At 52.3% G+C, this 57,671-nt stretch carries 36 protein-coding genes and 1 pseudogene (2 of these 37 cut by a window edge); 27 read left to right on the top strand and 10 right to left on the bottom strand.

Features of this window, described 5'->3' with window-relative positions; genetic code table 11:
• On the top strand, positions 1-2,527 hold the 3' portion of the coding sequence (locus tag BLR08_RS23365; RefSeq protein ID WP_072335885.1) for an Ig-like domain-containing protein. Its footprint begins 4,415 nt before the window's first position; only the last 2,527 of its 6,942 coding nucleotides appear in the window; its start codon lies off the left edge, out of view; its stop codon occupies positions 2,525-2,527.
• 153 nt (positions 2,528-2,680) lie between these two features.
• Here the strand turns inward: BLR08_RS23365 and thyX are convergent, their stop codons facing one another.
• Both thyX and BLR08_RS23355 read right to left on the bottom strand, forming a co-directional pair.
• Complete coding sequence (gene thyX / locus BLR08_RS23360; RefSeq protein ID WP_371117652.1) at positions 2,681-3,316, bottom strand: FAD-dependent thymidylate synthase; 636 nt, start codon at positions 3,314-3,316, stop codon at positions 2,681-2,683.
• 243 nt (positions 3,317-3,559) lie between these two features.
• Entirely contained in the window at positions 3,560-4,912 is a 1,353-nt protein-coding gene (locus tag BLR08_RS23355; protein ID WP_072335878.1) for an MATE family efflux transporter, read from the bottom strand.
• Between the two features lie 148 nt (positions 4,913-5,060).
• On the opposite strand from BLR08_RS23355, the gene BLR08_RS23350 reads away from it, so the two are divergent.
• On the top strand, positions 5,061-5,741 hold the full coding sequence (locus tag BLR08_RS23350) for a TetR/AcrR family transcriptional regulator (RefSeq protein ID WP_072335875.1): 681 nt from the start codon (positions 5,061-5,063) through the stop codon (positions 5,739-5,741).
• A 165-nt stretch (positions 5,742-5,906) separates the two neighbouring features.
• On the opposite strand, the gene BLR08_RS23345 is transcribed toward BLR08_RS23350, so the two are convergent.
• A complete protein-coding gene (locus BLR08_RS23345) occupies positions 5,907-6,602 on the bottom strand; it encodes an SGNH/GDSL hydrolase family protein (protein WP_072335872.1) in 696 nt (231 codons plus the stop codon).
• A gap of 343 nt (positions 6,603-6,945) precedes the next feature.
• Between BLR08_RS23345 and BLR08_RS23340 the strand changes: the two genes are divergently transcribed.
• The 4 genes from BLR08_RS23340 to BLR08_RS23325 all read left to right on the top strand — a co-directional run bounded on the left by BLR08_RS23340 (position 6,946) and on the right by BLR08_RS23325 (position 11,665).
• Entirely contained in the window at positions 6,946-7,758 is an 813-nt protein-coding gene (locus BLR08_RS23340) for a hypothetical protein (protein WP_072335869.1), read from the top strand.
• Between the two features lie 7 nt (positions 7,759-7,765).
• Complete coding sequence (locus BLR08_RS23335; protein ID WP_072335866.1) at positions 7,766-9,943, top strand: sensor histidine kinase; 2,178 nt, start codon at positions 7,766-7,768, stop codon at positions 9,941-9,943.
• Complete coding sequence (locus BLR08_RS23330; RefSeq protein WP_083537463.1) at positions 9,940-10,581, top strand: response regulator transcription factor; 642 nt, start codon at positions 9,940-9,942, stop codon at positions 10,579-10,581. The genes BLR08_RS23335 and BLR08_RS23330 overlap by 4 nt, the downstream gene beginning before the upstream one ends.
• Before the next feature lie 205 nt (positions 10,582-10,786).
• Positions 10,787-11,665, top strand: a complete 879-nt coding sequence (locus BLR08_RS23325) for a copper amine oxidase N-terminal domain-containing protein (protein ID WP_072335863.1) — start codon at positions 10,787-10,789, stop codon at positions 11,663-11,665.
• 211 nt (positions 11,666-11,876) lie between these two features.
• Here the strand turns inward: BLR08_RS23325 and BLR08_RS23320 are convergent, their stop codons facing one another.
• The 4 genes from BLR08_RS23320 to BLR08_RS23305 form a co-directional block, all read right to left on the bottom strand.
• A complete protein-coding gene (locus tag BLR08_RS23320; RefSeq protein WP_176835591.1) occupies positions 11,877-13,379 on the bottom strand; it encodes a methyl-accepting chemotaxis protein in 1,503 nt (500 codons plus the stop codon).
• A gap of 436 nt (positions 13,380-13,815) precedes the next feature.
• Positions 13,816-19,611 (bottom strand): choice-of-anchor I family protein, encoded by a 5,796-nt coding sequence (locus BLR08_RS23315; RefSeq protein ID WP_176835590.1) that lies wholly within the window; start codon positions 19,609-19,611, stop codon positions 13,816-13,818.
• 534 nt (positions 19,612-20,145) lie between these two features.
• Complete coding sequence (locus tag BLR08_RS23310; protein WP_072335853.1) at positions 20,146-20,967, bottom strand: SDR family oxidoreductase; 822 nt, start codon at positions 20,965-20,967, stop codon at positions 20,146-20,148.
• Between the two features lie 230 nt (positions 20,968-21,197).
• On the bottom strand, positions 21,198-23,942 hold the full coding sequence (locus BLR08_RS23305) for a CHASE3 domain-containing protein (protein ID WP_072335849.1): 2,745 nt from the start codon (positions 23,940-23,942) through the stop codon (positions 21,198-21,200).
• A 182-nt stretch (positions 23,943-24,124) separates the two neighbouring features.
• Here BLR08_RS23305 and ppc point away from each other — a divergent pair, with 182 nt between their 5' ends.
• From ppc to glmS, 7 genes are all read left to right on the top strand, one after another.
• The gene (gene ppc, locus BLR08_RS23300) at positions 24,125-26,917 is read left to right on the top strand and encodes a phosphoenolpyruvate carboxylase (protein WP_072335846.1); all 2,793 of its coding nucleotides are present in this window, start codon (positions 24,125-24,127) and stop codon (positions 26,915-26,917) included.
• 333 nt (positions 26,918-27,250) lie between these two features.
• Positions 27,251-27,820, top strand: coding sequence for an RNA polymerase sigma factor SigW (sigW, locus tag BLR08_RS23295; RefSeq protein ID WP_072335843.1), 570 nt, complete (start codon positions 27,251-27,253; stop codon positions 27,818-27,820).
• 81 nt (positions 27,821-27,901) lie between these two features.
• The gene (locus BLR08_RS23290; protein WP_072335840.1) at positions 27,902-28,513 is read left to right on the top strand and encodes a zf-HC2 domain-containing protein; all 612 of its coding nucleotides are present in this window, start codon (positions 27,902-27,904) and stop codon (positions 28,511-28,513) included.
• A gap of 138 nt (positions 28,514-28,651) precedes the next feature.
• Positions 28,652-29,467: a diadenylate cyclase CdaA gene (gene cdaA, locus BLR08_RS23285; RefSeq protein WP_072335837.1), complete on the top strand. Its 816-nt coding sequence runs from the start codon at positions 28,652-28,654 to the stop codon at positions 29,465-29,467.
• On the top strand, positions 29,468-30,754 hold the full coding sequence (locus tag BLR08_RS23280; RefSeq protein WP_083537461.1) for a CdaR family protein: 1,287 nt from the start codon (positions 29,468-29,470) through the stop codon (positions 30,752-30,754).
• A 190-nt stretch (positions 30,755-30,944) separates the two neighbouring features.
• Positions 30,945-32,285 (top strand): phosphoglucosamine mutase, encoded by a 1,341-nt coding sequence (gene glmM / locus BLR08_RS23275; protein WP_072335835.1) that lies wholly within the window; start codon positions 30,945-30,947, stop codon positions 32,283-32,285.
• 857 nt (positions 32,286-33,142) lie between these two features.
• Complete coding sequence (glmS, locus tag BLR08_RS23270; protein ID WP_072335832.1) at positions 33,143-34,972, top strand: glutamine--fructose-6-phosphate transaminase (isomerizing); 1,830 nt, start codon at positions 33,143-33,145, stop codon at positions 34,970-34,972.
• A gap of 330 nt (positions 34,973-35,302) precedes the next feature.
• Here glmS and BLR08_RS23265 read toward each other — a convergent pair whose 3' ends face one another.
• On the bottom strand, positions 35,303-39,061 hold the full coding sequence (locus BLR08_RS23265) for a carbohydrate-binding protein (RefSeq protein WP_072335829.1): 3,759 nt from the start codon (positions 39,059-39,061) through the stop codon (positions 35,303-35,305).
• A gap of 259 nt (positions 39,062-39,320) precedes the next feature.
• On the opposite strand from BLR08_RS23265, the gene BLR08_RS23260 reads away from it, so the two are divergent.
• The 11 genes and pseudogenes from BLR08_RS23260 (at position 39,321) to BLR08_RS23215 (ending at position 51,434) form a co-directional block, all read left to right on the top strand.
• Entirely contained in the window at positions 39,321-41,603 is a 2,283-nt protein-coding gene (locus BLR08_RS23260; protein ID WP_072335826.1) for a helix-turn-helix domain-containing protein, read from the top strand.
• A gap of 249 nt (positions 41,604-41,852) precedes the next feature.
• A complete protein-coding gene (locus BLR08_RS23255) occupies positions 41,853-43,469 on the top strand; it encodes a type 2 periplasmic-binding domain-containing protein (RefSeq protein WP_072335823.1) in 1,617 nt (538 codons plus the stop codon).
• Positions 43,470-43,565: 96 nt separating this feature from the next.
• On the top strand, positions 43,566-44,531 hold the full coding sequence (locus BLR08_RS23250; RefSeq protein WP_256257759.1) for an ABC transporter permease: 966 nt from the start codon (positions 43,566-43,568) through the stop codon (positions 44,529-44,531).
• A gap of 30 nt (positions 44,532-44,561) precedes the next feature.
• Positions 44,562-45,560, top strand: coding sequence for a Gfo/Idh/MocA family protein (locus BLR08_RS23245; RefSeq protein WP_072335820.1), 999 nt, complete (start codon positions 44,562-44,564; stop codon positions 45,558-45,560).
• Positions 45,557-46,405, top strand: a complete 849-nt coding sequence (locus BLR08_RS23240; RefSeq protein WP_072335817.1) for a sugar phosphate isomerase/epimerase family protein — start codon at positions 45,557-45,559, stop codon at positions 46,403-46,405. The genes BLR08_RS23245 and BLR08_RS23240 overlap by 4 nt, the downstream gene beginning before the upstream one ends.
• Before the next feature lie 26 nt (positions 46,406-46,431).
• Positions 46,432-47,442: a Gfo/Idh/MocA family protein gene (locus BLR08_RS23235; protein WP_072335814.1), complete on the top strand. Its 1,011-nt coding sequence runs from the start codon at positions 46,432-46,434 to the stop codon at positions 47,440-47,442.
• 129 nt (positions 47,443-47,571) lie between these two features.
• Positions 47,572-48,462, top strand: coding sequence for a carbohydrate ABC transporter permease (locus BLR08_RS23230; RefSeq protein ID WP_072335811.1), 891 nt, complete (start codon positions 47,572-47,574; stop codon positions 48,460-48,462).
• Positions 48,463-48,502: 40 nt separating this feature from the next.
• Positions 48,503-49,789 (top strand): helix-turn-helix domain-containing protein, encoded by a 1,287-nt coding sequence (locus BLR08_RS23225; RefSeq protein WP_072335808.1) that lies wholly within the window; start codon positions 48,503-48,505, stop codon positions 49,787-49,789.
• Positions 49,790-49,868: 79 nt separating this feature from the next.
• Entirely contained in the window at positions 49,869-50,852 is a 984-nt protein-coding gene (locus tag BLR08_RS23220; RefSeq protein WP_072335804.1) for a hydroxyacid dehydrogenase, read from the top strand.
• 47 nt (positions 50,853-50,899) lie between these two features.
• Positions 50,900-51,046: pseudogene (locus tag BLR08_RS31865) on the top strand (gfo/Idh/MocA family oxidoreductase); the annotation flags it as partial.
• Between the two features lie 52 nt (positions 51,047-51,098).
• Positions 51,099-51,434 (top strand): DUF993 family protein, encoded by a 336-nt coding sequence (locus tag BLR08_RS23215; RefSeq protein ID WP_072335801.1) that lies wholly within the window; start codon positions 51,099-51,101, stop codon positions 51,432-51,434.
• Between the two features lie 116 nt (positions 51,435-51,550).
• On the opposite strand, the gene BLR08_RS23210 is transcribed toward BLR08_RS23215, so the two are convergent.
• Together BLR08_RS23210 and BLR08_RS23205 are read right to left on the bottom strand one after the other, a co-directional pair.
• Positions 51,551-52,606, bottom strand: coding sequence for a hypothetical protein (locus BLR08_RS23210; RefSeq protein ID WP_176835589.1), 1,056 nt, complete (start codon positions 52,604-52,606; stop codon positions 51,551-51,553).
• Positions 52,596-53,171: a sigma-70 family RNA polymerase sigma factor gene (locus tag BLR08_RS23205; protein ID WP_072335798.1), complete on the bottom strand. Its 576-nt coding sequence runs from the start codon at positions 53,169-53,171 to the stop codon at positions 52,596-52,598. Before BLR08_RS23205 ends, BLR08_RS23210 begins: the two co-directional genes overlap by 11 nt.
• A gap of 171 nt (positions 53,172-53,342) precedes the next feature.
• Between BLR08_RS23205 and BLR08_RS23200 the strand changes: the two genes are divergently transcribed.
• From BLR08_RS23200 to BLR08_RS23190, 3 genes are all read left to right on the top strand, one after another.
• A complete protein-coding gene (locus BLR08_RS23200; protein WP_072335795.1) occupies positions 53,343-54,179 on the top strand; it encodes an AraC family transcriptional regulator in 837 nt (278 codons plus the stop codon).
• Between the two features lie 97 nt (positions 54,180-54,276).
• Positions 54,277-55,275, top strand: a complete 999-nt coding sequence (locus BLR08_RS23195) for a zinc-binding dehydrogenase (RefSeq protein WP_072335790.1) — start codon at positions 54,277-54,279, stop codon at positions 55,273-55,275.
• A 248-nt stretch (positions 55,276-55,523) separates the two neighbouring features.
• Positions 55,524-57,671, top strand: partial view of an OmpL47-type beta-barrel domain-containing protein gene (locus BLR08_RS23190; RefSeq protein WP_083537458.1) — the start only. The gene runs 3,933 nt beyond the window's last position; the window shows 2,148 of its 6,081 coding nt (coding positions 1-2,148); the start codon lies at positions 55,524-55,526; its stop codon lies off the right edge, out of view.

The following is a 57,671-nucleotide window of genomic DNA, read 5'->3' as shown; positions in this document are numbered from 1 at the left end:
CGATCGGCCGGTATTCGAGCATGAGGCGATAGCGTCTCCAGGGAAAATCGGCTTGATCAGCAACAAAGCGAACGTTCGGATGGATAACGTGACCGTGACGACCGGTTGGAGCGAATACGGCGGGTACATCAGCGGCTGGGACGAAGCATGGTCGGTTTCCGAGCGAGGCTTACAGTCTCCTGCAGCCGGGGAAGCGCTCACGGTCAAGGGCGATCGGATGCTCGAGCATGAATTTTCCGCCAATGTGAATACGGGAGCTTTGCCGGAGGCGGGCAAAGCGGGCGTTGTTCTCGCGTATATCGACGACCGGAATTATGTGACGGCAAGCACGAATTATGCCACGAATGAATTCGAGCTTCGCAAGGTCGTGGATGGCCGGGAGGAGATCATGGCTGTCGCTCCTACAGCGAGAGATACGATTTACGGACACAGCAACTACGCGGCGGACGGACAACGCGAGTATGTTTACGATCTGCGGGGTGAAGCGAAGGTTTCGGCGGCTAAAATACTGTGGACCCACGGTCCGTTCCAATACGTGAGCAAAAACTTTGCGCTGCCTGATCCGACATCGGCGGATTTCAGGCTCGACAGCTGGAAGGACGGCTGGAGCGCAGTACCGTTTACGTACCAGGACAAGGGAAGAGGCGATTATCATATCGCAGACTTCAAGGATCAAGTGAAGACCAGCCAGCTTCGACTGAGCGTCCCTTCGGAATTGAATCGTCCGTTCTCTTTCGCCCTTCGCGAAGAGATCAGTGCGCAAAATTTCTATAAGGTCGTTCGGTCGAAAGGGAAAATCTATGTATGGGTGAACAACCGGCTGATCTTTGACGCCGAAGATCCTTTCGAAAACAAACCCGCTCAGACAGGTCTTTATTCGGATGGCATTCAGGCGACTTATAATGCCTTTACCGGCTTTGACGTATCGGGACAGCTTCCCGCAAGCAATGACGGCGGCGCTTCTCTGGCCGTGAAAGCGGAGGCGGCCGGCCAAGCCGGCAGCAACGGATGGTACGTCTCGGATGTACAGGTCACTTTGCGTCCGGAAGGCGCAGGCTCGGATCAGGCCAACCTGTTCTACAGCCTGGATGCGGGAGACATCTGGCATGCGTACAGCGAACCGATCGCAATTTCCGCTGAGGGACGAAACGAGCTCCGTTATTACGCCGACGATGAAGCCGGGCATACAACGGAAACCGCAACGTTAACCATCAGCATCGATAAGACAGCGCCGGTCATCACGTTAAGTGGCCCCGCCAACGTGACCGTGCCATTCGGCGGCACTTATAGCGAGCAAGGGGCAACGGCAGCCGATAATATCGGGCCCGTAGGCGAGATTGCTGTCCTGGGTGAAGTAAATACCGGCGCGGCAGGCGTCTATACACTGCGCTACCAGGTTTCCGACCAAGCGGGGAACGCTGCGGCGGAAGCGGTACGCAAGGTGACGGTCAAGAAGGAAGAGGATTCGTCCGAAACCGAGGAGCCTGTCGGCGAAGGCAGTCAATCCGAGGAAAGGCCTGGCGGAGGGAGCATGGGCGGTGGAAGCGGAGAACCGGCCTCTGGAGCCAAGGAGCAGAAAACGGATGTGAACCCAGGCGAAAGCAAGCAACTGGAGCTGGAAGGCGGAATAAAGCTCTACATTCCTGCGGGCGCCGTATCTTCGCAAGGGACGATTCGTATCTCGGTCGTCGAGCCGGATCAGACACTCTCGAATGGCGATCTGCAAGCGGTCAGCCGGATTTTCGAACTGTCCAGTACGGCGGGCGACCGGTTTTCCAGGCCGCTGGAGCTTTCCTTCGTCTATGACGCCAAGCAATTGAAGCCGGGGACCCAACCGGCCGTGTACTATTACCATGAAAGCCAGAAGCGATGGATATTCATCGGCGGTTCCGCGGATAAAGAAGGAACGATCCGGGTGAATGTCGATCACTTCACGAAGTTTGCCGTCTTCTCCTACGAACCGGCACAGATGAAGGATATGGCGAATCATTGGGCAACCAAGTACGTTAGTCGCCTCGCCGGGATGAATGTCGCAGCCGGATATCCGGACGGAAGCTTCCGGCCGGACGCAACCGTTACGAGGGCCGAATTCGCGAAGATGCTGGCTTCAGCCTTAGGTCTTGAAGCAGCTTCCCGCGGCACGAGCTTCGCGGATGAAGCGGATATCCCGTTCTGGGCGAAGCCGCATATCGCGGCCGCCATGGAAGCGGGCTTGATTCAAGGCTACGAGGAATCGGGCGCGACCAGCTTCAAGGGCGACCTCCTCGTGACGCGGGCGGAAGCAGCCGTGATGACGGCAAGAGCTTTGCAGAGCTACGGAAACGGTACATCCGGCATGACGAGCGACGCACCGAGCCTGAAGGACGCTTCGGACATTCCGTCCTGGGCGAAGCCGTCGATCGATAAGGCTTTAGCCGCGGGCATCCTGAATGGGTACGAGGATGGCGCTTTCCGCGCGGGCCAAACCACGACGAGAGGCGAAGCCGCCGCTATGATTTACAAATTGCTGGGCGCGCTAGGCATATAGCTTAAAAGCATCACACAGAGACCATTTCCGCTGAGGAGATGGTCTCTGATTTTAGCATACCATTACGGGGCTGTGCGGCAGTTCTTTTCGTATTTAGCCGAGACAGCGTGTAAGGTGAACTGTATGCAAGCACATAGCGATCATTAGGGATGATTACTTGAGTAATTCTTCAAGTGAGACTGGGAATAATGGTTTCGCCAACTCATAAACTGCCTTTGCATATTGTTGAATTTCGTATTGTGAATCATGAGCAAGCCGTTGATTGAGGAAATGGCAAACGGATTGAAGTGAAGCTGTCCAATAATACGCCGTGTACATTCCGTAAGCTGAAGGTATAAGTAGACGTGCCTGCTCAGGAGCGATATTATTCTCTAATGCCCATTCGTAGTCCTGCAGTCCTTGTTCAATCTGTCGAAGTAATCTTTGCGTAGCTTCAAGACCGATTGTTTCAGCTACAGGCTCTCCGCTTCCTTGCTTAGAGTTTTCTGGCCTACTTCGCCAATCAGTAGGGTTGGGAACATAATTTTCTACATCAATCGTTATGTATCTTCTAGAAGCTTCGTTCCAAGCATCCATCGTGTGATCACTTCCAACTACGTACTTCCAATGTTGCCTTGCTACCATAAGGGGAGCATAAACTTCAAATTGAATAGTAGCATGTCGGAATGGAGACATATGATCTTCCCTTGCCAGGAACTTTATAAGCTTAATATCATTTGGTGTAAGTTCCTTTGATTCCTTGGCGTAGGAAACCCTTGCACTATTTACAACTGATAAATCTCCACCCATATGATCTACAAGTCTAACATACCCTTTATCAAGTACATTTATCTTCAATTAAGGCGTCCTCCTCTTATCATTTAATCTTCTCAAAAAAACATCATAACAAATATTGAAAAAGAGGACTAGACGCTTAATAGGATAAAATTGTTGGCTTTAGCAGCTCAAGGACAGAGTAATCCCGTCCATGAACACACAAAAAGCAGGATTGAGGAATGTCTTCTACCCTGCTTATTTGTGTGGCATCTGTTTTTAATGCACCAGATGATCCAAGTCCGGCTGCAATTTGTTACGCAGGACATACAGCATAACGGCTCCGACAAGGAAAGCGACGGCATCCGCAATGACGAGCGACCAGACGACCCCGTGAAAGCCATGCATTCGATTGGCGATATACAACACAGGAATCAAAGTAAGTCCTTGAATGACTGACATAATAAATGCGGCGGTTCCTTGGGCCGTTGCTTGGAAGATCCCTGTAAACAACGTAGTCATTCCTGTAATGAACAGGGATAAAAAAGTCACGTGCAAAATATAACTGCCCATTTCGATCAATTGCGGGTCATTGGTGAATAGACCGATTAAGTGATCAGCGACCAGATAGACAATGACTCCGAACATGACGGCTAACGCCACAATCGTTTTAATCGTGAAGCCGATAGTTTGCTTCATGCGTAATTTATTCGCTGTAAATGAGAAAGCGATTAACGGCACGACTCCCTCGCATAAGCCCATCAAAATAAACTCAGGAAATTGCAATAAGCGCGATGAAATTCCGTAAGCGGCTGCAGCTTGATCCCCATAGTCGACAAGAAAGTGGTTCAAGACGAGTGACATAGCCCCTAAAAAAATACTCATCACAAAGACGGGAACTCCGATTTTACATACATTGACGAGGATGTCTGTGGTAGCCTTGAACCATTTGACGGAGACGGTTAAAAATTGGCTTTTGTATCCCATATGGAAGGCGTAGAAGACACTCGCAACCAAGTTAGAAATAACCGTTGCGGACGCAACGCCGAGCACGCCCCAATGGAACACGAAGATGACAAGCGCATCAAGCATAATATTCACGACAACACTAAGAATCATGCCGATCATCGACGTGACGGCCGCACCCTCCGCGCGCACGATATTTTCCAGGGTGAAAAATAAAACGACGAACGGCGAACCGATAAGCATAATCGTGACATAATCCTTCGTGAATCCAAAGGAGTCAGGAGTAGCCCCCAGACCATGGACGATCGGATCGATCGACGGAAGGCCGACGGCCATCACGATAAGGCCGAGAACTAAACTGCTGTAGAAGGCGAATGAAGATACATGTCTCACCTCATCAAATTTCTTCTCTCCCAGCAAACGGGAGATGAACGTACCGCTGCCAATGCCGATCAAGTTGCCCAGCGCCATAATGCCCGCGAATAACGGCAAAGTTAATGCGAGTGCGGTTAACATGGACGTATTGCCAAGTGTGCCAAGGAAGTAGGCGTTTAAGATGGCATATATGACACTCATTGACGCGCCTAGCATCATAGGTACGGCAAAGTGGGCGACGGCTTTTGCGATCGGCGCCTTTTCAAAGTAATGGAGGTTTTCGGCATCCATGCGGATCACTTCTTTCTTTAAAATTTGTCTAACAATGTTAGATTTTATCTTACGGTGTTAGTTTGAATCTTACAGTGTTAGATGATATCATGAACTTATGAACCTGTAAAGAAGAAACTTACACTGTTAGACAAAAGGGCGGATACCAATGAAAAAGCAGCAGCCTCAGATTTCGGAGGATAAGATACTGGAAGCCTCGTGGGAGCTTCTTGGAGAAGAGGGCATCGAGAAATTCAGCATGAGACGATTGGCCGATCGGCTGGGAATTCAGGCCCCTTCTCTGTACTGGTATTTCAAGAGCAAGCAAGACCTCTATCAGCGTCTCGCCAATCAGGTGTCGAAAATTATTCTGGAGGAGTTCCACTCCGATGGGGACTGGAAGGAGCAGCTGTCAGAGCTTGCGGTAACTGTACGCCGTGTGCTCGGGCGGTATCCTTGCTCCACGCAGCTCATGATGCTGACACTGCCCCACGAGCCCGACTATATCCGGTTCACCAACCGTACGCTGCTCTGCGTGGATTCGACATCGCTTAAGCAAGAGCAGAAGTTTCAAGTGCTTCTTACGCTTTTGAATTATGTCTTCTATTTTGTTCTGGACGATTACCAGCATCAGCGCAATGTGTCCGCTATCGTTAAGGAGCAGGGAGGGCTTCCGAGCGGCGAGATGAACCGTCTATTGGACTCCATGAGCGAGGCTGAGGCGGGGCTGTTTCGGAGCATGTACAAGAGCGGGGTTTTCGAGTTGATGGGGTCCGATGGGGCGTTTGAATTCGGCTTGAAGCTGATTCTGTTAGGGATTGAGCAGGTGATCAAGGAGCAGGAGAAGTAGTTGAGAGTCATGAGATGTTTCGACGAATGGAAGCTCGCATTAAACTGCAAATCATGCTTTTGGCAGCAAAAAAGTAGGCTGCCGAAGGGGATTTCGTATACAAGAAAGAGACCCGCGGGTCCGCGGGTCTTCATCTGTCAGCATGTAGGATAGGGAGGGAGCCACCTACTTTCCGCACCACCTGTTCATCCGCCCCCACAACCAATCAGCTTCTGCCTTAATGTCTTCTGGAATTTGCAGATTGGGAAGACCAAGTTCGGCTGATATGGACATGCCCATCAATAGATTTCCAAGATAGTTGACATGCAGTCTGTCCATCATCAGTTTCTCGTACGTTTCGGGTTCGTTTCGATAGAATGGTTCGAACCGGCTATATGTATCGAACAGCGAAAGCTGCATCTCGGCGGCCAACGCACGGTTCGTTTGCACTATGTTTTCGAACGAATGCCGGAAACCTGCCTCAAACAAATGAAACAGCGGGCAGTAGTAAGTCTGCAGCACAGGCTCGGCTTCAATACCCCTTAGGGCCACGCAAATTCGGCGTATATTTTCCGCGTACTGTTCGATCGGCATGCCTCGTACGGCGTCATTGCCCCCGATTGTGATAATGACGGCCGCAGGCTGTAAAGACAGCACGTCTCTCTCGAGCCGTCGTACAAGATCGTCGCTTGTTTCCCCTCCAATGCCTTGATTGACGATGCAAACATGCCTTCCGATTTGTTCGCGCAGATTGATGCCGAGCCAATCCACCCAATTATGCCGTCCTGCGCTTGACCACGTCAGTTCGGTGTTGCTGGAGCCAAAAGCAATGAAACGATACGAGTTTTCCGGGTGATCCTGCCATTTCCTTATGTTGATCATTATTTTTTACACTCCGTTTCTTCATTTTCAATACGGGCCAGCAGCGGCCTTGCATCCAGAAGTCCAAGGTGGCGGAATCCAGCGCTGCCACCCACTGCGATCGGATTTGTATCGAAACGCAAGGAACCTTCTCGATCTTGCGCCCTTTTATTAATTATAATGAAATAATTAGATTAGGAAATGGGTTATGATCGTGTAGAGGAAATCGAGCCAAGCAAGGAGTAGAACAGAAAGGAATAGCATTTCCCGAAGCCATTTCCCGAATAGTCGGGAACAATCCTCTATCCGGGATGGAATGCCGGAAGGTAAACTGGCTCTATCGCGGTATAGGGGGATGAATAAGTTGAGCATGATGGAACTGGCTTCGAATCGGGGGGCAGAGCCGAAGCGCTGGAAGCGTATCGGGTTCGTTTTCGTGGCTCTGGTATTTATTTTGGCGGATTTCTTTATCCTGCAGGGAGCGACGGAGGCCATTGAGCCGTGGGTGCCGTCGGATTGCGGCGGCTGCAGCGGCGAAACGTTTCTTCCCGATGCCTATCGCTGGCTTGCGGCTTCGCATGGAGCGCTGCTCGCCATCCTGTTCGGAGGGAGTCTGATCGCGCTGCTCCGTCGGCCGTTCGAGAAGCCGATGCTGCTTTATTTCTACGCCGCGGGTCATCTGGCGTTTCTGGTCGTATTTGCGGTGACCGCACCGAAGATGGCGCTTGAAAAGGTCTTTATATTTGTCATGTTTTTACTTATACTTACGATATTATATACGTTTTTTCACAATCGGGCTTCCGCTATCAGGCTAGGGCCATCGGGCGGTTACAATCGGCCTCTGCTTGGGCTTACGGCGGCCGCTGCGCTCGTCCTGCTGCCGGTAGTGGTGCAAGCGGCCATACAGCAGGTCGCGGAGACGGAGGAGCAGTTCCGTTGGGGGGAGCACGCAGCCATGCTCATAACGCTGCTGTTCGGCGGCGTTCTTGCATCGTCTCGGCGTCCGGGCGCGCTTGCGCTTGCCCTTATCGTGAGCCTAGTCTATGTGTATCTCGGCGCTTCCGCTCTGGCAGTCCCGGACCATCCGGGAAGCTGGGGCGTTGCGGGAGGCATAGCCTCTTTTGTATTCGGAGCAGTTTATGCCGGAGTTGCCATCTATAGCAAACGGTCGAGGTGAGCTTTTTATGAAGGGAGTCCAGCCGCTGCCAAACCTGCAGCCATCCGATATGTCCAGCAGCCACCATCCGCGGTGGCTGTTCGTGTTGTATTCGGGAAGCGTTGCACTCGTGCTGTTCTTGATCGTTTTTTATCTGGCATCGCTGCCTTTTTTCTATGAATACCTGAGTCATACATGCTACAGCGGCCAGGCGGGCAAATGCATGGAGGCGGGCATAAGCGTAATGCCGGTCGAGTGGAGCGGCGCCGCGGCACTCCATGTCGGAATCAATATGTTCCTGTTCTCCTGCTATGCGCTCGTAGCCGCGTTCATTTTGCTGCTGAAGCCGCTGGATAAAGTCGGCTCCATCGCCGCTTTTACACTTGTTGCCTTTGCATTCGGTGATTTGGTCGTCAAGCTGTGGGAAGGATCGGAAATTCTCGTTCACATCGCGCAAGTCGCGTCGATGGTCGGCTTGACGGGCTTCGCGTTGTTGTTTCCAAGCGGCAGGGTGACCCGCAAGTGGCTGGCTTGGACCGCAGGACTTGCGCTTGCCGCCCGGAACCTGCCCGATTATGTGCCCTATCCGGTTGTACATATCGACAATTGGCCGCTCGGGTTGTCATTATGCTGGCTTGTCGTGTTTTATGGCGCTCTTGCCTACAGCCAGATCACGCAATATCGTGAGAATGCCGCGCAAAAAGCCAGGCAAGCGATCCGCAAGGTAGCATACGGGTTTGTCGGAGCTTTTCTGGGGCTAATCAGCGTGAATCTGCTGCTCCTGATCTGGCCGCAGCTTTATAAGAGCGATATATATTGGCTGGATCTGACGATCAGGCTGGTTATGCTGCCCATTCCCATCTCGCTCGGCGCTGCTTTGCTGAAGCATCGTCTGTGGGGCGTTCCGCCGGTTGTACGCAGAACCTTCGTTTATGCGGCGCTGCTCGTTGTTTTATTCGGCATCTATATGGCAACGGTTTGGTATCTCGCACTGGTGTTTCGAACGGAAAGCCGTATATTTTCTTTAATTGCGACAGGCGTTGTTGCGGTATTGTTTGCTCCGCTCAAAGCTGTGATGGAAACGTTCATCAATCGGATTGTATACGGCAAACGGGGCAATCCGGTTGAGTTCCTGATCGGTCTGGGAGACCGGCTGGCGGAGCCGTACATGCCGGAGAAGGTGCTTGGCTCCGTGGTTGCGACAATCAAGGAGATGCTGCAGCTTCCGTACGCCTCCGTTACGATTCTGGTGAACGGGAGCGAGAGGGAGGCCGCCGCAGCGGGGATGCCCAATGACATGCGGCCGGTGCGCTTCCCGCTTGTGATGGGAGGAGAGGAGCTGGGCAGTCTGTACGTCTCTCCGCGATCGCCTGACGAGCCGCTGACCTCGGCCGATCTCAAGCAGCTTCGTCTGCTGGTCAGAGAATCGTCGAGAATCGTTCAGGGCTTGAAGCAATCGCTGGATATTGGCCGGTTAATGCAGGAGCTGCAGGCGTCGAGGGAGAAGCTGATTTTCGCGCGCGAGGAGGAGCGGCGTTCGATCCGGAACAATTTGCATGATGACCTCGCCCCCCGGCTCGCATCGCTTGCGCTCAGTGCGTCCGCGGCCGGCGCGTTTATGAGCAAGTCCCCGCAGCGGGCTGCGGCTATTGTGTCCGAGCTGGAAACCGACATTCGCGCCATCGTAGCCGACATTCGCGAATTCGTCCATAATCTTCGCCCTCCGGCGCTGGATCAGTACGGGCTGGTCGAGGCCATCCGCCAGCTCGCGGGGCGGTTTATGCGTCTGGGGAAAACGCAAGGGGGAGGCGACCCTAAGCGCATCAAGATGGAAGTGACGGCTCCGGGCTCGCTTCCGGTTTTGCCGGCAGCCGTCGAAGTTGCCGCCTACCGCATCGTGTCCGAAGCGATGGTCAATGCCTTTAAGCATTCGCAGGCCGGCTTGTGCCGGGTGACGTTGGATATAAGGGCGGGTTCGCATAGCGAGGAGCTGTATGTGGAGATCATGGACGACGGCGTGGGAATAGCTGCGTCGAATAAACGGAAGGCGAGCGGGCAGGAAAGCGGAGTCGGCTTGATCTCGCTTCGGGAACGGGCTGCAGAGCTCGGCGGCCGAAGCAGCATCGAGCCGGCGGAGGGCGGAGGCACCCGGATATCGGCCTGGCTGCCGCTCAGCCTGAGTGCGGATTGGAGGGCAGCGGAATGAGCATGCTGAAAATTTTGATCGCCGACGATCATCCGATGTATCGCAAAGGCGTCCGGACGATTCTGGAGACGGTGGATGACATGGAGGTTGTCGGAGAAGCGACGAACGGACTCGAGGCGCTCGCGCTATGCGGAGAGACGATGCCGGATGTCGTGCTGCTGGATATTCGCATGCCGGATATGAACGGCGTCGAAGCCGCGGGTCGCATGAAGGAAGCGTATCCCGGCGTGCAGATTCTTTTTTTATCCATGTACCAGGATGACGCCTCTGTGATGGCCGCTATGAAAACCGGGGCGAGAGGCTACATATTGAAGGACGCCGATAAAGATGAAATACTGCGGGCCATCCGCGCAGTTGCGGCGGGTGAAGCCATTTTCGGCGGGGAGGTAGCGACCAGGCTGATAAGCTTTGCCACCCGGCCTTTATCGCATCTGGACAGCTTCTCGCAATTAACCGCTCGTGAGAAAGAAGTGCTCAATTATCTCACGAAAGGCCTCACCAACGTGCAAATCGGGGAGCGAATGGATGTATCCTCGAAGACGGTGTCGAACTATGTAACGCTCATCTTGAATAAACTGCACGCCGCAGATCGGGCCGCAGCGGTACGAATGGTAGAGAAGGCGAAGGGCGGAGACTGACCCGACTATTTTCCGCACAACCTTATCCCAACGCAGAGACCGACTAGGGACTTGTTCCACCAGGCTTCCTAACTCCTCCAAACAAGAAGCACGACCATCCGGTCCGTGCTTTTTTGCCAATATTATCAATACACCCCCTTAAACGGTCAAAGAAAAGAGAATTTTATGGCAGTATTCTATTAGAAAACCTAAGGAGCTGTTAAAAATGAAAGTGAACAAGTCATGGGTGATCGCCGCATCATGTGTCCTTGCAACGAGTTTGATGACTGGTTCTGTGTTTGCGAAGTCCGATAATGCAAATAACGTTAAAAAAGAGGAGGCTTCCGTAACGTCTAAAGCACCTGAAAAGGATGCAGCGAAAGAAAAAGAGAGCAAAAGCACGGCTGAGCAAGAAGGCGTAAACTCTGTTACCGACAGCACGTATGGAAAAGAAGGGAAAAATGGTTATAAAGGGCTGCTGCATGCCATTGAAAATGTAAAAGACAAGCCGGCTGGAGCTGTTATTGCTGAACAGCTTTTGGTCAAATATGGGGCAGCGCTTAGCGCCGAGAAGAAAGCTGAATTGGAAGCCATCGTAGAGAAGGATGCCGCACTTTCGGCTGCTGCCGATGTATTGGACAAGCAGGGCAACGTAACGGATGCTGTTTACGCTCAAAAGGATGCAGTGAAAGCTAACCTGAAGAACATCGATTCCTACAAGAAGCTCGGTAAGTTGTATAAAAAATTGGGAAAAAAAGGCGTGCTTTTATATGTGAATGGCGAGGAGCCTGTTATGGAAGTTCATCCTTTCATCCGCGAAGGCAGCACCTTGGTACCTTTCCGGGCAATCGCCGAGGCTCTGAAAGCAGAAGTTAGCTGGAATGCGGAGGAGCGTTCTGTAACTGTCACACGTGACGGGATCACCGTGAAGCTGTTCATTGATAGTACAACCGCTTATGTAAACGGTAAAGAAGTGACATTGGAAGTAGCTGCTTCCATAACGGAAGGGAATACGGTTGTGCCGGTTCGTTTCATTAGTGAATCGTTGAAAGCTGTTGTGGAGTGGGAAAGCGAGACGACATCCGTTATTGTTTACGAGGAATAGTGAAAGCGCCCGAACGGAAGTACGGAATAGTAAGTCGGAAAATCATGGGCTTGCCTTGCCGCAGCCCGCGAAAAAATGAACCTCCTTCCTTGCTTTCAGGGCACCTGCTGAGGGTGCCCTGAAAGCTTTCCCGGAAGTGATCCCCAGAGAGTAAGAGGTCATCAGGGTGAAAACAAGCTGATTGGCAGCAGCTTTATGCTTAGGATAGGATTTACAAAGTGAATGCGGAAACCGATGTATTCAACTGCTCGGACAGCTTGGCCAAGGTTTGCGTGGCGGCCGCCGTTTCCTGGGAAGCGGCAGCGGATTCCTCGCTGCCTGCCGCAATGGTCTCCACGGAAGTGAGGATAACAACCGATTGCGCAGTCTGCTCTTCCGTAGCGGCGGCGATTTCCGCCACTTTGGCCGCGACGTCGTTGACCATCTTCAGAATATGATCGAACGCTTGCCCGCTTTTCCGGGAATTCGACATGCTTTCAGCAGCCGAATGCGAGCTTTTCGTAATGTGATCCTGCATCACTTTAATAATATGAGTAATCTCTTTCGTAGCTTGGGTGCTGCGTTCGGCAAGTTTTCGTACTTCATCGGCGACGACCGCAAAGCCTCGTCCCTGCTCGCCGGCCCGGGCCGCTTCTATCGCGGCGTTAAGGGCGAGAAGATTGGTTTGGTCGGCAATCTCATCGATCACTTCCGTGATTTGTCCGATTTTGTCGGAATATTCAGTAAGTTTCGTCACCTGTTTCTCCAGCTGCTCCATCGCCTCCAGCGAATTGCCGATAATCGTATTGCCTTCCGTGGCTTTTTGCGCTGTGCTATCGGAAAGACCGGCAACTTCTTCCGAATGTTTCGCAATAGACTCCATACTGGTGGAAAGCTCTTTTAACAATTCGTTGATGCTTTGGGCTTCTGTAGCCTGACTCACACTACCTGCGGCAATTTCTTCCGTTGAAGCGGAAATTTGCTGGGAAGCCGCACCTAAATGATGAGCAGATTCCCGAATATGGCTCATGAAAGATCGGTAATTCTCCAGCATGATATTAAAGGATTTGGATAGCTGGCCAATTTCATCCCGCCCCAAATCCGGCAGCCTCACGGTCAAATCGCCTTTATTTTCTGACAATTCACGAAGTTTATCCAGAACAAGATTCAGCGGACGCAGCTTTCGGATAAGCAGGAATACGGAAGCCGGCATGCAGACGGCAACGATACAAATGATAACGATCACCACATACAGGTATCTGTAGAAAGAGCTTTCAGCGGAAAGCGTTTCTTTGTGCGCACGCGCATTCATTTTATCCTGAAACTTTTGAATTTGCCCGGAAATACTTTGTTTGCTTGTGGCGTATTGTTCGTCAAACATCAGGTTACGCGCTTTATCAAGGTCGCCTTGCTCAACGGCTTTGAACGCTGCGTTCTCCGTCTGGACCAAAATTTCGGACTTATTTTTTGCTTCTTGGAGGAAGTCGAGCTCTTCTTTGGGAGCGTTTAATTCTTCTAGCCTTGCGATAACTCGGTCTCGCGATTTGGTTTCGTTAACTTCTCGCCAATAATTGTTGTAGTGGACCTTATCCCTGAATAGGACATATTGCCTGGCCTCGTTAGTCAAATAATCGGATGAATTGGATAAATCAAATCCGAGTTGCTTGAATTCCGCCTGTTTGTTTACGGCCTCTTTGAAATTCAGGTAGTCTGCCCGCAGCAAAAACGCGGACACGAGGAGCAGAGCCGACAGCAGGATAAACGAGATGCCGATGCACTTCAATAATGTCGAGATTTTCATATGTACCCTCCAAAAGTTGTAGTTAACCTAGCAAAACGCAAATCGTTATCGCCAATATTCGTTATCCACCCCTTTTTAGGAAAGCTCGAAAAATGTCAAATTAATCGAGAAATATGTCGAATAAAGTCATTATATGCCAATGTTCTAGGACCAGTAAAGAAATTTTCTTGGTTGGACGGCAGTCCGCAGGATGACCGCTATATCAAGAAGTGGAATTACTAGGGGAGAGGGGATGATTTCCTGGAATCTAGGATGGAGGGAGCAGAGACGTCCGGGCATATGACCGGCAAAACGAATAGAAAATATGGCCATCCCGCGAGGGATGGCCATACCTATATATAATTGCCGGTTCAGATCGCGTGATGGAACCTCAGCTGACGAAGCCGAGCTTCTTCAAGGCGCGAAGCAGAACAGCGGCAGCTTCGGCGCGGGTGGCCGGTTCGGCAGGCGCCAGCTTTGCGGCTGCATCTCCTTGCAAAATCGCTTGGTCTGCCAGCCATGCAGCGGATGCTTGCGCCCAGTCCGGAATGCTGGAGGCATCCGTGAAGGCGGCCTCAGCCTGCGTACGGGGGGCTGACAAGGTGCGGTCTGCGAACTGCATGGCGCGCATCATCAGAACGGCCATCTCCGCGCGCGTAATCTGTGCATCCGGCGCAAAGAGAGTCGGCGTCTGCCCCTCGACCAGCCCCAGGTTAACGGCTGCTCCGACAGCTCCGGCAAACCAGGAATCGGCCGGTATGTCGGTGAAAGAGGACGCGTCTCCGTTCGCGGCGAGACCGAGGCTGCGCACGACCAGAGCTGTGAACTCGGCTCTCGTAATCGTACGGTCGGGCGCGTAATCCGTGTCGTTTGCCCCCTGTACGATAAGCTTGGAGGCCAGAGATTCCACCTCGCTTCGGGACCAATGTCCTTGCAGATCGGCGAAGGACTTTTTGTAGTTCAACACGGTGTAGATACTATTGCCGGTACGCTTGAGCTCGAAGACGGGCCGGCCGTCGACGGTTTTGGCTGCCCCCGGCACGAATTGATAGCCCAAAGCCGGATCGTACATCACTCCTGTGGCCGAAGACATCCCGCTCAGGGAAGGCAGACGAATGGAGCGTGTGACATACGTTTGGCCAAAGTCATTCAGGCTCCTCGACTGACCGCCCTCCCGGAGCGTCAGCTCGAAATGGATGGCCGTGCCGTTTACCAGCGCAGCGTCGCCATGGAGCGCCCCTGCAGCTTGCTCGAGCTGCTGCAACTGCTCTCCGCGAACGGGGCTGATGGATACATGAACGGACATTTGATTCAAGGAGCCCTGCCATTCCGGCTGGTCCAGCTTCAGGATATGCAGCGGAAGCTGATAGCTGGCCGTTTCCGTATGAATCGCGATAACCGTGCGGTCTGCTTGGCCTCTGGCCGCTGCCAGCGCTTCGGCAGGCAGGGAGACCTCGGCTTGCCCGGAGGTCGGAACGCGAACATGCAGTTCCGCTTGCTGGCCGCTGCCGGCTCCGGCCGCCGTTTGCGCTAAGGCCGTCTTCAGCTCCTCGGAGCCGATGACTGCCGATGTAATCATTTGCCCTGAGGCATCCCGCTGCTGTGTGATAACGGCCGCTCCGGCCGGCAATTCGGCCTTATGGACGCTGCCTTCGGCGTTCGGTTTTGGCTCAGGAGACGTTGGCGTGCCAGTGCCCGCGCCCGTCCCCGTCCCCGTGCCTGACGTGCCGGAGCCGCTGCTGCTGCCATTGCCGGAGGTCGTATCGGTGTCTTCTTCATCGGAATCTGTGTCTGTGTTTGTAGCAGGCTTGGCCTGCTCGACAATCCGGCCTTCGACGGACGGGGCGATGATTCCGCCGAGCGAGTTCATGTGATCGATAAAGTTCTCATAATCCGGGTAACCGAGATCCTCATGATACCGGCCTTGAGCGATCGCCTCGGCGAACGAAGCATAACCGTCCCCGCCGCTCGCGACAAAGCTGTTGGTGGCGATCCGGTAAGTGCCGTCCGGCCGCAACGGCGCATAGCCGTCTCCCTCTTGGATACGGATATCATATACCTTCTGCCCAGCCGGCTGAGCCGGGTCCCACTTGAAGGTCATGCCGGCGACCTGCGGGAATTTGCCCGGGAGATCGGCCAGCTTGGCGCCGCTGACGCCATTTTCCAATCCGGCCTTGAGTTGCTGTCCGGTTACCTCCAGCACATACAGCGTATTGCCGAATGGCATAACGGTGCGCAAGGCCCCCATCGTAATATCGCCCTGCTGGATGGAGTCGCGGATGCCTCCCCCGTTCATGAGCGCGACGTTCGCCTGCTTCAGCGCCTTGCCTTTGGCCAGCATGCCGTCGGCGATGAAGTTGCCCAGGTTCGTTTCGCGGGAGCGGACATGCTCGCGCTTGCCGTCGAGCAGCACGCCGGCTTGTCCGATCTTCTGCCGCTTGAGCAGCTCCAACTCGTCGTTATAAGGCTTCAGCTTGCTCTTGGCGACCGGCTCTTCGGCGACGGAAGCGTCCACCGGGATAAGCCGTCCCTGCAGCTGCTCCGGTCCGGTCATGACGACGCCCTGCTCGTCGAATGTTACGTCCAGACGACCGAGAAATTTTCCCCACTCGTTGGCTTGCACGATGACGGTAGGATCAGCCCCCTCGCTTGTCAGCACGACAGGCGCCTCCAGCTTGGTGTGCGTATGCCCGCCGACGATCACGTCAATGCCCGGTACGGCGGCAGCCAGCTCCCGATCCCGGTTGTAGCCGAGATGGGACAAGGCGATGATGACCTGAATGCCTTCAGCCTGAAGGGCCTGCACGGTTTTCGCCGCAGCGTCGTTGGCCGGGCGGAACGCGACCAGCTTGCCCGGACTCGAGGTTTCCTTCGTATCCTCGGTCGTCAGCCCGAACACCCCGACCTTCTGACCGTTTACATCAAGCACGATGTAGGGATATACGCCGGCGTGATCGGCCGAAGGAGCAGTCAGCGTATCCAGCACCCGTGGCGCGCGCAGCAGAGGACGGATCGCAGGATCCTCCTGAAAATCGATATTCGAGCTGAGCAGCGGAAATCTCGCTCCGCGGATGAAGTCGGCGAGTGTCTGCGTGCCTTGGTCGAATTCATGATTGCCGAAGGTCATGGCGTCATAGCCCATCAGATTCATGAACTCCAGGTCGGCCAGCCCCATCCACTTGGTGAAATACAAGTCTCCTGAAAATACGTCGCCGGCATCCACCAGCAGGCTGCGGCCGCCTTCCTCGCGGATCTGGTTCACCAGGGTGGCGCGCCGGGCCGCATCAGCCAGATGAGCATGTGTATCATTCGTATGCATGACCGTCAGCTTCCATGGGCCGGCAACCGTTACGACCGCCTGAGCCTCGGCGTAGCCGTCGGCCGTACGGACAGTAATCACGGCCTTGCCGCCGGACAGCGGCGTCACATGTCCGGTTTGGTCGACACGGGCTACCGCCGGGCTGGATGATTGCCAGACAAGACCGGAGTCGGACCCGCCCAGCACAGAGGCGTTCAGCTTAACAGCAGCCTCTCCGGTCCGAAGGCTCAGCGCTGTCTGATCCAGGTTGATCCGCGGCGTCTTCAGCTCGAGCACGGCGATCGTACCGCCCACTTCATTGGCGACGAGCAGCAGGGGCAACCCTGTAGGGCTGTCCGCCGCCGGGATGAATTCCAAGCCTTCCGGACCGGTGTCGGTATGCAGGCCGGCTTGGAAATCCCGCGTATTGATATAGTTCACGAACCGGGACTGGGCCAGGTCCGTGACATCATAGGTCATCACGCCGCCGATCCGCTCGAGTCCCGTGAAGGCCAGCACCCTGCCGCCAACCTCGCCGACAGCGATATATTCCGGCTCCGGTCCTTTTTTCGTGCTGCGGTCGTCCATTTCCGTCTTGCTGTTGCTGGCATTGAAATAATCCGGCAGGCGTTCCCCGGTAATCCGTTCGAAATCGCTGCCGCTGTCATAAACCTGCTCCAGGGTGTCGGCATGCCAGATGGAGAAGGAACGGCCCCCGTACAGGTATACGCCATCCTTGTCCATATCGCTGACAACTTCCAGATTGTCATACGCTGTTTTCCCGGCGAGGAAAAGGGCGGCCTCCGAATCCGGGTTCAGAGAGGTCTTCAGCTTGCCCAGCTTGATAGCATTGGTCTTCCCGGGCCATTCCGTGGCATCTCCTTCATTGGCGGTGAACAGATAAGTTTTGCCGCCGATCTGATGAGCGGCAAGGCCGTCAGGCATGTACATGCCGTAGAAAGGAGCGTTCTCCAGCTTGATGGCTCCGTCCTTCACGAGATCCAGAGCATGGCGAGCCTCGTTGAAATTTTTATAGCCGAGTCCGTGCACGGCCGTTACCTTCTTCTTGGCTATATTGATCACGGCGATCGCATTATTTTCCTGCAGGGATACATAGGCTTGACTTTCATCGGCAGACAGGGCGATGTACTCCGGCTCCAGATCCCGAATGGCATCGGCCTTGCTTCCGCTTCCCGTGATGATCCCTGTGGCCGGGTCTGCGGCTCCGCGTATGTGAACCGTTTCGTCGATGACCGCAGGATCATCGAACTTTACATGCACCACGGAGCCTTCCTGCGTATCGAGGATCGTGACGCTTCCCTCAGGGTCCTCCAGTCCGGATCGGGGTTCCGCTTCGTTCGCCGTCAGCACGTACCTGCCGTCAGCCGTAAATTTCACCATATCGGGCTGGACGCCGGCATCATAGGCTTGAACCGGATTTCCGTCATAATCAAGCAGCAGAATCTTGCCGCCTTGCATCGGGTCGGCATGCTGAACGGCCACGGCGATCCGCTTGGTTGCCGTATTCACATCAACGCTGGTCAGGTCGCCGAAGAGGAAGCCGTTCTGCTCGGCAAGCTCCTTGACCATCACGGATTTCTCCTTCGCAAGCGTTCCTCCGGCGGTCAAAGGCACGATGTCCAGGCTGGGCGGATTGGCGGACCCGCTTACGATGTACAGCTTGCGGTTGTCGCTGTTGTACTTGACGATTTCGGCCACGCCGCCGTCTTTATTCGAAGCGCCGACCTGGTAGTGGGCGATCTTCTCCAGCTTTAAGCTGTCCGGAGTAAGCGCAGGCTTGGCCGGCTGCACGGTCAAGGGCAGCAGACGAGTGCCGCGCGCCCGCGGCTCGGCACTATCATACACCGTCACGGTAACGGCTGCCGTGCCCTCCGTACCTGCCATAGGCTGACCTTGGATATGGCCGCCGGCGCTGTCGAGCGACAACCCTGGCGGCAGCCCTTCCGCATGGAAGCTGTAAGGAGGCTTGCCTCCGTAAGCGGACAGCGTCACGGAGTACGGGGAGCCGACGTAGGCTTCGGCCAGCTTGTCCGTCGAGACGCCGACGGCTGCGGAAGGCCAGGCGCCGTCCACTCCGCCCCGCGGGCCGCTCCTGAGCAGCTCGGCCGCATCGGCGCTGCTGTAATCGATCTGCCGGAAATCGGCCTGGTTATTGTCCGTGTCGGTTAATGCTTTGCGGACAATGCCTTTTTTCTTGGACTTGCCTTCCGCGCTTCCCGTAGGATAGGCGATCTCATAGCCGTCGATGGCGCTCTCGGCATCATTATCGGCTGCGCCGACCAGATCCACGTAACCGGCCGGCTTCAAGTTGGGGGAGAAGGGCTGCGGCACGGTCAGCGGCGCCTGATTGCTCATCAGCGCGACTTTCATGGCTTTATTGTATATAAAGGTGTCGATGCTCTGATCGCTTTTGGACGAGAGATCGACCTTGAGGCCCGCGCCGGCCGCTCCCGTTGGCTTGCCGGTTATGAGGTAGGAAGAACGGGCCTTGATCGTCCCGGTAAGGTTCAGCTGCTGCCACGGGCTAGTCGTCCCTTCGGGATTGGCCGCCAGCTTCTTGTCATTGTAAGCGTAATGAAGCGACCACTGGTTCAGCGGGATATCCTGATCGGTAGGATTGTACAATTCGATGAAGCCGTGGGAAACAGGCGCATCGGCTGCCGCTGACAAGCCGCCGCCATACACCTGTTGGATAAATACATGAGGGACCGTCACATCATAGCCGCCCTCGGCCGTATAAGGCGTTCCTGCGACGGGCGGCGGCAGCGGCTCAGAGGCGCGCGCGGGCGCTTGGCCAGCCAGCAGAGAGCCTGCGATCAGCTCTCCGGCCAATAGCAGAGATAGTATAGTCTTTCCTTTTTTATTCAAATCCGAAGTCACTCCCTCTTCTTAAGGTAAGGTATCCTGTTCCAGTGTAAGAAGGGAATGTTAACGCCGTGCCGTTCTTGTATGTTTTTATTGTAAAGATGTAAAGATGTGTCAGGCGGCCAATAGGGGAGAAGTGCGGAAAACCGTACAAATAGTCCAGTCTGGTGGTCGAAATAGGGAGAGTTGTGCGGAAAACCGTACAAAAAGCTACTGTCCGGCGTTGAAATAGGGGGAGATGTGCGGAAAACCGTACAAATACTCCCGTCTGGTGGTCGAAATAGGGGAGATATGCGGAAAACCGTACAAAAGCTCCTGTATGGTGGTCGAAATAGGAGACGTGTGCGGAAAACCGTACAACACACTCCCGACTGGCGACTTGCGACTGGCGACCCAACCAGGGGATTTTGCATGGAACATCCGTCACCACTTCGGCTTCCAGCCAACGGGAAACCTCAATTAGTCACAAATATTGTGTTATCCAATAAACGAGGCTGTCCGCCATACAGCAGGGGACAGCCTCTGAAAAGGAGCCGGTCAGCCGCGAAGCAGCGATTCGGCGCCGTCGATATAAATGTCTGTGCCGGTAATGTGGGAGGATTCGTCCGAGCCGAGGAACAGGGCCAATTGAGCGACCTGCATCGCCGATCCCGGGCCGTCCTCCAGCGGCTGGCTGCCTTCGGGAAATTCGACCGGTATGCGGATTTCCTCAAGCTCCGGCGTTTGCTTCGTATTCTCCCCGATGTTCGTCTCGATAGCGCCCGGGCAGATGGCGTTGACGCGGATCTTGAACTGGGCCAGCTCGATGGCGGCCATCTTCATGAATGCCACCTGACCCGCTTTGGAGGTACTGTACGCGCTGAAGCCGAAGTTGGAGAACACCCGGTTGCCGTTAATGGAGCTTGTGATGATGACGCTGCCGCCGTTTTTCTTCAGGTAGGGCACCGCGTATTTGACAGTCAGGAACGTCCCCTTCAGGTTGATATTGATGACCGTCTCCCAGTCGCTGACCTGCATGTCCTCGATAGGGGTCAGCACGCCGTTGATCCCGGCATTGGCGAAGACGATGTCGAGTCTTCCCCATTTCTCCGCAGTTTGGACAATGGCTTTCTCGATCTCCTCCGGCACCGAAATATCCGCAACAAGCGGGAGAGCTTGTCCGCCGCTGCTCTCGATCTCGGCCTGCACTTCCTTCAGCTCGTCCATCGTCCGTCCGACAATGCCTACCTTCGCGCCGTGCCGCGCCATTAGAATAGCGGATGCCTTACCGATCCCCGAGCCTCCGCCGGTGATGAAAGCCACCTTGCCGCTTAACCGCCGCTCCCAGACCGTTTCGGCCTGATCTTTGGGCTGTGTCATTCTCTAATCCTCCCTTATTCCGGTTAGTGAACTAAATTCTCGCTTCTGCTTTTGTAGTGTTTGATGAAACGGCGGCTTACATGCGCCCATGGTCAGGGCTACAGCGTATACGCCGCTTTTCGTTGTATTAACCGCTCGCGGCTGTCTCCAAACAGCAGTAAACGCAAGAACCCCCGGCAGCTTATGTGCCAGGGGCAGCGGGAGAGACGCCGGCAAGCCGGCAAGTAAGGTTAAGCGCGGCTCAGCCATAATTTCAATTGCTGGGATAGCATATTCAGATCAACCGGCTTGTTCATATACGCGGAAGCGCCCGCTTCCATAGACTTGCGATGGTCCTCCCTCATCGCTTTGGCAGAGAGAGCTATGATCGGCAGCCGGCTGAAGCGCGCCTGACTGCGGATGCGGCGCATGGTCTCGAAGCCGTCCAACAAGGGCATCATAATATCCATGATGACCAGATTGATCTCAGGCCGCTTGTCCAGCTGTTCGAGCGCGTCCAATCCGTTTTCCGCATAAAGGAGCTGCAGCCCCAGCCCTTCCAGGTAAGTAGAGATGGCGAACACCGTGCGGATATCGTCTTCGACGAGCAGAATGGTTTTACCTATAAAAGTTAATTCGCGCCCGTCCGCTTCGTCCGCAGCCGCCACTGCAGCCGCAGCGGAGGGCTGGCCGGCTCCTGGGGCAGCGGGAAGCGATGTTACGGAAGCAGGCTTGCTTCCGAGCGCCGGCGCAGCTTCTCTCTCGAGAGCGCCGGCAGACGAGACGGCATCCTCAGCCTGCACGGGCAAGTAGAGGCTGAAGCAGCTGCCCGAGCCAGGCGTGCTGACGACCTCCAGACTTCCGCCGAGCAGGCGCGCCAGCTCCCGGCTGATCGTCAGCCCCAGTCCGGTTCCGCCATATTTGCGGCTCGTCGTGCCGTCGAGCTGCTGGAAGGCCTCAAAGATCACCTCCAGCTTGTCGGATGGAATGCCGATGCCTGTATCGATGACGGAGAAGCGTATCCCGGGTACCGCAGCACCGCCCGACGTCCGGGAAATCAGGTTAGTCGGCTCAAGACTAAGCGTGACGCTGCCCATGGGGGTAAACTTGATGGCGTTGGACAGCAGATTGCGCAAAATTTGCTGCAGCCGATGCCCGTCCGTATAAATTGCATCGGGCAAATTCGCACTTGCTTGAACATGGAGCTGAAGTCCCTTTTTCTCGGCGATAGGCAAAAAGCTGCGTTCTACCGTTTCAATCAAGTCCCCGATTGCATAAAGCTCATACTGCAGGTCCATCTTGCCGGCTTCTACCTTGGATAAGTCCAATATTTCATTGATCAGCCGCAGCAGATCATGACCAGAGCCGTTGATCGTCTGGGCGAACTCGACCTGCTTGGCGGACAGCTGGCCGTCCTTGTTCTCCGCGAGCAGCTGGGACAGGACGAGCATGCTGTTCAGAGGCGTGCGCAGCTCATGCGACATATTGGCCATAAACTCGGATTTGTATCGGGATATGGTTTTCATCTCTTCCTGCTGCTGCTCGAGGACCTGCTTCTGCCATAGCAGGCGCTCCTCCGACAAGCGCAGAGAGTCATTGGCGGCGATCAGCTCTTCCTGCTGCGACTGCAGCTCTTCGGCCTGCGACTGCAACTCCTCGGTCTGAAGCTGGAGCTCCTCCGCCATAGTCTGCGACTCCTGATACAGCCGATTCAGCTCCATAGCGCTCAAGGAGGAATGGATAGCCGCCCCTGCATGGCTGCGGAGCTGCTCCAGCAGCTCAAGCTCCGTCTCGCCGGCAGGCTGATAGGAGGCCAGCTCGACGACAGCCTGTACTTCGTTCTCGTACAGGATGGGAATGAGCAGCAGGTGAAGGGGCTCACTTGCGCCAAGCCCCGAAGCGATCGAGATATGCCGATTAGGGACTTCGTGAATCGCAAACATAGTCCGGCTTTTGGCCGCTTGCCCGATCAGTCCCTCCCCTTCCCGGTAGACAGGAAGGTTATCAAGCGCTTGCTCCGCCGCATAGGAAGCGGTCGGCTCAAGCTGCCATCCGCCCGAAACGTACCGCCGGGTGTACACCACGCCGTACGGCATGACGAGTAGCGGCAGAAGCTTGTCCAGGAGCGCTTGCGTCAGCTGGCGAACATCCGTTATTCCCTGGAGGGAGGCGGCAAAGTCTGCGATCTGCGTCTTGATCCAGTTGCGCTGCTCGATGCGGTCGAGCAGTCCGTTGGTCGCATCGGCCAGCTCGCGGATTTCATCCTTCGTTCGCACCGTAATTCGCGAGCCGGCATCCCCGTCCGACAACGTCAGAGTGCGAATGCTGGCAACTACCCGGTTGATCGTGCCGACGATGGAGCCGGAAACGACGAAGGTAACGATGCAGGAAAGCGCCACGGCAGCCGCGATGATGCTGTAGATTTCAATTCGAATCCAACGGTTATGAGCTTCCAGCTCTACTACGCGGTTCTGGGTCAGCAGCTTTTCCGTCGATCGAAACTCCTCCAGCTGCAGCCGGAGACGGTCCATGTTCTTCTTGCCGGGGTCGTCCGCGAAAAATTGGTCCAGCGCTGCGGTATTGCCCGCTTCTTTGAGTGTGATGGCGGCGTCTCCGGCGACTTCGACCCAGCTCTGGATCGAATCGCGGATGCCCTCCAGCTTCTGCTGCTGGGAAGGATTGTCTCTGACAAGCTCATGAAGCGAATTGTATTCGAGCCGCCATTGCTGCTTGCCGTTGTTGAAGGGCTCGAGGTAGCTCGTTTTGCCCGTGAGGACGTACCCCCGCTGACCTGTCTCCATATCGAGCATGTGCTTCTCCAGCCGGTTGGACAGGGTGTGGACTTCCAGATCATGATCGGTAATAAACTTAAGCTCCTGCTGAAGGGAGGACATCCGATTAATAAGTAAAAAGGCCGAAACAGCCAAACAAACCAAAAGCGCGATGTAACCAAGGGCTATTTTTGCCCGAATTCCGAATCGACCGCGTCTTTCCATGCGCGCTTCCTCCCCGTACCCGAACAGACTTTCTTTAATTGTAGCGTGTTCCAGCGGCAGCGGCAATTCGAATCGGAATAGATGTTTTTTTCCCTTTACCGCATAAATGGGGTACACCCCGGGATAGAGGATGTGGTAAAATAGAGCCTATGACCTTGCATGTAGATGGATGGAGGAGAACCATGACGGACTCAAGTACGAACAGTAACAAAAACACGTCGAACAATTTGCTGCGCCGGGATGTCCGGTTTCTCGGACATATTCTGGGCGAAGTTCTTATTCATCAGGGCGGGAACTCGCTGTTTACCATCGTAGAGAAAATCAGAGAGATGAGTAAAACGCTGCGGGCCCAATACTCGCCTGAGATGTATGCGGAGCTGAAGGAAACGATAAGCGGGCTGGCGCCGGAGATCCGCCATCAGGTGGTGCGGGCGTTCGCTATTTACTTCCAGCTCGTAAATATCGCCGAACAAAACCACCGTATCCGCCGCAAGCGCGACTACGAACGCTCGACCGGCGAAAATGTGCAGCCCGGTTCGATCGAGGATGTTATCCGCAAGCTGAAAAGCCTGAATATCTCGGCCACCGAGGTACAGGAGATGATTTCCGGCATTTCGCTGGAGCTTGTGATGACTGCGCATCCGACGGAGGCGACCCGCCGCGCGGTGCTGGACATTCACCAGCGCATCGCTCAGGATGTGGCCGAGCTGGACAACCCGACGCTGACATACCGGGAGCGGGAGCAGCTGCGGGAGAAGCTGCTGGGCGAAGTGATTACGCTCTGGCAGACGGACGAGCTCAGAGACAGGAAGCCTACGGTTATCGACGAAGTCAACAACGGCCTGTATTATTTCGATGAAACGCTGTTCGATGTGCTGCCGCAAGTTTATCAGGAGCTGGAACGCTGTCTGCTGAAATATTATCCGGAGGAGTCCTGGCATGTGCCGACCTTCCTGAAATTCGGCTCGTGGATCGGCGGCGACCGCGACGGCAACCCGTCCGTCACCTCGGATATTACGTGGCAGACGCTGACTATGCACCGCAAGCTCGCGCTTACAAAATACGAGGAAGAGCTGCAGGCACTGATGGGCCATATGAGCTTCAGCAAAAATATCGTGGAAGTGACGGGAGAGCTGCTGGATTCGATCGAGCAGGACCGGGCGAATGTCGAGCTGAATCTGGAGGAAGGCTGGCGCAATGAAAAAGAGCCTTACCGGATCAAGGTTCGTTTTATGCTGGAGAAAATTCGCCATACGGCCAATCCGTCCTCGCCGGACAAGAAGAAGTATGCTTCGCCGGAGCAGTTCAAGGCCGATCTGCAGATCATCGAGCGCAGCCTGCGCAATCATTTCGCCGACTTCATCGCGGATGCTTATGTGCAAAAGCTGATCCGTCAGGTCGAGCTGTTCGGCTTCCATCTCGCATCCCTGGATGTGCGGCAGCACAGCAAGGAGCATGAGGCGGCGATGGCCGAAGTGCTGGCCGGCATGAGCATCACGCCGGATTACGCGTCGCTAGGCGAGCAGGAGAAAATCGAGCTGCTCACTTCGCTGCTGAACGATCCGCGTCCGATTACATCGCCTTATACGGCGTACAGCGAGTCGACCCAGGAGTGCCTGAACGTATATCGCGTCATCCAGAAGGCACAGGCGGAATTCGGCCGCGGCTGTATATCGAGCTACCTGATCAGTATGACCCAGGGGGCCAGCGACCTGCTTGAGGTGCTTGTATTCGCCAAGGAAGCGGGGCTTTATCTGCAAAGCCCGGACGGCTCGGTCACCTGCACGCTGCAATCGGTGCCGCTGTTCGAAACGATCGACGACCTGCACGCGGCTCCGGACATTATGACGACGCTGTACCGGATTCCGGCGTACCGCAGAAGCCTGGACAGCACGAACGGCCTTCAGGAGATCATGCTGGGTTATTCGGACAGCAACAAGGACGGGGGCGTCATTACGGCGAACTGGGAGCTTCGCATGGCGCTGCGCAGCATCACGGCGGCGGCCAAGCAGTATGACGTCAAACTGAAGTTTTTCCATGGCCGCGGCGGTGCGCTCGGCCGCGGCGGTATGCCGCTCAACCGGAGTATTCTGGCACAGCCGGCCGATACGGTCGGAGGCGGCATCAAGATCACCGAGCAGGGCGAGGTGCTCTCCTCGCGTTACTCGATCAAGGGTATCGCCTACCGCAGCCTGGAGCAGGCGACGTCCGCGCTGATCAAAAGCGCTTTGTGGGCCCGTAACCCGGAAGTCGATCCTGCCGAAGAGCAATATGATGCGATCATGCGCGGCATCTCGGAGAGAGCGCAGCAGAAGTATCAGGATCTGATCTTCCGCGATGAGGACTTCATGACCTTCTTCAAGGAGTCGACGCCGCTGCCGGAGATCGGCGAGCTGAATATCGGTTCCCGTCCGTCCAAGCGTAAAAACAGCGACCGGTTCGAGGACCTGCGCGCTATCCCTTGGGTGTTCGCCTGGACGCAGTGCCGCTACCTGCTGCCTGCCTGGTACGCCGCAGGAACGGGGCTGGGAAGCTATTATCAGGATAACCCCGAGAATCTGGCCGTTATGAAGGAGATGTACAACAACTGGTCGTTCTTCCGCGGGCTGATCGACAACCTGCAGATGGCGCTGGCGAAGGCCGATCTGCTGATCGCCAAGGAATACGGCAGCATGATCAAGGATCAGAAGATCGCGAACCGGATCTATCAGCTGATCGAGGACGAATACCGCAAGACGAGCGAGCTGATCCTGCAGATCACCGGACAACAGGAAATTCTCGACAATGTTCCGGTCATTCAGGAATCGATCCGGCTGCGCAATCCTTACGTGGACCCGCTGTCCTATATGCAGGTCGATCTGCTCGCCGAGCTTCGCGCGTCCCGCGACGACGGCGGCGAGGATGATCCGCTGCTGCTCCGCGAGGTGCTGCTCACCATTAACGGCATCGCGGCCGGACTTCGGAACACGGGCTGATAGCCCGCGGCCATCATCGACGCAAGCCGCTTGTACAGCCGGGGTCTGGTCTTAGGGCCAGCCCGGCTGTTTGTCGTGCGAAGCCGGCAGCGGCGGCGTCAAGGCCGCTGGCTGCCGCTCGGGTGATTACGGGAGCCTCCGGGTGCGCATCCTAATCGCAAGGCCGGTCCTTTTCTTTGCAACAAGACTGTACAGGATGGGCTATGGTTTGGTATGCTTTTCCTATGAACAGGCGGGAGGAGCGGGGACGGAAGCCCGCATCGCTATCGCGTCTGTAGAATCTGAACGGTTTTTAGCTTGCTGAGGCGGAACGTTCGGAGTGGAGGTAGGTTGGTGAATCACATGGATACCCGGCTCGCCAAGCTCGCTCGCGGAGGAGATCGGGCGGCATTTGCCGAATTGGTGGAGCTGTATAAGGATAAGATTTTTCATCTAGCATACCGGATGCTGCACAACCGTCATGAGGCGGAGGAGATCGTGCAGGAGACGTTTTTGCGCGTTTATACGAATTTGGAGCGGTACGACGACCAGCAGAAATTCTCGACCTGGATCTACCGGATCGGTACGAATCTGTGTATCGACCGTCTGCGCAAACGCAAGATCAGCTATTCGCTGGATGCGGAGATGAGCGACGGGGAAGGCGGAAGCGACTGGTATGCCACGCTGGCGAGCCAGGACCGCACCCCGGACCAGCAGGTCGCCCTGTCGGAGACGCAGGCCCAGATCCGCGAATCGATTGATGCGCTGCCGGAGAAGTATAAGGCGGTTGTCATTTTGCGGTATCTGCAGGATTTGTCCCTGCAGGAGATCAGCGATGCGCTGTCGATGCCGGTTACGACGATCAAAACAAGGCTTCATCGCGGCCGTGAATATTTGCGCAAAAAATTAGAGCAGCTCCTCTAGTTATTTTGAAACGCCGGGAACGCTTCTGCGTATGGTATATCACGATAGTTTATGGAGACAGGAGAAAGGAGTGGCTCACAGATGGAATGCAAGGAAGCCCTCCCTTTGTTACACGAGTATTTGGACGGCGGTTTAGAAGGCAAGGATTCCGTCCGGCTGAAGGAGCATTTGCTCGTCTGCGCGGGTTGCCGAAGCCGGCTGCAGCAGTTCGAGAAGGTTGAAGCGCTGGTGCATGCGTGGTCTACGCCCGCAGTGCCCGAAGGTTTGACCGAACGAGTGATGCAGGCTCTGCCTCCGGCCAAACGCCGGAACGCCTTTTACCGTTTTGTCCGCAAGCACCCGGCGGCTTCGGTTGCCGCTATTTTCGCCCTGGTGATGCTGTCCTCGTTCGTCTCGACATGGAGCAACGATCGGGAGCTGCTGGTGAAAGGAACGGACTTGCAATCGGTTGTCATCAAAGGGGATACGGTCATCGTCCCGGCGGGGCGCAAGGTGGCCGGAGACTTGACTGTAGAGAATGGCAAGCTTCAGGTAGACGGCGAGGTCGAAGGCAATGTTACCATCATCGACGGCACCGTCAACTACGCGTCCACGGCGCATATATCCGGCCAGATTACACAGATTGACGAAGCGTTCAGCTGGATGTGGTACAAGATGAATACTTGGTTTGCTCAAGTTTCGGAAGCCCGCTAAGTCGGGAAGTCCGCTTCTGCGCAACTTCTCCCCTCCCTTCAGAGAAAGAGGAGGGTTTTTTGCTGCAAATATGGTATGATGAAGGGAAGGAAACTAAAGAGAGACAAACATCCGGGGTAATGGTTGGGGGCTTGCGTAATGGATTGGATTACGAACATTCGCATATTGGATATCGTGGATATATGTATTGTCAGCTACGTGATATATAAGCTCATTCTCGTCGTCCGGGGGACGCGGGCCATCCAGCTGCTGAAGGGAATTCTGGTCGTTGTGGTGACATGGGCGTTAAGCTCCTGGTTCAAGCTCAATACGCTGCAATGGGTGATGAATCAGATGTTTACGTTCGGACTGGTCGGGGTGATCATCATCTTCCAGCCGGAGCTGCGCCGCGCGCTGGAGCAGATCGGACGAGGCAAGCTGTTCAGCCGCTCCACGACGGAAGACGATCAGGATATCAACCGCAAGATCAATGAGGTGCAGAAGGCGGCCCATTATATGGCCCGGCGCAAGATCGGAGCGCTGATCGTCTTCGAGCGGGAAACGGGACTTAACGACTACATAGAGTCTGGCATCGCGCTGGAGTCGCATATCAGCTCGGAGCTGCTGATTAATATATTCGTCCCGAACACGCCGCTGCATGACGGAGCCGTTATCATCCGGGGGCATCAGATTATGGCTGCCGGCTGCTACCTGCCGCTGTCCGAGAATCCCTTCATCAGCAAGGAGCTCGGCACGCGTCACCGGGCGGCTATCGGGATGAGCGAGGTATCCGATGCGATGTGCATCATCGTCTCGGAGGAGACCGGTCAAGTATCGGTTACGATGAACGGCCATATCCTGCGGGATATGAAGGAAGAGGCGCTGCTCTCGAAGATGTTCGAGGAGCTGAAGCCGAAGGCCAAGCCCAAGGAAAAGAGCAAGCTCAGCTCCATGTGGAAATGGAGGCGGCGTTAGATGGATCAGTGGCTGCGCAATACGAACGTCGTCAAGATCATATCGCTTATCATCGGCATTATGCTATGGGCTGTCGTCCGTTCGGACGGCGGCACGGTGTCAGGCACGAACGGGCTGGAGACGATGGAGCAGCAGATCGGCAACGTCTCGATCACTCCGAAGATCGATACCGATAAATATTTTATCGAGTCGATAGACCCGCCCCAAGTATCGCTCACGCTGAGCGGCCGCGATGCGGCGCTGAAGCGGGCGATGAGCACCGGCACGCTGTCCGTCGAGCTGGATCTGACCAAGGTCGGCAAGGGGGAATTCGTGCTTCCCGTGACTCCGGCAGGCATCCCGAGCAATGTAACCGCCAAGGTAGCGCCTTCGAACGTCAAAGTCGTGGTCGATGAGAAGATGAACAAGTCGATGCAGGTGACGATCAATGTAACCGGCATTCCCGGAGTCGGCCTGAAGGCCGGACAGCCTGTCGTAAAGCCGAAGCAGGTGACGGTATCCGTCCCCAGCCGTATCTATGAAGCGGTCGATTCCGTACGCGCGGATGTGAACGTGGAGAAAGCTACGGCCGCGGTGACGAAGAAAGCAACTCTGCAGGCCTTTGACAAGGACGGCAAGCTGATCGAAACGGCCGTTATCTCGCCGGCCGTGGTCGATGTGGAGGTGCCGATTACGAGCCCGTTCACCCTGGTGCCGCTGCAGGTCAAGCTTGTCGGCGAGCCGCCGCGGGGATTTGCCGTATCGGCCGTGCGGCAAAGCACGGATAAGGTAACGGTATACGGCCCGCAAAACGTGCTGGACCGGATGGAATTCTATGAGGGACCTCAAGTTGATCTGGCGGAGCTGAAAGAGGACACGGAGTTCTCGCTGCCGATCCCGCTGCGCAATAATGTGAAGCAGCTGGACCCGGATAAAGTGACGGTCAATGTGTCGATAGTCCCATCTGTAACGAAGACGCTGGAGGCTATCCCGCTATCCTTCGTAGGTCAAAATGACGGCTTTAATACAAAAGTCGTACTGCCGGAATCGGGACAGCTGAACCTGACGGTTGAGGGCGCGCCGGCGATCATCGAGAAGCTGAAGCCTCAGGACGTGCAGGCGATCCTGGATGTGAGCAATCTGCCTCCGGGCAAACATGAGGTGTCCGTGACCTGGAACCTGCCGACCTTCGTGAAGAAGGGCATGCCGCAGGATTTCAAGGCCACGGTAGAGATCAGCGCCAAGGCCGACACTGGGGAGGGAGCCGGCGCGGCGGCTCCGCCAGCCAATGCTCCGGCGACTCCATAAGCGCTAATTGAGCGGTGAATGAATAGGATGAGGGATACGGGAGCAGGGCGCCGTATCCCTTTGTTTATAAGGTCTCAGGCAAGGAGGATTGACCGTCTGAACCGAATCAGAGATAATGAGTGTAGTTTGTGCCCGGATCATGGGGAGCAGCAAGAAGCACAAAAGGGAACCGATAGGGGAGAGAAGATAAATGGGGAAATACTTTGGAACGGATGGGGTACGGGGGGTAGCCAACCAGGAATTGACGCCCGAGCTGGCCTATAAGATCGGCCGCTGCGGAGGGTATGTGCTCGCAGGCCAAGTTGAGAAGCCGGTCGTTGTCATTGGGCAGGATACACGCATCTCAGGCCCGATGCTGGAGGCTGCTCTAGTTGCGGGACTGCTGTCCATCGGGGCAAGCGTTATCCGGCTTGGCGTCTTGTCGACGCCCGGGGTCGCTTATTTGACGCGGGCGCTGAAAGCGGACGCAGGTGTGATGATCTCGGCTAGCCACAATCCGGTGGAGGATAACGGGATCAAATTTTTCGGAGCAGACGGCTTCAAGCTGTCCGATGAGACGGAGCTGGAAATCGAGCGGCTGATGGATGCGGAAGTGGATGAGCTGCCTCGTCCGACCGGAGGAGATATCGGCTCGGTAACGGACAATCCGGAAGGAAAGTTTGCATACCTGTCCTATATACAGTCTACGGTCAAATCCTCTTTCGCCGGCTACCGGGTAGTGCTCGATTGCGCGCACGGCGCCGCTTACGAGCTGGCTCCGAAAGTATTCGAGGCGCTTGGCGCCGAGGTAATCACGATCGGGGCAGAGCCGACCGGACGCAATATTAACGACTGCTGCGGATCGACTCATCCTGAGGAGCTGCAGCGGCTGGTCGTGGAGCATAAGGCGCATATCGGGCTTGCTTTCGACGGGGATGCCGACCGTCTGATCGCTGTGGATGAGCAGGGTCATGAGGTTGACGGCGACTTTATTCTCAGCATCATCGGGCATGCGCTGAATCAGCAGGGCAAGCTGAACGGTCAGACGATCGTCACGACGGTCATGAGCAATATCGGCTTCTTCAAGGGCATCGAAGCGGTCGGGATGAAGGCGGCCAAGACGGCGGTCGGGGATCGCTATGTGATGGAAGAGATGCGCAAGGGCGGCTTTAATCTGGGCGGCGAGCAGTCGGGGCATGTCATTTTCCTGGATCATAATACGACGGGTGACGGGATTCTCTCGGCTCTTCAGCTTATGGATACGCTGGTGCAAGCCGGCAAGCCGCTCAGCGAGCTCAAAACCATCATGCGCAAATACCCGCAAAAGCTGGTCAATGTCCGTGTAGGCGACAAGAGCAAGCTGAAGGATAACGCAGCTGTGGCTGCTGAAATTACGAAGGTGGAAGAGCAGCTCGGCGACAATGGCCGTGTACTGGTCCGTCCGTCGGGTACCGAATCGCTCATTCGCGTCATGGCTGAAGGTCCCGACAAGGAACTGGTCGAAGCTTATGTCCAGCAGATCGCCTCAGTAATTGAGCGGGAGCTCGTATAGCGATACGCGGCCGGTCGGCTCGACGGAAGCTCTGGGCTTGCTCAGCCGAGCTGCGTTTTATCCGGCATGAGGCGGGGGAGAGCAAGCTGCTCTGGCCGAAGGAAGCTGAAGGTCCCGCGGGCGTCTATTTGTCCGGTAGGGCTTCAGCGAACTTGAACGAACAATCTCTGGGACCGGCCAAGGCCGGGCTCAGAGATTTTTTTGTCGAAATCGGCTGGGAAGCGCGGCGGGAATGGGACAAACGAATGAAATGAAAATCGTATGAAAATTAGGGGTTGCGCTTTGCAAGCAAAATGCATAAGATGTGATTATGTCTGATTCAAATATGGAAAGGTGGGCAGAGGTTATCTTAGCAAGACAAGCGCCAGAACTGGCACGCGCGTTACAGACATTATTCGCTGATGTGAATCGGTCTCAAGCCATCGACAGAGGGCTTCGCATTACCACTCACAGACAACGCATCAGTCGCTTAATGCATGGACACGCTCGTCCAGTTGACGAGGTGAAGGTGTTCGAAACATTCGGCGGGGACCTTCCGGTCATCATCTAGACCGTAAGTCGAGCGTCAAAACGTCCGGGCGACCGGACGGACAAAGGCTCGGCAGGATGGAATAGCTTTACGCTAAACTAAAACGAATGAAAAGCTTCTTTGCCATGGGCAAACGCTTCTTCGTGAGGGCGCAAGCTCCGGAAGCTTTTCCGCTTCGTGATGACAAGTGAATAGTTCGGGCCTGGCAGCAGGCCGCACCGAAGCTTTCTTTGCGCACGAAGCATGAAGCGAGCTTCCCGGAAGCATATATGCGCTTCTCCGTTGAAGAGCCGGCAGGGCTTTTTCGACAATTGGAGGATATGAGCATATGTGCGGTATTGTTGGATATGTAGGTAAACGGAATTCCCAGAATATATTGATTGACGGACTAAGGAAGCTGGAATATCGCGGGTACGACTCGGCTGGAGTAGCCGTGTATACGACAGAAGGGCTGCAGATCAAGAAGTCCAAGGGCCGTCTGGCCGTCCTGGAGTCGAAGCTGGAAGAAGCGCCGCTGTCCGGAAACATCGGGATTGGTCATACCCGGTGGGCGACGCATGGCAAGCCGTCTGACGTTAATTCGCATCCGCATACGGATAATTCATCCAAGTTTTCGGTTGTTCATAACGGCATTATCGAAAATTATATCGCATTAAAGGAAGAGTTGACCGAGCAAGGACATGTGTTCGTATCGGAAACGGACACGGAAGTAATCTCGCACCTGATCGCCAGTCTGTATGAAGGCGACATCGTCAAAGCCGTGCAGCAGGCCGTGACACGGATGAGAGGAGCCTTCGCGCTGGGCGTGCTGACGGAGTATGAGCCGGAGAAACTGGTTGCCGTGCGTCTGTCGAGCCCATTGATCATTGGCGTAGGCGACGGAGAGAACTTTATCGGCTCGGATATCCCGGCGATCTTGGAGCATACGCGCAATGTGTATATTCTAAACGACGGCGAAATGGCTTTATTGACAAAAGATGACGTCACCTTGATGACGCTTGAGGGCAATTTTATTTCCCGGGAATTATTTCATGTCGATTGGGATATTATGACGGCGGAAAAAGCCGGATTTGATCACTTTATGCTGAAAGAAGTCTACGAGCAGCCGAAGGCTTACCGGGATACGATGGGCGCTCGAATCGACGCGTCCGGCTCGAAAGTGCTGCTGCCGGAAGTAGGGATGACGCGCGAGCAGATCGCGGACATCCGCAATGTGCATATCGTGGCCTGCGGCACGGCTTATCATGCGGGTCTGGTCGGCAAGTCGGTTATTGAAACGCTGGCGCGTATTCCGGTGGAGGCGGATGTCGCTTCCGAATACCGCTACCGTTCGCCGATTATTACGCCTCAGACGTTGGTTATCGTGGTCAGCCAATCCGGCGAAACCGCCGATACGCTGGCTGCGCTGCGTGAAGCCAAGCGCAATGGCGCTCGTGTGCTCGCGATCACGAACGTCGTCGGCAGCTCGGTGGCCCGCGAAGCGGACGATGTGATCGTCACCTGGGCCGGTCCGGAGATTGCCGTAGCTTCGACCAAGGCTTATACGTCGCAGCTGATCGCCTTCTATCTGCTGGGGCTGTACCTGGCTCAGACGCTGGAGACGGTCGATGCGGGCTATGTGACCGAGGTTCTCTCAGCTATGCAAGAGCTGCCCAAGCAGGTGGAGCAAATACTGGCTCAATCGGAAGCAATCCGCGAAGTAGCCGAACAGATTGCCAAGCACAGCAACCTGTTCTTCATCGGCCGCGGCCTGGATTATGCGACAGCGCTGGAAGGCTCGCTCAAGCTAAAGGAAATTTCTTACATTCATTCCGAGGCTTATGCAGCCGGAGAGCTGAAGCATGGCACGCTGGCTCTGATCGAAGACGGCATCCCGGTCATCGCGCTGGCGACCCAGGAAGTGCTGTTCGAGAAGACAGTCAGCAATATAAAGGAAGTAAAGGCGCGCGGCGCTCAAGTATACGGCATCCACATGGAAGGCAACGACGAGCTGGCCAAGGCCGTTGACGAAACGTTCGCCATTCCGCAGACGCATCCTTTGCTTGCCCCGGCTTTGTCGGTCGTGCCGCTGCAGCTGCTGAGCTACTATGCTTCGCTGGCGCTGGGTCATGATGTGGATAAACCGCGGAATTTGGCGAAGAGTGTGACGGTGGAGTAGAGGAAGTAGGAGCTGGTTGGTTTGTGTCAGATGATAAAAATGTCTGGAACCAGTAAAGAACAGTGGAACTAGTAAAAAATTATGTAACCACACATAAAGGATAGAACAAAAAGCTCATCGGGTCATTTACCGATGAGCTTTTTGCCGTGAATCCAGAAAGGTCAAAGTATCATATGGTGTATTTTTCGATCTCGGCCTTTACCCTATTAGAGTTCTAGCAGTGCTAATTGTTGTATCTTCTTACCGATACGGCTAAGCGTTAATCGAGATCGTTTTCCATAACAGCCTAGACGCTGATTGACCTCATCAATTCGTAAAGTCCGTTCCCTGTTAATGCTTAACCAGCTTAATATAATCATAAGCGAGCTGATACCCGCTGCTGCTGGTGTTTTGGTCTGTCACCGTAAAACGGAACGTCTTGTTCCCGCTTGTGCTGAAAGTAGTATGGCCTAGATTCGCTTCGGTAAATCCCGTCGTGCTGCTGTACTCATCTACGGGGGTGCCCTGGTTCGTCCCGGCAATGGCTAGTTGGTAGATGCCTTTATTGGAAGCCGTTCGGTTTCCAATATAGATCGAATAGGTGCCTGGAGCAGGAATGTTGACGGTATACTCCACGTAATCGTTGATTGCAGTAGAGTTCAAGTTGTTGAATATTTTTCCAGTCGGCGTATCGGTATAATTGGTTTGAGTGCGGCCTGCTGAAGGGGTGACTGGCAGGCTTTCGGCTTGCAGGATCAGGGCCGGCTTGGCCCAGTTCATTAAGGCACTCATTCCGATTGCGCGAGTGGTTCCCAAATAATCCTTTTGGTCTACCAAATCTTTAGTTTTGTTATAAACCTCAGGATCAAATTCGGTTAATAGAAGCCATTCGGCAACATAGTTGGCACTGATTCCGTTACCTGCAACATCGGATGACATTCTACCGTCACTTTGTATTATTTTTTTGGTATAGTTATTGGCAAATCTCTGCATATCGGTAAGATTGAAGACCGGAGTAGTAGTATTCACAACCTTGAGTTGATGTTTGTATGCCAAGTAAGCAAAGTAAATGTCGAGTAAAGCATGGGAAACATCCTCCGTTGCTTTGTACCCCCCAAAGGATTTCGTATTGGATGAAATGCCTGCAGAAGTAGTCCAACCCTTATAGCCGTATAAATCTTGATCCCAATAGGTCCAAAAATAATAATCATAGGTGGCGCCGTTAACCGTAACCGTACGGAGCTCTAAATCTTGCTTGAAGAGATTAGCCATCTTGGAAGCCCTCGCTTCATACACCGCATCGGCCTCTGCGTGATTGATATAGAGGTAGGCCATTCCAATGGCGGCCAAACGATTAAGCGGCTCATCGACTCCATCCGCCCAAATCGGGGATCCATAAGCAAATGTGAAATATCCTTCCGTATTGTCTGCCGGGTTATCCGTCCAATAGGAATCGAAGTAGGACAAGACAGTTTTTACGGCAGTCTTATAGGTGTCCGCTTTGCTCCTGTACGTTCCACCTATCGGAAAAGAAGAGTCATTGTACACCAGATCTACATATCTGGCATAGGGTACCGTCACATAGGCATTGTCCACCAACAAATACATGTATTTCGATTCTAAGGGCTCAGCTTGCGACATGATGACCGGATTGTTAGTTCCAGACCCCCCCATGTCCTCCAACACCACAAGACGATCCTTAACACGAGTCAAGGCATAATCCGGACTCGCATTATCCATGTTTAGATTGTCATAGGTTGTATCAACGCCGAGGGTTTGGCTGAAGACATTTAATTTGAAGCTTCCCGGGTTCGTTCCTTGCGTGACCTGGACATGGATGGAGTTGTTGTCGTTGGCCGTTCCGGTCCCCCCAGTCGAGTCCCCGTTCCGAACGGATTTGACACGTAATACAGGACTTCCCCCGGCATCCTGGAGTAATTTCTCTGCCAGGGTGTATCTTGAACCACTTCGCCATGCAGCAAGGGAATCCCCCTTGTAATCGGTTACGCCTCTTACCGAGTCACGTTGATTCAGGACCGCGTCTGCATGAGAGATAAATTGGTCCAGATAAGCGGTATCCCAGGTCGTCTCATACATATCCAAGTAGGCCATCATGACGCTGGTTTCTCCCCAAGCCAACGTACCGGACTCATCGTTGCTGTTCTTAAACCAGTCACCGTTGGTCCCCAATTGGTCGATATAGTCGAATGTACTCCGGTTTTGGAAGGAGCCGGTGTTCTTCAGCCTGATATCATCCACATAATACGTGCCCAACTTGGTGGAATTGGTAGCGAAGCCTATATAATTGACAGATGAGGTCGAAGCGTCGATAAAATCAATATCGTTAACCTTTACCAGTTGAGTCCCCGCCCGATCGTATACGTAATAATCATAGGTTTTATCCGTGGCGTCTACGGTAATAGCTATTTTATACCAAGTGTTTGCTGAATAGTCGGTAGGAGTTGAGATATACTGGGAGCCATCATAGTAGCCGAATTTACCATTGGAAGCAAGGCCTAGTCTGACCGCTTGAGTCGATCCTTGCTTAACATCCATATAGAGGATATTGGTTGTACTGGAAGCTTTAACCCAGAATTCATAGAGCAGAGAGGTCACCCCCGGGAAAGAAATACCGGCAGACTGAAATAGAGTGGTACTGGTATCCTCAATCTTCAAGGTTTTGTTCCCCCCTGAAGAAATGACGGAGCCAGTATTATCCGTTACTGTGCTGTTTGATGTCCCCGACCATCCTTCTTGCCCATTGACCGCATTGCCAGCGACCATTCCTTCGAAGCTCTGGTTCAATAAGATGTCGTTAGCCATCACATTCCATTCGTCGAATTTGAAGGTAGAGCTTCCCCCAGCAGGTGTTCGGACTTCTATGACATCCAGGTAACTGGACTCGCTCGAACTGGTGTTCCTCATAGCCAACAGGGGACTTCGAAAAACGGAAGCTCCAGCGGCATTAGAGACTTCGAATACATAATATCGGCTATTCTTGGCTCCGTAGGTATTGACCCGTAGCCGATACCATGTATTCGGGCTATAGGCGATTCCGGTATCGACGGAGAGCGTATCCTCGTAGTAGAAGAAGTTCCCGTTGGCTCCGAAGCCGATCTTGACCGACTCGACCAGGGAACCGATATCGGAATAACCTATGATTTGCAATTGGCGGTTGGATTGGGAGGCGTTCACCCAAACTTCCGAAGTCGTGTTGGCCGCTCGATATAGTTTCTTTCGTGCGTATACGTCCGTAGTGACATTTCCACTAATCTTGGCATATTTGGCCCCGCTGATTCCTGTGCCGCTCTCCACGGTTACAGCGCTACCCGAGACCGCCCAAGCCCCTTGATTGTTGAGATTTCCTGCCGTATAGCCTTCGAAGCCCTCATCTGCAATTCTTGATTCCATCGGGTATACCGCGATATTGTCGAAATAAACCGTACCCGTTTGCGCCGAAGCGGTTTTCATCTGAATGTTGTCCATATAGGAATCCGTAGTCAAGGGAGAATAATCATCCGGGAAGGTCAAATAACTCAATTTGTTCTTATCCGCTGTCATATCGTAGATATAAACATTGTATTTTCCTCTGACGAGATCATAGGCCAGGGTGAAGCAGTACCAGCGACCCGTCACGTAGCTTCCGGCAGAGACATCTGTAAATGTACCTGCTGAAGATTGCCTGACAAACTTCCCGTTACTGCCGAAGCCTACCGAGATGGCCGTATTGGCGCCGGACAGGATGTTGAATGTGACCAAGGCATTCGTCTGACTGGCTCTCGCGTAGAATTCGAGAATGCCTGCCCCCGATGGCGGAACGGGCCGCGAAGCGAACTCATAACCGCTGCTGGAAGTATCCTTTAATTCAAGTGCCCGGATGCCGGCGTACTTCAAATTATTGACTGCTTTGGCATTGGCGCTGCCAGACCAGCTGTCCTGACCTTGAATAGCTCCTAAGGATGTGTTTTCCAGATCGTATTTGAAGAAAGCGCTATCTTTTATTTCCAAAGCTTGGGCGAAGTTCGGACAAAGCAAGCCTACCGACAGACTTACGAGCAGCACAAAGATAGTCGATCGCATCAGACGGGTTCGAATAGGGGTATTAGTCATACATTCACACGTCCTTTTCTAAAATGGTATTGGATTCAATCCTGGTTCAAAGAAATCCTCTCTTTTATCATTCGCCTCCTCCAGTTTATTTGGTTTCAGTATAACAACCACTATTCAGAGGGATGTACCGTTCATTTTTTACTACCCTACATTTTATGAGATTGGGGCGTTCGAGTAGTTTTGACTGCCATTTCCCGTTATGGTTCGTGCTATAATTTACCTATAGCTGAACGATACAAGTAAGGGAGAGGGGAAATGCATGTTCACAATCAAACATTGGACACTTAAACAACAACTATTGTTATTCTCGCTTGTCCTAAGTCTAGTTCCGCTACTTATACTTGGCTTTGTTTCATCCCTTCTCTCTACCCGCAGTCTCCAGGATGAAGTAGATCGGAATTATCAGATCATTTTGAAGCAAATCCAGGCGCAGGTCGATAATTACGTAAGCCGGATGGACCAAATTTCGTTGACATTGGCCTCGAACGATTCCTTGATTAAGATTGTAAACAGCGGGATTTCGATGGACCAGTTCAACGATTGGTCCCAAGCCACGAACGTGATTCAGCAAGTGATCGTTAACTCAGACATACCCTTCGATGTTTCCTTGATCCTCACAAACTTTAATACAACGTACTCTCATAAGATGGGCATCATCCGTGAAATCAATTTCCCACACAATGAGCTAGTGAAACTCATGCAATTGCCGAACAACGCCTATTTTGTAGTGCCGCCTCATACGTATACGAACCAGAATGAATTGCTTATTGTACGATCGGTACCGCTGAATACAGTTTCTCCGAAAGGGGTGCTAGTGCTACAGTTGGATACGAACCGATTGCAAGGGTTGTTCGAGCAATTTACGCTAAGTGGGAACCGGACAATATTTCTATTCGACGAACAAGGCAAGATGATTACAACTGGCAATTCAGACGTATATGGTATTCCTTTGTCGGTAGCGACAAGTGCTCTGCTGCCATATATGACAGGCTCGCAGCTGATTCCCGAACAGATGAAGATCCTTGATACGCAGTTTGCCTTATCCTCGGTCAAGTCCAATGTAAACGGATGGACCTACTTGGCTATTTCTCCGATGAAGGAAATCACGCAAAAGACCGATCAAATTCAACATGTTTCATTTCTAATCATAGCCCTAACCGCACTTTTCTGGGCATTGGTCGCCATGATGGGCACCAGCCGGCTGTTGTTGCCGCTCCAAGAGTTGTTTTATAAATTCTCGACCAAAGAAAATCAGGATAAAAGCTCAAAATTGGACATTGTAAAAGCGTTGGATCGTCATATGGAGGATTTACAGTTCGCGAACACCAGCTTGTTACGACGCTTGGATGAGCAAATGCCTCTAATGAGGGAATCCTATCTTTTACGGCTGATACGAGGGGAAATTACCCACAGTCTAGGGGATGAAGGGACAAGAGCATATTTGGAACCTCTCCGGGGCGATTGGTTTTATGTAGGCGTAGTAGAGATCGACCAACTGATCGGGTTCAAACGCATGTATAAGGATCAAGATCGCTCTACGATCATGTATGTACTGCGAAACCTAGTTACGGAGACCTTGGAAGCCCATTTCACTCACTTAACCTTTTCCCCTCAGTTAGGGCGGGTTGTCTTCATCATCGGGTTTGAGGAAATAACAGGGGAAACTGAGTCTATCGTTCGAAAGGTAGGGAGTGAAATACAAGCCAATATGGGCGAACACATTCCCTTTACCATGTCCGTATTGATTGGGGAAGCTTGTAAGGGCTATGAGAACATTCATCACGGCTATGAGGAAGCTCTCTCCTTTATAGTCTACCGCTGGACATTAGGTACGAATGTAGTGATTACCCCTAAAGAAATTCAACCCGTGCTTAGTAAGGCTAGCAGGCATGTTGTAAAAGCGGAACGTGCGGTACTCCTCTCACTGGAGCGTGGAGAATTCGAGAAGGCGGCGGTGCATGTATCGGAATTAATTCGCGAAGCGATGAAAACGTTGCGCCACTCCGATATTATTCTTGGTCTGATCGCGCATTTAATAGCGGAAATCGATCAATTGCTGCAAGAGTCGGGGAGCGAGCTGTATGACGTATTGCAAGAAGATGTACAAGCACGGTTATTCGAAACCACTTCCCTGGAGGAATTGCACACTTGGTTGATCCAAACGTTGCTCCCCTGTGTTCAAATAAGCTTGGAAACCCAACAGATTCCAAGGCGAAAAAAAGCGATAGAACAAGTTATTGCTATCATCCACAACAACTTCGATAGTGATTTGTCGCTGCAGCAGCTTGCGGAATATGTTCAGACTTCACCGCCGAATTTGAGCAAATGGTTCAAGATGGAGCTCGGGGAAAATTTCGGAGAATACTTGATTCGATACAGGATGGACAAGGCGAAGGAATGGCTGCTGTCCAGCGACATTACGATCAAGGAGGTAGCGGACCGGTTGCGTTATACTTCCGTGCAGAACTTTACCCGAAGCTTCAAACAAATAACTGGATTGCCGCCGGGACACTTTCGAAATCGGTACAAAGAACAAGGATAGACAGCAAGGATAACAGTCGGCAAGTGCACCTCGTATGATAGTCAGGGAATGAGACCCTCAGGTTCAGGGTTCAACTTAACTATTCTAGGAGGTGTTTGACGTTCTAGTAGGCCCGTTATCATTTGTTGCCGCCTCTCGGAAGAGATGAATTAATGATAAATGAACAACTGACAATTGTTCGGTCACTTGATCTGTGTGATGATCAGGTTGTTAGTTTGCAAGATGATCCAAAATAGTTGGAGGGGTAAAATGAAATTGAAAACGCTTCAATGGACAAAAAGAAGCATGGCAGTTCTTTTGACGTCTAGCATCGTATTGAGTGCATGCGAAAATGAGGAAACAGTCCAGGAACCAAGCAATTCTGCCAAACCAACGGCTACAACAGGGACAACCCAGACAAACCAATTCAAAGACAAATTAACCTTGAATTGGTTTGTCCCGGCGCCTTCGAATTCCAGCTTGCCTACCGATGACACGGACTTCGTCAGGAAGAGAATCGAAGAGAAATTTAACGTCGATCTTAAGGTTACGTACATGGTAGCAGGTAATGACTACAATTCGAAGATTAACGTACTTCTTGCGTCTACTCCACCGGACATGTGGAGGGACAACACCCCAGATGGCGGGCAGAAATATGCGATCGATGGATTGTTAGCCGATTTGACTAGGTTTGTAACGCCAGTAACAATGCCTAATTATTTCAAATATTGGACGAGCGAAGAGGAAGTGAAACGATACCGCACCAATAATCAATATGTGCGGGCCCCGCTTCCAAGACCGAAGAGAACGTACCGGAGCTGGTATGTTCGCAAGGATTGGCTGGATAAGCTCGGTTTGAAAATGCCTAACAATTACGACGAATACGTCAACATGCTGAAACAATTCACCTTTAATGATCCCGATGGCAATGGCAAACAGGACACATACGGGTTCACTACTTCCGGGAACGGGGCAAACTTGGGGTATGATTGGCCAGAATTCGTGAAAAATGACTTGCCGTTTCCCTCGTTTATTGAGAATAATCAATACGCGGATAGCAGCATGCACCCCAAAATGGAACAAGTGCTCAATGACGTAGTCAAGCTGATGAATGACAAAGTCATTGATCCGGATTGGTTTCTGAATAAAGCCCCTCAACACATTGAGAAAGCCATTCAGGGAAAGGTCGGCGTAGTCTTGAGCGGGGCCAAAAATTTCGCCTACGACAACAATACGCAAGGCATTCAATATCGCACGAAGCAAATCAATTCCCAAGCCGAATGGCAGCCCATGCCTATCTTCGCGAATAAAGCGATCGGAAGCAAGTCCGCTCCGGGCAGCCCGATCTTATTCCCGAAGACGGTGGCGGATAAAAATCCGGAGCGTATTGAACGGACAACCGCCATTCTAGACTGGCTGGCCAGCGAAGAAGGCTACCTGCTGACCCATTATGGAGTGGAAGGCAAGCATTACACTAGAGATGGAAACATCATTAAACTCAATGTGGAGGCTTATACAAATGATGTGACCAAGAAGGGGGACTTCCTGAGTATCTGGAATTTCTTCACCTCGGATGTGTCCCAGCCCGAAGTATACAACATGGAGTTAATCGATGGGCGAGAAACAGACCGTGATCGTAACATAGCCAAAGTTCTGAATGCTATTCCGTTAAATGACTACATTGGTGCACCACTAGTTGCACCATTAGGGTTCGATCTACCTGCCTTCCGGAAACGACAAAACGAGTTGTTCGCAAAGGCGATCTTCGAGGACAAGTCGGGCAAAAACTGGCCGCAATATCGCGAGGAATTACTGACCAAATATAAAGGCAAGGAATTATTCGATGCTTACAACCAGAATCTGAGGGATGCGGGTGTCATCAAGTAATAAAAACAATCAAGAGGCGGCACTCGGTGGCACTTCTTCATTCTGCCAAATCGCGTGCATACGGGTCATCTATACAGATCTATGGAGGGGAATTAATTGCCAAATACAGGGATGAGTCAGGTTTCATCTGCGGCTCCCCACATCGCCCCCGGAGCCGTTCGCCGGATATTGAAATCGCTGTCAACCAAACGTTGGTTGTATCTCATGATGGTGCCTGGGTTACTCTACTATGCCATATTTTGCTATCTACCCATGGGCGGATTAATCATCGCCTTCAAGGATTACAACCTGTTAAAGGGAGTCTGGGGAAGTCCATGGGTCGGACTCGACAACTTCCGAATCGTATTCCAATCCCCAGATTTCTTTATCGTATTGAAAAACACGGTGTTGATCAGTGTGTACAGGCTGTTATTTAATATGCTTCCGGACGTGATGCTTGCTTTAGCATTTAATGAAATCCATTCCCGATGGTTCAAGAAAGCCATACAGACGATCACATATGGCCCATACTTTTTATCTTGGGTGATCGTCTACGGATTAGTCTTTTCGTTCCTTGCTCCGGGTTCCGGTCTTGTGACGAACTGGGTTCGCGACATGGGGTGGGGCCAGCTTGAAATCTTGACGAGCGAAGCCTTGTTCCGCCCCCTATTGATTGTTACCGATTTATGGAAGAATACCGGATTCGGCGCCATTATTTATTTGGCAGCTTTGGCTTCCATTAATCAAGAATTGTATGAAGCGGCCGTTGTCGATGGGGCCGGCAGATGGAGGAAGCTGTGGCACATTACGTTGCCCGGGATCCGAGAGGTGTTCATCCTCATGCTGATCCTTCGACTAGGGCATATTCTGGACGCCGGGTTCGATCAAGTGTATATCTTCCTTAATGCAAGGGTTTATGGGGTCGGGGATATTATCGATACGTGGGTCTTCCGCCGCGGGTTGGAAAGCATGGAGTTCAGTATCGGCACCACGGTAGGTTTATTTAAGTCGGTCATTGGGTTCGCATTAGTAATCGCGGCCAACAAGTTGGCCAAAAAAGTAGGCGGTTCCGGAATCTGGTAAAGAGTAGTCTAACTATAGGAGGCGTGGAGAATGAAACCAATTAGAACAGCGGTTGTGGGCTTGAATATGGGGTTGTATCACGCACATGCATTTAGTAAAGCGGAGCGTGCCGAGCTGACCTATGTGGTCGACTTGGATGAAGAGAAGGCGGCTAAGCTCGCAGAAGAGTTAGGTTGTAAGTATACAACGGATTGGACGAAGATCATGGATGAGATTGACGCGGTGAGCTTCTGTACACCCCATCATCTGCATGCCTCTCAAGCACTTCAAGCGATTCAGGCTGGCAAGCATGTGTTGATCGAGAAGCCGCTCGCGAACAGCGAAGAGGAATGCTTGCAGTTAATTAAGGCCGCAGATGAGCATCATGTGAAGCTGATGCTCGCCTACGTAGTTCGATACCTGCCGGCTGTGCGTAAATTGAAGGAGGTCTTGGACAGCGGGGTGTACGGCCAACCGATCCATGCTCAAGGGTACCAATTGGGGCTGTTGCCACCCATGCCGCCACAATCTTGGTTCTCGCGCAAGGAGACACTCGGCGGCGGCGTTTTATTTAGCCACGGCTGCCATTATATCGATATCCTGCTCTGGTTATTCGGCGAACCGGATCGCGTTCAATCCATGGGCACCCGATTGGGAACGGATTGGCTGGAAGGAGAAGGCACGGCACATAGCACGATTCAATTCAAGAGCGGTGTGCTCGGACATCTCGTGTGCAGTTGGGGAACTAAAGTGTCACAAAGTCCGGGTAAGTATCACATTCATACCACGGATGCGCTTCTTGAGCTGAGCAACGACATGTGGAAGCTGGAGGTGATTAAAAAAGACGGCAAAGATTGGGTTCGGGAATTGCTGTACGGAGGTCCGAAAGACGATAAACCAATTCCGGGTGGCGGTGTCAGATATGAAATTAATCATTTTCTGGATGCCATCGCGAATGACACGACCCCGGAAACCGACGGCAGGGACGCGCTGCTCTCGCATAGAACCATCTGGGCCATGTATAAAAGCGAGGGGGTTCCGGTGGGATGATCAAACTTGCTTGTATGACTTGGGTGTATAACAAAGTTTCGTTCGAGCGCGCTCTACAAGGAATTGCCAAGGCCGGATACCACTACATATCGTTCGGATTGCCGCATGAAGGCAAGCCTGCATTCGACGACAGTCGGCCGGGAGAAGCGGAACGAGTGCTCCAAACCCTCGATACCTACGGCTTGAAGCCTGTAACGTTGGTCAGCACGGATGCATTTAGTCCTTCGCAGCCCCTGGCAAGGGCCATTCAACGGTTGGATTTTGCCAAGGCGTTGGGCGTAGAGGAATTAGTCTCATTGGGAACTTGGAGCTACATCAAGTTTCCCGATGAACCTCGCAGCGAAGAGGACATGAAGGAGATGGACGAAGCCTTTGCAGCGAAGTTTCGACTGGTCGGGGAGGAAGCGGAAAAGAGAGGCTTGAAGATTTCAATCAAGCCTCACACCGGTAATACCGCAACGTCCAGGCAACTGGCCGAAACGCTTGGTCGCATTGGCTCTTCCTCGGTTAAGGTTTGTTACGACCCAGGGAATGTGCGATTCTACGAAGGGATTGAACCGTGCACGGATTTGCCGGCCATTTCCCATGAAGTGATCTCCGTTATTGCCAAAGACCACCGGGGAGCTCGTGCGGAATCCGATTTTCCGATTCCTGGTGAAGGAGATGTTGATTTTTCGTCCATTTTTACCACCTTGAAGGCAGTTGGATTCAAGGGTCCTGTCATCGTAGAACGTTTGGATGATCGAGGGATAAGCTTTTCGGCTGATGAGCTGGATGAACGAATAGGCATCGGTCGTCGAAATTTAATACGGATCTTCACTGATATTGGCGTTAGCTGCGAATAACTTACAGATTGGAGTTCGATATTTAGATGAGAACGATTAAAGTGGGCCTGATCGGCTGCGGGCTGATGGGCAGCCTGCACGCTAGAACGCTAAAAGGGTTGCCCGGCGTTTCGGTTACGGCCGTCCATAACCGGACTAGAAGCAAGGCTGAGGCATTGGCTCTAGAAGTAGGAGCAACCGTATACGATACTTATGAGGAACTACTTCAACAAGACTTGGATGCGGTATGGGTGGCTACGCCGGATCATCTCCATGTGGAAATAGCTGAAGCGGTTTTGCATTCGGGCAAGCATCTATTCCTGGAGAAGGCACTAGCAACCTCTGTAGCGGATGGAGCCAAAATCGTAGCAGCAGGCGACCGGCATCCAGAGCTCAAAGCCATGGTCGGCTATCCGTTGCGCTTCGACCCCAGGTACCGCGCCATGAAGGAGACCGTATCCCGATCTGATGCTGGCAAGCCTCTACAGGCGTGGTCGATGCGAACGCACTTCCTGGACCCGAACCAACAAGTCTATGATAAATATCGCGACCATTATTATGACACGCCTAGCTGGTACTTCGACGATCAGCATGGGAAAGGCCCAATCTTCTCCCATGGTTCCCATGATTACGATATCCTCATGTGGATGTGCGGAGAAGTGGAAAGTGTCTTCGCCTATGGAGGGACTTACTTACTGCCTCCAGGGAGCGTAGCCGATGCTTTCACAGTGGTTCTGAAATTCAGAAACGGCGGGATCGGGCATGTCAGCACGCCATGGATTACCCGAGTCGAATACGACATCACAGGTGTGGCAACGGAGAAATTGACCATCGTTAACAATAACGGAGAGATCCGGTTGAAGGCCGACAACGAAGTGGAACAACGACTCACGTATAGCGAGAATGATATGTGGGTTCGCCTGAACCAGCATTTCATCGATTGCATTCGATATGATCGGCAACCGCTTATCTCTCTGAGTGACGGTCTGAAAGTGATCGCGGTTTCCGAAGCTGCTTATTCCTCCTTGCAAAAACGATGTGAAGTGTTTGTGGAGTAAGTAAAACTACCAGATAACGGATTGGAATGCTAGAGGGCAGCTAGCATGTACGCATGTAAGTAGGGGCGGGGACTTGCCGAATTCGGGAGAGGACGGACTCCGTCCCTATCACAGAAAGTGAGTGAAATTATGTCGATCGTTAAGCATAAATCAAGCACGGATCGATTCGTAGACATTGTGATTTATTCTAGTCTTACATTGTTTGCCCTTTCTACTTTATTTCCGCTCTATTATGTCTTCATCGTGTCGATTACGCCCTATGCGGAAGTGCTTCGAAACGGTGGCTTCATCATTGTCCCGAGTCAAATCACCTTTGATGCGTATAAGGAAATCTTCTCCAGCGTTCGAGTGCCCCATGCGCTAAGATTAACGTTGTTCATCACCGTTGTAGGTACGTTGTTAAACTTGGTCGTTACGATCTTGCTTGCCTATCCGTTATCCAAAAAAAGTATGGGTGGACGAAATCCGATATTGGTTGCGATTGTATTCACGATGCTGTTCAGCGGAGGGCTCATCCCTACTTATTTGGTAGTCCGTGGAATTGGGATCTACAACACGGTTTGGGCGTTGCTGATCCCAGGACTTGTGTCGACGTTCAATCTCCTCATTATCAAAACTTATTTCGAGAATTTGCCGGAAGAAATAGAAGATGCGGCTAAGGTAGACGGGTGTGGAGATGTACGGACGTTGTTCAGCATCGTCTTGCCCTTATCCATGCCTATTGTAGCGACATTGGGACTCTTTTATGGGGTTGGACACTGGAATGAATATTTCAAAGGGATTATGTACGTAACGGACAGAGAACTTGCCCCGATGCAGGTCGTGCTGCGGAATATGATCCAATCTCCGAACGTAACCCAGGAGCTTGCGCTATACGGTTCGTCGGATATGGCGCCCCTGCCGCCGGAAACGGTGAAGATGGCAACGGTAACCGTAGCTATTATTCCGATTTTGGTTGTGTATCCGTTCTTGCAAAAATATTTCATGAAGGGCATGTTGCTAGGAGCCATCAAAGGATAAGGATCCGGCTGAGGAATTAATGGGGGGTCGTAGTGGAACGATGAAGAAAGCGCCCATATTGCTAGGCAGTTGTCCGACAATTCCAATTCGAAGAATTGGGTCATACTCTAACCTGTTGGAGAAACCCAATAAACCCAATCTTAGCTTCAGAAAACAAGCATTGTTCAAGGATCTGTTGAAAGGAACAATAACCGCGAAACATAGCAAGTGGGAGATGCTCCAGCTTGGAAGGATGCAGGAGTCTGTCCCAACCAATTTGGCGATAGTGGAGATCGATGGGTATCCGCTATGGTTCCGTTCCTATACCTCCGATGACTGCGGCTTGCTCAAGCTGGAGGCTCAAAGGGCGATTCTGGAAATAGCCGACATGTATAGGGTACTCGTTTGGGCGGAATGGATAGAGCCACATCGGTTAGGCATATTGACCCAAACCCTCGAAGCCAACCAGCCTATTTCTATGATCCATTTATGCGATCGTTTGCGAGAGAGGATTGCGACCCAACTGAAAACTACCGTAACAGTGGGAATCGGAGTCACAGCGAAGGATTGGAGTGATATGGCTGCTTCTTATAAAATAGCCTGCTCGGCACTTGATTTCAAAGCTGCGTTGGGGAGCAATCGACTTATTGTTACCGAGGATATTAGCTCCAGACAGGAATGTGATATGATCCGCCAGCTTCAGCTGATGCATATGATCGGGCAGGCGTATCGGATGGGAAATGTGGTTTGGGTCGAACGGTATCGAGTTCTTTTTGAAGAACTGAGACATCACCTGTTTACCAGAGATGAACTTTTGAACATGTTTACTTATTTTATCTATCATCTTCACCTTGAAATGAGCGAATTGTTGGAAAAGTACCGTGAGATTTGGAAGCGGGATACGTTACCCTTGCTACAAGAGATTCTGCAGGAGAAGGACACCCTGGTTCAAATCGAGGTCTGTTTCTATGATACGCTCATGCATTGCTTTGAAAGGATGAAGACCATCCGCGACGGTACCTGTAACCGCGTACTTATTCAGAATTTGAAAGGCTTTATTGAAGAGCGCTTCAATGATCAAAATTTCTCCTTGACGTATGTAAGTGACCACTTTGGCTTGAATTCAAGTTATCTAAGCCGGCTGTTCAAAGAAGAGTTCGGTGAAACCTTCATCAGCTACGTCACACGCGTTCGGATCGAAACAGCTAAAATGTTACTCCTGAAAACCCCTGGATCGATTAAAGAAGTTTCCAAGCATGTGGGTTACCTTAACCCATTGACTTTCACCCGTATTTTCAAAAAAAACACGGGCAAAACACCTAGCGTTTATCGCCAGCAAGACATTTAACGTGAGTATCATCTAATAAATATTGAATGGTTTCGTTGGTATTTACTCGAGGGTGCAATAGGGATAGGGGGTGTTAAATATGTTGAAGGGATTGTATATACTCAATGACTTCAATTTGATTTATGGAAGTGTACATGAGGAGATTGGCAAATACATTGATTTCTACACAGAACCGCAAACCAAGCAATCGATTCTGCAGACACCTTCCATCCTTTCTGAGGCAGAGGTCATTTTTTCAGGGTGGGGCTGCCCCCTTTTGGATGAGAAGCTTTTACAGTATGCACCCAAGTTGCAGGCGGTTTTCTATGGCAGTGGATCAGTCAAGGGCTTTGTCACGGATGCATTCTGGGAGAAAAATATTACATTATCGAGCGCATATGCTGCGAATGGCTTATCTGTAGCTGAATACACGCTTTCTCAGATATTATTTTCGCTAAAACGGGGTTGGTCCTTTGTTAACTATGTTAAAAGGAATCATAAACATTTACGAAAGAGAGACGCGCATGGCGTTTATGGTTCGACAATCGGAATTATCTCCTTGGGGATGATTGGCAGGATGGTATGTGAGTTTCTTAAACATTTCGATGTCAGGGTCATCGCATATGACCCCTATGTCTCACAGGAGGACGCAAGTAAACTTCAAGTCGAGTTGTGTTCATTGGAACAGATTTTCCAACTAGGAGATGTTGTATCTCTACATGCACCGAATCTGAAAGAAACAGAAGGGTTAATAACAGGCTCCCACTTCGCTTCTATGAAACATAATGCAACGTTCATCAATACAGCCAGAGGACATGTTGTACGAGAACATGAAATGATCGAGGTCTTACAACAAAGGCAAGATATCTTTGCGTTGTTGGATGTGACTTATCCGGAACCTCCTGTGGAGGGGTCGCCACTATATCATTTAGATAATGTGATTCTGACACCGCATATTGCTGGAGCGATGAATCGGGAATGCCAACGAATGGGGAAATATATGTTGGATGAATTGCTACGATATTTAAATGGAGAAGAACTTCATTGGGGGATTACACGTGAAAAGGTAGTTAATATGGCCTGAATATAAGTATAGCAAGCTCAGTGAGTTTGTGATGTCGGAGCTGATGAAGACCGGTTTGGAATCCGGATATTCCGAATCCATTCAATTTCCGGGAGCAGTGGGAAGAGGTAACGGATAATCAACTGTTCGACAACGGGTTTAAAGTTCAATGGGAAATGTTTCTGAAGCATGTATGCTGGGACACTCCGTTTCCTTGCGGGCGGTTTCTTATTTTCATAGTTTCCGGAAAGTGCCGCATCGTTCGAGGTGCCGAAAAATAAACAGTTTAAGAGCAGAATAGCCTATTCTGCAGCGCATGTCGTCTGCGTTCCGTTTGCAGATGCAGAGCCGCTGTGGGGCGCTCAAATTGATTGGGAGAAAACACTTGCCTATCGAGGGTATCTGTGGTCGCTTGGACTATCTGTTGCGGAAGCTATACATACCATATCCCGTTCTTTTAAGGCTGCCTTGACATTTATTCGTCAAGGCAACCTTTTTATGTGGAATCAAAAAGAAAATGGTTTGTTTCGGGTGGGCGTAACGGATTCACTGCGCGTGAAAGAAAGGAACTGCAGGACAAGGAAGCGGATGTCCCTGCTTTAAGGAATCCGGCTTGTTGCCCTTGAGCCAAATAGGAGTATCGTCCCGAGGGAGGAGTACCGAACAGGAGGGGGGCTAGCCGCCCCCCTCCTGTTCGGTGCTTCATGCATCTGGACCCGTTATTTCTGCGAGGGTGTTTCAGTTTTGCGTTCAATTACTTGTAATACTTTCGGTTCGATAGCTTTTAACATTTGTTCATTTGAACGATTGTTTTTAGGAACATCGCCCTTATTTTCACCTTGAATTTGCAAATCAATTTGTGTTTTTGCAATGACATCAATCACTTGTTGCTTAGAGACGTTTTTAGACGCTGCAATCTCCACAACAGATTTACCTGTTGCCAATTCTTGTTTTAACTCGGTTGGGCTAATTTTCAGCAAAGAAAACAGCTTTTCATCATTTAAAAAGGCGTCGGCGGAATAATCAGGCTTATCATTTGTAGAGAAGAAGCCTTCTACTTTAATGTTTGAAGGTGCAGTCTCGCCTCCTACCAGAGACACGTTGATTGCATTGCCCTGAACAAATACCTGGTACAACGGTGTTTTTGATCCCTTTTTGCTGTAATTCAACATAAACGTTTTATGATCCGGATTTTCCATTGGCTCCATAGTAATCTCATACTCTTCGATGCTGCCATACAGCTTAGCAATGAGATGATCTGCCTTCGACTTGATTTGCTGTTCGGTTAAAGCAGTGAGCGGCTTCTCCTTGGGCTCCCAATTCTCTTGATTCACGTGTTCGATCACACCCGTAACACCGTTTGTATGAAGGGTAAGCTTTTTGCCGGTTCCTCCTTTTTCCTGCAGGATGATGCTTGTTTGAACGCCATGAACGCTGCTTGCATCGATAATCTCAAACGATTTTGTTTCGGGAAATGCATTATACAGCTTCTCAAGTGCTGCTTTGCCAACCTCATCCACCTTGACTTGCTCCGCAGTCATTGGTGTTCTAGTAAGCATTTCAATCAGAGGGGGGGCAGCAAATGCTGCGGTTGGAATCAAAATCGCGGCGGCAATTATTCCACCAATTAATCGTTTTTTCATGGTTAGTTCGCTCCTTTTTCGTAGCAAATATTGAGAATAGGATTGTTCTATTCGTTTGGATATAGCCGGGGGGCACTCCATAAATTCTGCTTCTTTGTGCAGCTGTTCACGGATTTTGCGTTCAATAGTCATTGAGCTCTTCCATCCTTTCCGAGGGGAGATTCCATGATTTTTTTCGAAGCGACTGAAGAGCCGCATGATATCTGGACTTGACTGTACCCAGAGGAATATCGAGTAACGTCGCAATTTCCTCCAGGGTATAGTCGTGAAAAAAGCGGAAGATAATGACTGTCCTCTGTTTGTCGGTCAGTTTTTGGATTGCCTGCGATATCATTTGGTTTGTCTCATCCTTCAACACCGTAGGTTGATCCCAATGAGCCTCCTCCCTAGAGAAGGCACGGATGCGTTCGAAAATTCGGAATCTCCGCCAGCTTTTGACCCGAAACCTCTGCACTTGACGGATTACCAAGCCGTGTAGCCAGAAGTGGAAAGGGCGGTTCGTATCGTAGTTAGCGAGTGAGGTCCACATTTGCATATAGATCTCATTCATGACATCCTCCCGATCCTGCTGATGATCCACCAGAAAGGAGACTGTCTTGTAGATGTTCTGATAAGTGGCATCATATATCGTGTGAAATGCTTGTTGATCACCATCTTTCATTTTTTCTAGCAGCTGGTACATATAGTCACTTTTCATTCAGAGGGCCCTCCTGAGTAAGCACTTACACTCTATATTGTCTCTCTAGCGGAAAAAGGTTCGGTTTATTTTCCCCATTGATATGAAGCCGTCAGAACACCTATACTCTTTACAGAAAGGCTTCACATAACCAAGACCGCTATTCAAGTAAACCACAAAAGGTGGATGCCCATGAACGAAGAGATTGTCTCGGCCTTGCTGGGGATGGCGGAGCTGAAGCTTTTGAAATTCGATGTTCACCGGCTGCATGCTATGAACTACAGGAACCGCACCTTTCAGGAATACTACATGATGACTTATGTGCGCAAGGGGACAGCCAAGCTTAGAGTGCAGGACCGGATTTACCCGATTCGTCCGGGGACGGTTATTTTTATCCCGATTGGCCTGGAGCATGACCAGTATATGGACACCGATGAAGAGACGGAGTTTCTCTGGTGGCATTTTACATACAAGATTCATGGTGTGATCGATGTGCTGCCGTTTTTCCACATTCCTTACATTTATCCGCTAAAAAACTACAAAAAATTCGAAGCCGTGTTCGATGAATTTATGCTTTCCACAACAAGGGGCGGCTATATTCCGAATGTTATCCTGCAGAAGGCCAAGTCGCTGGAGCTGCTGTATGTGCTGCTGGACAATGCGTTCGGGAACGAAGGGGCCATAGGTGCGGGACAGCCGCCGAGCAGCTTTTTATCGGTATTGCTGAAGATTGTCAGCCAGCCCGAGGCGACCTTCTCGTTGCAGGAGTTGGCCGCGGATTTGCATATGAGCCCGACTTATGTCAGCAATCATTTCAAGGAGCTGTTCGGCAAGCCCCCGATTCTTCTGCACCGGGAAATCAAGATCGCCAAAGCCAAGTCGCTCCTGGAAATGCAGGAGATGAACATTATGGAAATCAGCGGTTACCTCGGCTTTAACGATGTTCAAACCTTCGCCAGGCAGTTCAAAAAATATACGGGAATCTCACCCGGGCAATACAAAGGGCTGTTTAAAAGACCGCCTGTATAAGTGTTAAACATCGACAAACTTCTGCTCTGTTGTCCGGCATGGGTTACCGTTACACTTGGGGCAAGGGTTACATATCCCTGCCAGGAGGTAAGTGAACATGGACACATGGCGTATCGTATTTACGGACAAAGAGAAGGTAGAGGTGCAGAAGGAAACGTTCGATCCGGCGCTTGGAGAAACCGAGATATTATGCGCGGCTATTTGCTCGCTGATTAGTACGGGCACGGAGCTGCAATGCCTGAGAGGTGTATTTGATCCCGGTACCAATTGGGCGGAGTGGGTGAAGTATCCTTTCCAGCCGGGGTATTCGATGGCAGCGGAAGTGCTGGAGGTCGGAGCGCGTGTCAAGGGTATCCGAAAAGGGGACCGGGTCTTTGCAGCACATCCGCATACCCAATTTTTTAAAGTCGACGCGAAGCATGCGTATGTGCTTCCGGCAGAGATCAGCGCCGAGCAAGGAACGTGGCTTAGTTTGGCCAAGACGACGCAGTTGGGCGTGAGAAGAGCAGAATTGAGCCTCGGCGAGTCAGTCGGAATTATCGGGCTCGGACAGCTCGGGCAGCTTGTAGCGCGATATGTATCGCTCTCCGGGGCCAAAGAAATTTTCGCGATCGATCCTTCCGCCGGCCGGCTGGAGCTGGTTCCGGAGAAGCCGGGCATGATCCGGTTGGCGATGGACGCGGTTACGGCGATGGACGTGATCAAGGAAAGGACCGGCGGCAAAATGCTGGACGTCGTCTTCGATATCACGGGTCATCCGGCCGTGCTGGCTCAGGCTACGCAGCTGGTGAGGCCGTTAGGACGCGTTATTTTATTGGGCGATACGTCGACGCCTTCCAAGCAGGTGCTGGGACCTAATGTCGTGTCCGGTTCCGTTGCTATACAGGGCATTCATTCGCTGATGAGCTACAAGGAATGGGATCACCCGGCTATGTCCGAGTTGTTTTTCACTTACGTCATTCAAGGGCGCATGGATGTAGGTTCCTTAATCAGCCACCGGCATTCTCCGTTGGACGCCGCACAGGTCTATGAAGCCTTGATGCAGAACCGCAGCTCGGCTATGGGTGTGATGTTTGATTGGAAGACTCTATCGTAATACGGCGGCAAGCTCCATCTCCGGGTGGGGCTTTTTTCTTTTTTCTTTATTTGGACCACCATTTCTTGAAACCGTCTGCTAGTTTCGGATTGGGTGTAACTCTATAATGAGCACAAGTGGACGGAGCAATAGCGAGTATTGGTGTAAGCGGTTTCTGCCGGATATGACTTCCAAGACCACGTTCGAAAAATTCTTTCATCCGGTTGTACCGCTTTATCCATAAAATCATTTTAGGAAGGTGTGAATGGATGAAAAGGCTAGTAAGTATGTGGTTAGTTCTGCTGCTGTGTCTGGGTTATATCCCTGCATTTTGGGGACCGGTATCGGCTGCAGCGCTGGAGCTTAACGGAGGGTTTGAAGACGGCTTAACCGGCTGGACGCAGACCGCCGGCTCGGGCGGGGTTTCGGTGACAGATGAACAAAAGGCTTCTGGAGCAAGCAGTCTGAAGATTGTGGATGCAAGCGGCAGTACAACGGTAGCCGTGGAAAGTGCGAAGTTTAACGCATTACCGGGAAATCATTATACGGTGACGGGTCAGGTCTATCTGCAATCCGGAGCGACGGCAGTTAGTCTTCGATTCTATGACAGCTCTAACGCAGTGATCGGTACTCCTTCTTCTGCTTATATGGCTTCCCTTGGCGCATGGACAGGTTTTAATATAGCGGCGGAGGCGCCTGCGAATGCAGTGAAGTGGAGTATTTATATCAGCACGGGCAACTCCAATACGGGAACGAGTTATTATGACGATATTAGAGCTTTTGAAAGCGCTACCGCGGTTCTGCCGTTTCAAGATACGTTTGACAGCGAGTCTCTTGGATCAACGCCGGATGCTTACGCGGCTTATGGAGCAGGGACTGTGACGGTATCGGATACGCCAGGAGGTGGAAACCGCAGTTTAACGCTTCATGACCAGCAAGTGTCTAATTCGGGTGTTGCAGCTATTCGTCCTATTCAAGCGGTTACAAGCGGCACTGTTGAATTCGAGACGAAGTTTCTTTATGCTCCCGACTCTACGCAGGCGAACCAGCGGCTGGCGGTTAACCTGAAGGTCATGGGAAAAACCGCGGCAGGTCAGGCTCAGCCGGCGGCGCAGTTCCGAATATTGAGGGATGGGCTTGCCAAAGTGGCCAGCAAAGCAGGCTTCAATGATATCCCGAACGGGAACGGAACGAGCACTGCACATTGGTATATGATCAGGTTCGTTATAAATTTGAACACAAAAAAATTCGACATCTACATGACGAGCGATGTTATTCAGCCGGGTTCCTATGTCAAAGCTCCGGCTAAAGTCGTCGAAGGGATGGCGAATACGGTAGTTATTGAAGATCGTGAGTTCCAGACGGATTCCATCGTCAGCTTGAATAATATCACGCTCGAGACGGCGGATAATTCGGGAACGTTATATATCGATTATGTAAAGATGATCCGCAAGCTCGGCGGAGTTGTAAAAGATGACCAAGGGGCCTTTATCACAGGCGCGAACGTGAAATTGTACGAGGCAGCCGATACCGGATTCGCGAACCCGATTGCCAGCGCCATAACGGGAACGGAAGGCGAATACCTGTTTGATCCCTCGATTGAAATTGGAAATTACGTGCTTAGGGCAACAAAAGCGGGATATCTAGCGCTGACCAAACCGGTTACGGTTTCAACGTCCGGACCAGGAAATACGGATTTGACGTTGGTGGCGGATCCCGGATATGTGGTGTACCCAGTAAGCGGCAGTGTGACCGAGAGCGGTACCGGGTCCCCGATTTCCGATGCGGATGTGAAATTGTACGAAGCAAGCGATGCAGCCTTTCTTAACCCAATCGCCAGCGCTGTTACTGGAATGGAGGGCGGCTACACGCTGAACGATATTACGAGCGGCAGTTATGTGATAAGGGTGGTAAAAGCAGGATACATCACGGCGACGAAGCCGCTTACGGTCACATCGTCCGGAGTTGGAAACGCCGATCTGACGATGTCTGAAGATCCTGAGGCTAAGCAGTATACGATCGGCGGTAAAGTGTTTGAGGCAAGTTCCAAGGCTCCGATTGCGGGCGCGGTAGTGAAATTGTACGGCGATGCGGATATTAACTTCACGTCCGTGCTGGGTACGGGAACGACATCAGCGGATGGGTCCTTTACGATCAGTCCAAACATGTTTGACGGCCGATACCGGCTAAAGGCGGAGCTGAACGGCTACTATTCGACGACTTCTCCGGTTGCCGTGTGGAAGTCGGACATGACGGATGAAGTGATCGCCATGCCGGTAAAAGAATTGGTAACGGTGGAAGCAATGCCCAAGCCGCCGGCCGAGCATCCTAGATTGTACTTGAGACGGTCGGATATCGGACCGATCAAAGAGAAAATGAAGGATCCTTTACTCAAGAAGGTCTGGGAGCAGGTGCTT

The sequence above is a fragment of the Paenibacillus sp. cl123 genome, assembly GCF_900101595.1.
Lineage (GTDB): Bacteria > Bacillota > Bacilli > Paenibacillales > NBRC-103111 > Paenibacillus_G.
Note: the sequence above shows the minus strand (reverse complement) of the source record. Positions and strands in the feature narration are given on the sequence as shown.

Coding starts and splice junctions, on each gene's coding strand:
- BLR08_RS23330 (WP_083537463.1), top strand. CDS start 9,940: ATGAGCATGCTGAAAATTTTGATCGCCGACGATCATCCGATGTATCGC.
- BLR08_RS23265 (WP_072335829.1), bottom strand. CDS start 39,061: ATGACTAATACCCCTATTCGAACCCGTCTGATGCGATCGACTATCTTT.
- glmS (WP_072335832.1), top strand. CDS start 33,143: ATGTGCGGTATTGTTGGATATGTAGGTAAACGGAATTCCCAGAATATA.
- BLR08_RS23325 (WP_072335863.1), top strand. CDS start 10,787: ATGAAAGTGAACAAGTCATGGGTGATCGCCGCATCATGTGTCCTTGCA.
- ppc (WP_072335846.1), top strand. CDS start 24,125: ATGACGGACTCAAGTACGAACAGTAACAAAAACACGTCGAACAATTTG.
- BLR08_RS23210 (WP_176835589.1), bottom strand. CDS start 52,606: ATGACTATTGAACGCAAAATCCGTGAACAGCTGCACAAAGAAGCAGAA.
- BLR08_RS23195 (WP_072335790.1), top strand. CDS start 54,277: ATGGACACATGGCGTATCGTATTTACGGACAAAGAGAAGGTAGAGGTG.
- BLR08_RS23290 (WP_072335840.1), top strand. CDS start 27,902: ATGGAATGCAAGGAAGCCCTCCCTTTGTTACACGAGTATTTGGACGGC.
- BLR08_RS23230 (WP_072335811.1), top strand. CDS start 47,572: ATGTCGATCGTTAAGCATAAATCAAGCACGGATCGATTCGTAGACATT.
- BLR08_RS23305 (WP_072335849.1), bottom strand. CDS start 23,942: ATGGAAAGACGCGGTCGATTCGGAATTCGGGCAAAAATAGCCCTTGGT.
- BLR08_RS23245 (WP_072335820.1), top strand. CDS start 44,562: ATGAAACCAATTAGAACAGCGGTTGTGGGCTTGAATATGGGGTTGTAT.
- BLR08_RS23350 (WP_072335875.1), top strand. CDS start 5,061: ATGAAAAAGCAGCAGCCTCAGATTTCGGAGGATAAGATACTGGAAGCC.
- BLR08_RS23335 (WP_072335866.1), top strand. CDS start 7,766: ATGAAGGGAGTCCAGCCGCTGCCAAACCTGCAGCCATCCGATATGTCC.
- glmM (WP_072335835.1), top strand. CDS start 30,945: ATGGGGAAATACTTTGGAACGGATGGGGTACGGGGGGTAGCCAACCAG.
- BLR08_RS23225 (WP_072335808.1), top strand. CDS start 48,503: ATGAAGAAAGCGCCCATATTGCTAGGCAGTTGTCCGACAATTCCAATT.
- cdaA (WP_072335837.1), top strand. CDS start 28,652: ATGGATTGGATTACGAACATTCGCATATTGGATATCGTGGATATATGT.
- BLR08_RS23255 (WP_072335823.1), top strand. CDS start 41,853: ATGAAATTGAAAACGCTTCAATGGACAAAAAGAAGCATGGCAGTTCTT.
- BLR08_RS23205 (WP_072335798.1), bottom strand. CDS start 53,171: ATGAAAAGTGACTATATGTACCAGCTGCTAGAAAAAATGAAAGATGGT.
- BLR08_RS23260 (WP_072335826.1), top strand. CDS start 39,321: ATGTTCACAATCAAACATTGGACACTTAAACAACAACTATTGTTATTC.
- BLR08_RS23310 (WP_072335853.1), bottom strand. CDS start 20,967: ATGACACAGCCCAAAGATCAGGCCGAAACGGTCTGGGAGCGGCGGTTA.
- BLR08_RS23240 (WP_072335817.1), top strand. CDS start 45,557: ATGATCAAACTTGCTTGTATGACTTGGGTGTATAACAAAGTTTCGTTC.
- BLR08_RS23235 (WP_072335814.1), top strand. CDS start 46,432: ATGAGAACGATTAAAGTGGGCCTGATCGGCTGCGGGCTGATGGGCAGC.
- BLR08_RS23280 (WP_083537461.1), top strand. CDS start 29,468: ATGGATCAGTGGCTGCGCAATACGAACGTCGTCAAGATCATATCGCTT.
- BLR08_RS23220 (WP_072335804.1), top strand. CDS start 49,869: ATGTTGAAGGGATTGTATATACTCAATGACTTCAATTTGATTTATGGA.
- thyX (WP_371117652.1), bottom strand. CDS start 3,316: ATGGGTGGAGATTTATCAGTTGTAAATAGTGCAAGGGTTTCCTACGCC.
- BLR08_RS23345 (WP_072335872.1), bottom strand. CDS start 6,602: ATGATCAACATAAGGAAATGGCAGGATCACCCGGAAAACTCGTATCGT.
- BLR08_RS23200 (WP_072335795.1), top strand. CDS start 53,343: ATGAACGAAGAGATTGTCTCGGCCTTGCTGGGGATGGCGGAGCTGAAG.
- BLR08_RS23355 (WP_072335878.1), bottom strand. CDS start 4,912: ATGGATGCCGAAAACCTCCATTACTTTGAAAAGGCGCCGATCGCAAAA.